45 protein-coding genes, 1 tRNA gene and 14 pseudogenes (1 of these 60 running past the window's edge) are annotated in these 57,671 nt (G+C 60.0%); 39 read left to right on the top strand and 21 right to left on the bottom strand.

The window, feature by feature from the left end; genetic code table 11:
- Nucleotides 1-214: 214 nt before the first annotated feature.
- Nucleotides 215-2,491, bottom strand: a pseudogene (locus tag JCM25414_RS20050) (TonB-dependent receptor).
- 654 nt (nt 2,492-3,145) lie between these two features.
- Here JCM25414_RS20050 and JCM25414_RS12445 point away from each other — a divergent pair.
- The gene (locus JCM25414_RS12445) at nt 3,146-3,949 is read left to right on the top strand and encodes a DUF2167 domain-containing protein (RefSeq protein ID WP_025841854.1); all 804 of its coding nucleotides are present in this window, start codon (nt 3,146-3,148) and stop codon (nt 3,947-3,949) included.
- Between the two features lie 268 nt (nt 3,950-4,217).
- On the opposite strand, the gene JCM25414_RS12450 is transcribed toward JCM25414_RS12445, so the two are convergent.
- A tRNA-Gln gene (locus tag JCM25414_RS12450) sits at nt 4,218-4,291 on the bottom strand.
- A 198-nt stretch (nt 4,292-4,489) separates the two neighbouring features.
- Here JCM25414_RS12450 and JCM25414_RS12455 point away from each other — a divergent pair.
- Together JCM25414_RS12455 and JCM25414_RS20055 are read left to right on the top strand one after the other, a co-directional pair.
- Nucleotides 4,490-5,641 carry a Ppx/GppA phosphatase family protein gene (locus JCM25414_RS12455; protein WP_051535876.1) on the top strand — a complete coding sequence of 384 codons (1,152 nt, stop codon included), beginning with the start codon at nt 4,490-4,492 and terminating at the stop codon, nt 5,639-5,641.
- 33 nt (nt 5,642-5,674) lie between these two features.
- Nucleotides 5,675-6,423 (top strand): annotated as a pseudogene (locus tag JCM25414_RS20055) (RlmE family RNA methyltransferase); the annotation flags it as partial.
- Here JCM25414_RS20055 and JCM25414_RS20060 read toward each other — a convergent pair.
- Nucleotides 6,424-7,358: pseudogene (locus tag JCM25414_RS20060) on the bottom strand (ROK family protein).
- 132 nt (nt 7,359-7,490) lie between these two features.
- On the opposite strand from JCM25414_RS20060, the gene JCM25414_RS12470 reads away from it, so the two are divergent.
- From JCM25414_RS12470 to JCM25414_RS20090, 9 genes and pseudogenes are all read left to right on the top strand, one after another.
- Entirely contained in the window at nt 7,491-7,760 is a 270-nt protein-coding gene (locus tag JCM25414_RS12470) for a sulfurtransferase TusA family protein (RefSeq protein WP_025841856.1), read from the top strand.
- A 120-nt stretch (nt 7,761-7,880) separates the two neighbouring features.
- Complete coding sequence (locus JCM25414_RS12475; RefSeq protein ID WP_025841857.1) at nt 7,881-8,141, top strand: exodeoxyribonuclease VII small subunit; 261 nt, start codon at nt 7,881-7,883, stop codon at nt 8,139-8,141.
- Between the two features lie 80 nt (nt 8,142-8,221).
- Nucleotides 8,222-9,057: pseudogene (locus JCM25414_RS20065) on the top strand (polyprenyl synthetase family protein).
- A gap of 4 nt (nt 9,058-9,061) precedes the next feature.
- A complete protein-coding gene (gene dxs / locus JCM25414_RS12485; protein ID WP_025841858.1) occupies nt 9,062-11,056 on the top strand; it encodes a 1-deoxy-D-xylulose-5-phosphate synthase in 1,995 nt (664 codons plus the stop codon).
- Nucleotides 11,056-11,795 (top strand): annotated as a pseudogene (locus JCM25414_RS20070) (TlyA family RNA methyltransferase). Before dxs ends, JCM25414_RS20070 begins: the two are co-directional and overlap by 1 nt.
- An 86-nt stretch (nt 11,796-11,881) precedes the next feature.
- A pseudogene (gene rlmN / locus JCM25414_RS20075) lies at nt 11,882-13,072 on the top strand (23S rRNA (adenine(2503)-C(2))-methyltransferase RlmN).
- A gap of 95 nt (nt 13,073-13,167) precedes the next feature.
- Nucleotides 13,168-14,387: pseudogene (locus JCM25414_RS20080) on the top strand (argininosuccinate synthase); the annotation flags it as partial.
- 127 nt (nt 14,388-14,514) lie between these two features.
- Nucleotides 14,515-15,002: pseudogene (locus JCM25414_RS20085) on the top strand (FKBP-type peptidyl-prolyl cis-trans isomerase).
- Between the two features lie 37 nt (nt 15,003-15,039).
- Complete coding sequence (locus tag JCM25414_RS20090) at nt 15,040-15,468, top strand: c-type cytochrome (RefSeq protein WP_025841859.1); 429 nt, start codon at nt 15,040-15,042, stop codon at nt 15,466-15,468.
- A gap of 27 nt (nt 15,469-15,495) precedes the next feature.
- Here JCM25414_RS20090 and JCM25414_RS12515 read toward each other — a convergent pair whose 3' ends face one another.
- Nucleotides 15,496-16,029 (bottom strand): thymidine kinase, encoded by a 534-nt coding sequence (locus JCM25414_RS12515; RefSeq protein WP_242403562.1) that lies wholly within the window; start codon nt 16,027-16,029, stop codon nt 15,496-15,498.
- 124 nt (nt 16,030-16,153) lie between these two features.
- On the opposite strand from JCM25414_RS12515, the gene trpS reads away from it, so the two are divergent.
- The 3 genes from trpS to JCM25414_RS12535 all read left to right on the top strand — a co-directional run bounded on the left by trpS (nt 16,154) and on the right by JCM25414_RS12535 (nt 18,771).
- Nucleotides 16,154-17,149 (top strand): tryptophan--tRNA ligase, encoded by a 996-nt coding sequence (gene trpS, locus JCM25414_RS12520; RefSeq protein WP_025841861.1) that lies wholly within the window; start codon nt 16,154-16,156, stop codon nt 17,147-17,149.
- A 32-nt stretch (nt 17,150-17,181) separates the two neighbouring features.
- The gene (locus JCM25414_RS12525) at nt 17,182-17,598 is read left to right on the top strand and encodes a secondary thiamine-phosphate synthase enzyme YjbQ (RefSeq protein ID WP_025841862.1); all 417 of its coding nucleotides are present in this window, start codon (nt 17,182-17,184) and stop codon (nt 17,596-17,598) included.
- Nucleotides 17,599-17,892: 294 nt separating this feature from the next.
- On the top strand, nt 17,893-18,771 hold the full coding sequence (locus JCM25414_RS12535; RefSeq protein WP_025841864.1) for a hypothetical protein: 879 nt from the start codon (nt 17,893-17,895) through the stop codon (nt 18,769-18,771).
- Nucleotides 18,772-18,804: 33 nt separating this feature from the next.
- Here the strand turns inward: JCM25414_RS12535 and JCM25414_RS20095 are convergent, their stop codons facing one another.
- The 3 genes and pseudogenes from JCM25414_RS20095 to JCM25414_RS12550 all read right to left on the bottom strand — a co-directional run bounded on the left by JCM25414_RS20095 (nt 18,805) and on the right by JCM25414_RS12550 (nt 21,512).
- Nucleotides 18,805-19,542 (bottom strand): ribonuclease T2 family protein, encoded by a 738-nt coding sequence (locus JCM25414_RS20095; RefSeq protein WP_242403563.1) that lies wholly within the window; start codon nt 19,540-19,542, stop codon nt 18,805-18,807.
- Nucleotides 19,539-20,394 (bottom strand): annotated as a pseudogene (fghA, locus tag JCM25414_RS20100) (S-formylglutathione hydrolase). Before fghA ends, JCM25414_RS20095 begins: the two are co-directional and overlap by 4 nt.
- Nucleotides 20,391-21,512: an S-(hydroxymethyl)glutathione dehydrogenase/class III alcohol dehydrogenase gene (locus tag JCM25414_RS12550; protein WP_025841865.1), complete on the bottom strand. Its 1,122-nt coding sequence runs from the start codon at nt 21,510-21,512 to the stop codon at nt 20,391-20,393. The pseudogene fghA and the gene JCM25414_RS12550 overlap by 4 nt, the downstream one beginning before the upstream one ends.
- A 133-nt stretch (nt 21,513-21,645) precedes the next feature.
- Between JCM25414_RS12550 and JCM25414_RS12555 the strand changes: the two genes are divergently transcribed.
- From JCM25414_RS12555 to JCM25414_RS20110, 6 genes are all read left to right on the top strand, one after another.
- Nucleotides 21,646-22,521, top strand: coding sequence for a bestrophin family protein (locus tag JCM25414_RS12555; protein WP_025841866.1), 876 nt, complete (start codon nt 21,646-21,648; stop codon nt 22,519-22,521).
- A 46-nt stretch (nt 22,522-22,567) separates the two neighbouring features.
- Entirely contained in the window at nt 22,568-23,158 is a 591-nt protein-coding gene (locus tag JCM25414_RS12560; protein WP_025841867.1) for a CarD family transcriptional regulator, read from the top strand.
- A gap of 208 nt (nt 23,159-23,366) precedes the next feature.
- Nucleotides 23,367-24,056 (top strand): SDR family oxidoreductase, encoded by a 690-nt coding sequence (locus JCM25414_RS20105; RefSeq protein ID WP_242403564.1) that lies wholly within the window; start codon nt 23,367-23,369, stop codon nt 24,054-24,056.
- Nucleotides 24,057-24,076: 20 nt separating this feature from the next.
- On the top strand, nt 24,077-24,439 hold the full coding sequence (locus tag JCM25414_RS12570; RefSeq protein ID WP_025841868.1) for a response regulator: 363 nt from the start codon (nt 24,077-24,079) through the stop codon (nt 24,437-24,439).
- A 3-nt stretch (nt 24,440-24,442) separates the two neighbouring features.
- Nucleotides 24,443-25,924: a tetratricopeptide repeat protein gene (locus tag JCM25414_RS12575; RefSeq protein ID WP_025841869.1), complete on the top strand. Its 1,482-nt coding sequence runs from the start codon at nt 24,443-24,445 to the stop codon at nt 25,922-25,924.
- Nucleotides 25,925-25,952: 28 nt separating this feature from the next.
- Complete coding sequence (locus JCM25414_RS20110; RefSeq protein WP_035443413.1) at nt 25,953-26,549, top strand: nucleoside/nucleotide kinase family protein; 597 nt, start codon at nt 25,953-25,955, stop codon at nt 26,547-26,549.
- Between the two features lie 60 nt (nt 26,550-26,609).
- Here the strand turns inward: JCM25414_RS20110 and JCM25414_RS25275 are convergent, their stop codons facing one another.
- From JCM25414_RS25275 to JCM25414_RS20120, 5 genes and pseudogenes are all read right to left on the bottom strand, one after another.
- Nucleotides 26,610-28,625: a translocation/assembly module TamB domain-containing protein gene (locus tag JCM25414_RS25275; RefSeq protein ID WP_242403565.1), complete on the bottom strand. Its 2,016-nt coding sequence runs from the start codon at nt 28,623-28,625 to the stop codon at nt 26,610-26,612.
- Entirely contained in the window at nt 28,622-29,182 is a 561-nt protein-coding gene (locus JCM25414_RS25280) for a hypothetical protein (RefSeq protein WP_242403566.1), read from the bottom strand. The genes JCM25414_RS25275 and JCM25414_RS25280 overlap by 4 nt, the downstream gene beginning before the upstream one ends.
- Nucleotides 29,179-29,685, bottom strand: a complete 507-nt coding sequence (locus JCM25414_RS25285; protein WP_242403567.1) for a hypothetical protein — start codon at nt 29,683-29,685, stop codon at nt 29,179-29,181. The genes JCM25414_RS25280 and JCM25414_RS25285 overlap by 4 nt, the downstream gene beginning before the upstream one ends.
- 220 nt (nt 29,686-29,905) lie before the next feature.
- The gene (locus tag JCM25414_RS25290; RefSeq protein WP_242403568.1) at nt 29,906-30,829 is read right to left on the bottom strand and encodes a translocation/assembly module TamB domain-containing protein; all 924 of its coding nucleotides are present in this window, start codon (nt 30,827-30,829) and stop codon (nt 29,906-29,908) included.
- Nucleotides 30,829-32,350, bottom strand: a pseudogene (locus JCM25414_RS20120) (autotransporter assembly complex protein TamA); the annotation flags it as partial. The gene JCM25414_RS25290 and the pseudogene JCM25414_RS20120, both read right to left, overlap by 1 nt.
- A gap of 843 nt (nt 32,351-33,193) precedes the next feature.
- On the opposite strand from JCM25414_RS20120, the gene JCM25414_RS12600 reads away from it, so the two are divergent.
- The 14 genes and pseudogenes from JCM25414_RS12600 (at nt 33,194) to JCM25414_RS12670 (ending at nt 46,743) form a co-directional block, all read left to right on the top strand.
- The gene (locus JCM25414_RS12600) at nt 33,194-34,138 is read left to right on the top strand and encodes a lysophospholipid acyltransferase family protein (protein WP_081775925.1); all 945 of its coding nucleotides are present in this window, start codon (nt 33,194-33,196) and stop codon (nt 34,136-34,138) included.
- A 258-nt stretch (nt 34,139-34,396) separates the two neighbouring features.
- Nucleotides 34,397-35,764 (top strand): annotated as a pseudogene (gene miaB, locus JCM25414_RS25295) (tRNA (N6-isopentenyl adenosine(37)-C2)-methylthiotransferase MiaB).
- A gap of 77 nt (nt 35,765-35,841) precedes the next feature.
- Nucleotides 35,842-36,929: pseudogene (locus JCM25414_RS20130) on the top strand (PhoH family protein).
- A gap of 34 nt (nt 36,930-36,963) precedes the next feature.
- Nucleotides 36,964-37,440 carry an rRNA maturation RNase YbeY gene (ybeY, locus tag JCM25414_RS12615; protein ID WP_025841872.1) on the top strand — a complete coding sequence of 159 codons (477 nt, stop codon included), beginning with the start codon at nt 36,964-36,966 and terminating at the stop codon, nt 37,438-37,440.
- On the top strand, nt 37,437-38,357 hold the full coding sequence (locus JCM25414_RS12620) for a hemolysin family protein (protein ID WP_025841873.1): 921 nt from the start codon (nt 37,437-37,439) through the stop codon (nt 38,355-38,357). Before ybeY ends, JCM25414_RS12620 begins: the two co-directional genes overlap by 4 nt.
- Before the next feature lie 138 nt (nt 38,358-38,495).
- Nucleotides 38,496-39,113: a thioredoxin domain-containing protein gene (locus JCM25414_RS12625; protein ID WP_025841874.1), complete on the top strand. Its 618-nt coding sequence runs from the start codon at nt 38,496-38,498 to the stop codon at nt 39,111-39,113.
- 127 nt (nt 39,114-39,240) lie between these two features.
- Nucleotides 39,241-40,284: an AAA family ATPase gene (locus JCM25414_RS12630; protein ID WP_035443415.1), complete on the top strand. Its 1,044-nt coding sequence runs from the start codon at nt 39,241-39,243 to the stop codon at nt 40,282-40,284.
- 26 nt (nt 40,285-40,310) lie between these two features.
- Entirely contained in the window at nt 40,311-41,852 is a 1,542-nt protein-coding gene (locus JCM25414_RS12635) for a coiled-coil domain-containing protein (protein WP_148301084.1), read from the top strand.
- Complete coding sequence (locus JCM25414_RS12640; RefSeq protein WP_025841877.1) at nt 41,839-42,525, top strand: hypothetical protein; 687 nt, start codon at nt 41,839-41,841, stop codon at nt 42,523-42,525. Before JCM25414_RS12635 ends, JCM25414_RS12640 begins: the two co-directional genes overlap by 14 nt.
- Nucleotides 42,522-43,751: a coiled-coil domain-containing protein gene (locus JCM25414_RS12645; RefSeq protein ID WP_081775927.1), complete on the top strand. Its 1,230-nt coding sequence runs from the start codon at nt 42,522-42,524 to the stop codon at nt 43,749-43,751. The genes JCM25414_RS12640 and JCM25414_RS12645 overlap by 4 nt, the downstream gene beginning before the upstream one ends.
- 93 nt (nt 43,752-43,844) lie before the next feature.
- Nucleotides 43,845-44,561, top strand: coding sequence for a metallophosphoesterase (locus JCM25414_RS12655; protein WP_408734891.1), 717 nt, complete (start codon nt 43,845-43,847; stop codon nt 44,559-44,561).
- Complete coding sequence (locus tag JCM25414_RS12660; protein WP_025841880.1) at nt 44,554-44,856, top strand: chorismate mutase; 303 nt, start codon at nt 44,554-44,556, stop codon at nt 44,854-44,856. Before JCM25414_RS12655 ends, JCM25414_RS12660 begins: the two co-directional genes overlap by 8 nt.
- A 14-nt stretch (nt 44,857-44,870) precedes the next feature.
- Nucleotides 44,871-45,386 carry a SixA phosphatase family protein gene (locus tag JCM25414_RS21905; RefSeq protein WP_025841881.1) on the top strand — a complete coding sequence of 172 codons (516 nt, stop codon included), beginning with the start codon at nt 44,871-44,873 and terminating at the stop codon, nt 45,384-45,386.
- Nucleotides 45,387-45,426: 40 nt separating this feature from the next.
- The gene (locus tag JCM25414_RS12670; RefSeq protein WP_025841882.1) at nt 45,427-46,743 is read left to right on the top strand and encodes a citrate synthase; all 1,317 of its coding nucleotides are present in this window, start codon (nt 45,427-45,429) and stop codon (nt 46,741-46,743) included.
- A gap of 107 nt (nt 46,744-46,850) precedes the next feature.
- On the opposite strand, the gene JCM25414_RS12675 is transcribed toward JCM25414_RS12670, so the two are convergent.
- Entirely contained in the window at nt 46,851-47,087 is a 237-nt protein-coding gene (locus JCM25414_RS12675) for a hypothetical protein (protein ID WP_025841883.1), read from the bottom strand.
- A 178-nt stretch (nt 47,088-47,265) separates the two neighbouring features.
- On the opposite strand from JCM25414_RS12675, the gene JCM25414_RS12680 reads away from it, so the two are divergent.
- Entirely contained in the window at nt 47,266-48,018 is a 753-nt protein-coding gene (locus JCM25414_RS12680; protein ID WP_025841884.1) for an orotate phosphoribosyltransferase, read from the top strand.
- Nucleotides 47,960-48,847 carry a glutamate racemase gene (locus JCM25414_RS12685; RefSeq protein ID WP_081775928.1) on the top strand — a complete coding sequence of 296 codons (888 nt, stop codon included), beginning with the start codon at nt 47,960-47,962 and terminating at the stop codon, nt 48,845-48,847. Before JCM25414_RS12680 ends, JCM25414_RS12685 begins: the two co-directional genes overlap by 59 nt.
- A 30-nt stretch (nt 48,848-48,877) precedes the next feature.
- Here the strand turns inward: JCM25414_RS12685 and JCM25414_RS20140 are convergent.
- A pseudogene (locus tag JCM25414_RS20140) lies at nt 48,878-49,931 on the bottom strand (polyprenyl synthetase family protein).
- A gap of 107 nt (nt 49,932-50,038) precedes the next feature.
- Here JCM25414_RS20140 and JCM25414_RS12695 point away from each other — a divergent pair.
- Nucleotides 50,039-50,905 (top strand): tRNA1(Val) (adenine(37)-N6)-methyltransferase, encoded by an 867-nt coding sequence (locus JCM25414_RS12695; protein WP_242403569.1) that lies wholly within the window; start codon nt 50,039-50,041, stop codon nt 50,903-50,905.
- 217 nt (nt 50,906-51,122) lie between these two features.
- Here the strand turns inward: JCM25414_RS12695 and JCM25414_RS26730 are convergent, their stop codons facing one another.
- The 5 genes from JCM25414_RS26730 to JCM25414_RS12720 all read right to left on the bottom strand — a co-directional run bounded on the left by JCM25414_RS26730 (nt 51,123) and on the right by JCM25414_RS12720 (nt 55,378).
- Nucleotides 51,123-51,287 carry an SDR family NAD(P)-dependent oxidoreductase gene (locus tag JCM25414_RS26730; RefSeq protein ID WP_081775929.1) on the bottom strand — a complete coding sequence of 55 codons (165 nt, stop codon included), beginning with the start codon at nt 51,285-51,287 and terminating at the stop codon, nt 51,123-51,125.
- An 8-nt stretch (nt 51,288-51,295) separates the two neighbouring features.
- Nucleotides 51,296-51,436 carry a hypothetical protein gene (locus tag JCM25414_RS23415; RefSeq protein WP_159101768.1) on the bottom strand — a complete coding sequence of 47 codons (141 nt, stop codon included), beginning with the start codon at nt 51,434-51,436 and terminating at the stop codon, nt 51,296-51,298.
- Between the two features lie 251 nt (nt 51,437-51,687).
- Nucleotides 51,688-52,713, bottom strand: a complete 1,026-nt coding sequence (locus JCM25414_RS12710) for a ribonucleotide-diphosphate reductase subunit beta (protein WP_025841887.1) — start codon at nt 52,711-52,713, stop codon at nt 51,688-51,690.
- Entirely contained in the window at nt 52,710-53,534 is an 825-nt protein-coding gene (locus tag JCM25414_RS12715) for an META domain-containing protein (protein ID WP_025841888.1), read from the bottom strand. Before JCM25414_RS12715 ends, JCM25414_RS12710 begins: the two co-directional genes overlap by 4 nt.
- A complete protein-coding gene (locus JCM25414_RS12720) occupies nt 53,525-55,378 on the bottom strand; it encodes a ribonucleoside-diphosphate reductase subunit alpha (protein WP_081775933.1) in 1,854 nt (617 codons plus the stop codon). Before JCM25414_RS12720 ends, JCM25414_RS12715 begins: the two co-directional genes overlap by 10 nt.
- Before the next feature lie 402 nt (nt 55,379-55,780).
- Between JCM25414_RS12720 and JCM25414_RS12725 the strand changes: the two genes are divergently transcribed.
- Nucleotides 55,781-56,209, top strand: a complete 429-nt coding sequence (locus JCM25414_RS12725; RefSeq protein WP_025841890.1) for an OsmC family protein — start codon at nt 55,781-55,783, stop codon at nt 56,207-56,209.
- Between the two features lie 45 nt (nt 56,210-56,254).
- On the opposite strand, the pseudogene aroC reads toward JCM25414_RS12725, so the two are convergent.
- Together aroC and fabI are read right to left on the bottom strand one after the other, a co-directional pair.
- A pseudogene (gene aroC, locus JCM25414_RS20150) lies at nt 56,255-57,353 on the bottom strand (chorismate synthase).
- 1 nt (nt 57,354) lies between these two features.
- Nucleotides 57,355-57,671, bottom strand: the end of a protein-coding gene (gene fabI, locus JCM25414_RS12735; RefSeq protein ID WP_025841891.1) for an enoyl-ACP reductase FabI. The gene runs 526 nt beyond the window's last position; 317 of the gene's 843 nt are visible here — the last part of the coding sequence; its start codon lies off the right edge, out of view; it ends in the stop codon at nt 57,355-57,357.

Genomic DNA, 57,671 nt, shown 5'->3' on the forward strand with positions numbered 1-57,671 from the left:
ATCTCAGTTCCCAAGGCAGCCACCGCAGCGTGTTCCTCTGCGGTGAACGCTTTTAGACCCCACACCCATACCCGTCAATCATAAAAATTAGAAAAAATGACAGATCAGTGAAAAAAAGTCTCGCCATAAGCCGAGAGACCTTCACAAACTGCGGCGTCAGATAGCAAAAAGGGGGCTTACGCCCCCTCCCCTTTAGTACACAGAACTACCGGTCTCAGAAATCGACGCTTGCCGTTCCCCCTACAAAGAAAGGCGAAGCCACGTAATAGGTTGAGCTCGACGCAGCGATCTTGCCGCCATAAACACCGGTTGTGGCCTTGCCGTTGGCGGTGACGCCGTTCACGAAGCAAGATAGTGATTGTTCGTGATGTTCTGGATATTCAGCTGAAGAACCGGATTTTTCATGAACGCGAAGTTCCTGAAGCGATAACCGGCGTGAACGTTCATGGTGACATAGCTCGGGATCGAGGTGTCATTATTGAACGTTGCATATTGCTTGCCGACATATTTCAGCGCGAAGCCGCTGAAGAGGTGGCCGTCGTCGTAATCCAGGTTGAAGGCTACCTGCTGGCGAGCCGTCTGGGGCGCGAACTTGCCTTTGCTTTTCACATAGTCGCCTGTGCTTCCTGCGGCGATATTACTGTCTGTGCGCGCGTTGATATACTCCGCCGACACGTAGGGGCGCAGGTGGTAGAGGATCGGGCGCGTGCCGATTTCGAAATCGACACCCATCAGCGTGTGAACCGCCCCCGTTGATACTCTGCGAATAATACGAGCCGTTCGGCAGCACGACGGTCTGTGAGTAAAGGCGGTTTGTGAAATTATAGTGGAAATAGGTAAGCGTGCTGTTGAACAGGCTGCCCTGATAACGAACGCCCGCCTCTTCCGAAATCGAGATTTCAGGCTTCTGGTTAGGATTGGCCTGAGTGCTGTATCCAACGCCCTTCGTATAGGTGCCTGCATCGTAGAGCGAAGTGTTCATCGGAATGCGGAAATTGGTGGTACCCGAAGCGAAAAGCTGGAACTGATTGTTCAGCTTGTAACGGATCGATGCCGCCGGGAGCGGCTCGTTCCAGCTTCCACGGATATAGCGACCTGTTGATGTATCGGGCAGGTTGTTCTGCCCCTGACGCGTGATCATCGCATATTTCAGACCGCCTTCGAGCGTCAGACGATTATTGAGCAACGAGAGCGAATCATCGATGAAGAGCGTGTGGATGCGCGTCTGTGTAAGCGTATCGCGATACTGTGCCGTTTCACCATTGGAAAGAACAAGATTAGGCCCGCCGCCATACTCATCGAGTGGAGCGCCGGTCGCGGCATCGACAAGACTGTAGGGCGATGTCTGGATCTGCTTCGAATATTCGAACCAGTAGCCGATCATGAGACGATTGGCACCCGTGTGCAAAGCGAGCTTCGTGACTGCACCGGGACGATAGGTCTGTGTGTTCGACGGGTTATACAGAAGCAGGCTCTTGGTATTCGACGAATTGTAGGAGCCGATCGACCCGCTCAAGGTCTGAGCCCCGTATTGCTGGCTCGTCAGGCTCTCACTGTAAGCGCCGCCACCATTGCCATTGCCGTACCAGAAATAGGGCGTTTCCGTCAGCGTCAGGTGATCGGTCAGCGTAAAGGTGGACGGGGCGCTGGCATAGATATTGGTGAATGGGTTCTGGTGCAGCTTATAGTAGTTTCCGCTTGGGCTCTTGGGGTTCCATTTGGAATCATACGTGTAGCTGGTGCCATATTTCTGCCAGTTGGCAAGTGACATGGACGGAAACAGCGTGCTGTCACTCTGGTTGCCAACGATCGCCAGCGAAATACGGTTACCCTGACCCCATTCATTGACCCATTTCGTCTCGCCATGAAGCTTCTTCTGGGCGCCTGGGCCGCGCCATGAATCCTCATGGGCTGCCGAGAAGGAGACGTAACCCTTCAGATGCGTATTGCCGATACGGCCTGTATCGACACGGCCAAAGATACGCCGTGAGTTGTAACTTCCGTATGTTCCGTCCAGATGACCGCCGAAGCGCTCGGCAGGATCGAGCAGATACATGTTAACGGCACCACCGGAGGCGCTGATATGCGGGCTATCGAGGTCAGCCGAGCCCTGCTCGACATTGATCGTCCGCAGATTTTCGGAATCGACGATTTCCTGCGGGTAAACCGCATAATTGCCGATATCGTTGATGGGAAAACCTTCAAGCGTGAAGCCGATCTGACTGGCATTGAGACCACGCAAGGTCAGATTGCCGCCATTGAGACCAAGCGGGTCGACCGAAGTCGTATTCACGCCTGGCAGCATGGCAATGAGCTGCATGGGATTGAGGCCGGGCGTCTGCTTTGCAATGAATTCCTGAGTGACGGTGGATCGGGATTTCGCCGCGTCTTCACGAACCATCAAGCCGCCACCGGCCGCCGTGTGACGACTGGCGCGCACCTGCACCGTCTCACTTTTTGCAGCGTCAGTTGGCGCCGTTGAGCCCATCATCGACGGGCCATCGTCAGCCTTTGCCGCCGACTTTTGGGTCTGGCCCTTAGAACCCGACGCAACATTTCGTGAGGGGCTGACCTGCGCGGACGCTGCTGAAATCTGCAACGCGAGAACAGACGTTGCACAGAGAAAAAAACGGGCTCTCAAACTCATCATGGTTCCTGAAGCTTAATAGCTGATCGTTAAAAGGATTTAACGAATTGACGATAGCCATTAACACGCAGCCGAAACAATCACGATGAAAGTTTAATGACGATACTCTTTTAAGAAATCGTTTCTTTTCAGTTACATATGATACAATGATGCCTCTCGGAAGTATTTCTATCGACCGGGATCGTTATACGAAGAGTGTTCTGGAAATGGAGAACCGCAATCGGTTTACTGTAAGTCCACGAAGTGACCATATGAAGGAATATAATATCTATATAAAATAAATCAGACATAGTAACTGCTTTATCATCACTTATATTTCGTTAATTCATACTCATTGTTAGAGACAACCCTTCCTCCGACACCCATCCGAGACCCGATACTGTGATCGATAGACTTTCTGTAAACACATTTCCTGCTTGATCACCGCCCTCGCTTTGTCGTCAGCCTCTAGTCAGGCGTCAGACAACCAGACGCAGACGCCCCACGAAAACACAGCAGATGATCAACTCTCTTCCCTGGATTCATGGTCCGGCAACAATTCGGACGGAAGGTAGCTCCGGACTCAAAATCCCGACGGGATATGAGGGGCTATCACCTCCAAACGGCAAGAAGTTCCTCGCTCTGCTCGGCAATCTCGTTTCGACAAGCGACAATGAGGGCTATATTTTTCAGCCAGAGGCGAAGGATAAAGACTGGTTCCTGGATTTTCATTACGTGAATTCCGGTCATGTCAGCGATACAGACACAATCGACGCGGCAGAGCTGTTTGGTTCGATGGCCGCTCATTCAGCAGAAGAGAATAAGGAGAGAAAGGCCGCTCACCTCCCTCAGCTGTTTCTTGCCGGGTGGCAGGCTCCCCCGCACTACGATCAGCAGACCCACCACCTCGAATGGGCGTACCAGTTCAGGACAGATGACGGCTCACTCATCACCAACCTCAATACGCGAGTGCTGACACGCACCGGCTATTACCGCGTTCTTATGGTCGGAAACGTCGATAGCTATGGGGCAGACAGAGACGAGTTCAATAATGCCCTGACGTCCCTTCAGCCAACTTCGGGTAATTGCTACAGCGATTTCAAGAGCGGCGACAAACTGGCTGAATATGGTCTGATGGGGCTTATCGGCGGCGGAACGGCGGCAGTCGCCGTCAAAACCGGGCTGGTTGGCGTCGTTATCACTTTTATTGTCAAGTTTGGCTCGGCGCTGTTCAGCTCGAAGGCGATCGTCGCCGTGATCGGCTTTTTCGCTCTCCTCTGGAGACGCCTCAAAGGCATGTTTTCTCGCAAGAACGACAGGTGACATGCATTCCTTGGATGCGCCCATCATCTTCTCAGCATGTGCCGCCCTGCGTTTCTGAGCGGCCATGATGCTGATCCCAAAGCGCAAGAAGCTGTGCAGAATCCCGAATCAGTGCTGAGGGAAAAGCCATTGAGCTGAAATGAGATTGTAAAAGCTTCCCTCACCGCTTCGAGAAGCCGAACGACTCAGAGTGAGACTACTGAAACGAGGACGGGTAGGCTTCTCTTTCGGGAGCCCATAATCTTCAGATCGCAATTGAGAAGGTTTTTGGCTGGGGGACCTGGATTCGAACCAGGGCTGACCGGGTCAGAGCCGGTAGTTCTACCGCTAAACTATCCCCCAGCATCTTTGCAGAAGCTGATTGCCTTGCGGTGGCGGTGAAATAGCATCCACCCCGGTAAGCCGCAACCCCCTTATTCGCTTTTTTTTTCAGAAATTGGACCTCGACAGGGCATAAAATGCTTGCTGCGCCACCTTGCCGCTATCACATTGTTTTTGACGTAAGATTTCATGTCGGGATCAGGATGAGGGGGGACGATTATGGGCTATAGCCGTAGCGAGACGCTGTCATCCCATACGCCTGAAGGCGCACCGTTCAGGCATTTTGCTGCGTTAGACCTGGGCACCAATAATTGTCGGCTCATGATCGCGCGGCGCACGGACAGTGGCGTGCAGATTCTCGACCGCCAGAACCGCATGGTCTGCCTTGGCGAAGGTCTTATCGAAACTGGCGAGCTGAGCGCACGGGCGATGGATCGGGCGGTACGCACACTCGACTCTTTCGCCGCAAGGATGAAGGGGCTTCCTTCGCTCCAAGTTCGCGCGGTTGCCACGGAAGCCTGCCGACGGGCGCTCAATCGTGACAGCTTCCTGTCTCGCGTCCATTCCGAGACCGGACTTTCGCTCGAAATCATTTCCCCACGAGAAGAAGTGGAGCTCGCCGTCGAAGGGTGTCGCACGCTGCTGCATCGTGCGCAGAAACCGGGTGAGCGTGCCATCGTCTTCGACATCGGCGGCGGGTCGACCGAGATCGCCTGGCTACGCCTGAGCCCTGAGACACGCGGGCATGAATTGGTCAGCCTGGTCAGCTTGCCATACGGCGTCGTGACCCTGTCGGAACAGTTCGGCCGCTCACGCCAGTCCTCCCCCTCCCTGGGGGAGACAGATCTTTACGAGACGATGGTGGAAACGGTGCGCAAGCCCCTGCTCGCCTTCGAGGCAATCCATCAGATCGGCAGGGAGATGCAGCGTGGCGCCGTTCAGATGCTCGGCACCAGCGGCACTGTTACGACACTGGCGAGCATGGCTCAGAACCTGACCCGCTATAGCCGTTACGCCGTCGATGGATTCTCGCTCTCGGCGCAGGCGGCACACGACGCCATCTCCACTGTCCGCAGCGCATCCTCTGGAGAACAGCAGGCACCTTCAGCGCTTTCACCGGACAGACAGCATTTCATGCTGCCTGGTTGCGCCATCTTTGAGGCAATTCACAGCGTATGGCCGTCTCAACAGATCATCGTCGCCGATCGTGGGTTGCGAGACGGCATGGTGGCGCGCATGGCAGCCCAGGCACGAAACAGCCGCGTTATCGCCGATAACCCGACGCGTAATGGCGTCAACCGCCGGAGTAGCATGATTATCGTGGCCATGTGGCACCGTCTTCCTTTATGTGACGCCCATGAGCAAAAATAGTGACAAGCGCGGCGGCAAGAACGGAAAGCTTCAGAGAAAAGGGTTCCCGGGAAAGCCTCAAGAGTTCGACCGCACCCGGCCAATCCGACAGCACGCTCGACGGAAGCTCCGTCCAGAATGCGCGCAACAAGACAATTATGCTGCGCACGGCGCGTGGCCGTTCGACTGCCCAGCAGCGCTGGCTCAATCGGCAGCTGAACGACCCGTATGTTGCGGCAGCTCGCAAGCAGGGGTGGCGCTCACGCGCGGCATTCAAGCTGATCGAAATCGACGACCGGCTGAACCTTATCAAGCCGGGCATGAAAATCATTGATCTGGGGGCAGCGCCCGGTGGGTGGACGCAGGTCGCGGTCAAGCGCGGGGCGAGCGCGGTTGTCGGGGTCGATCTCTTGCCCGTCGACCCGGTGAGCGACGCCACCATCATAGAAGGCGATTTTACCGATCCAGAGATGCCGGCGCGGCTTATCGAATTATTGGGCGGTCCCGCAGATCTGGTGTTATCGGATATGGCGCCCAACACAACAGGCCATGCGCCGACCGATCATATGCGCATCATGGGTCTCGCCGAAGGGGCGCTGGATTTCGCGATGCAGGTTCTGGCAGTTGGCGGCGGCTTTGTCGCCAAGGTGTTTCAGGGCGGGTCGGAGCGCCAGATGCTCGAACCGATGAAACTGGCATTCTCAAGTGTCAAACATCTTAAGCCGCCCGCTTCACGCAAGGAATCGAGCGAGCTTTATGTTGTAGCGACCGGGTTCAGGCCCGATCGCCTCAATCAGGACTGATTATTCAGCCACGTCCCACAGCCAGGCGGCACCGCGTACGCCTGAGCTGTCGCCGTGCTTGTTGCGAACGATCGGGGTGGTGCAGACAGGCGTGATGACATGGCGCGCGAGAAGCGGCGGCACACGGTCATAGATGCTGTCGAGATTGGACACCCCGCCACCGAGCACGATGATATCAGGGTCGAGGAAATTGATCGCAAGCGCGCAAGCACGCGAGAAGCGGTCCATATAACGATCGAGCGCGCCGATTGCCGCGATATCCCCGCTGGCGGCGGCCTCTTCGATACCCGCCGTGTTGTGGTGACCGATGCCCTTCCAGTCCTTGGCCAATTCAGGGCCGCACAGATAGCGTTCGAGGCAACCCTCATTGCCGCAGAAACATTTCGGCAACGGGAATTCTTCAAGCCGCGTCCAGGGGAGCGGCGTGTGCCCCCATTCACCGGCAATGCTGTGACGACCACCGATCACCTTTCCGTCAACCACGATACCAGCGCCCATGCCGGTGCCGATGATGATGCCGAAAACGGTACGATTGCCCTCACCCGCGCCGTCTGCCGCCTCGGACAAGGCAAAGCAATTGGCGTCGTTTTCGACGCGCACGGAGCGACCGAGCGCACGATCAAGATCAATGCCGAAAGGCTGATTGTTCAGCCAGGTCGCATTGGCGTTTTTGATCAGCCGGTTTCGGGTGAGATGGACCCAGGAATGCCGATGCCGAGCGTCGAGCTCAACTGACAGGGCTTCGCCAGGTGCGAAGCGACGCTGCCGAGGCGCTGGTCGACACTGGCCACCAGATCGCGAACAGCGATCACGGCCTCCTCGTAAATCCCCGGATTAGGGACACGCTCGCGCAGTTGCAGATCGCCCGCGCGATCAAGAACTGCGATTTCGATCTTCGTGCCACCGAAATCGATGCCGAGGCGATAATCAGCCATCTCATGCCTTACTGAAGTTGCTTCTGAAAACTGCGGCGCATGTTGCGGACGAATGCGGTCCGAGTAAAGATGTAATGGCAAAACAGCGCCCGATCTTGAAACATACCCGAGGCTGCGCGCATAGTCTGATTAATGACCCCTCCGGCTTCTGAAACCCTCCTTGACGTACGCGGGCTTGCCTGCCCCCTGCCCGTGCTGCGTGCGCATCGCAGCCTTCGAGCCATGGAGGCTGGCACGCGTCTGCGTATTCTTGCGACAGACCGCGCCAGCGTTGCTGATTTTCAGGCATTCTGCCGTGAGACCGGCCATGCATTGGTTGCATTCTCTGAAGACGGCGAGACGCTTTCTTTCGTCATCCGTCGCAAATCGGACACAGCTGTGTCATCTCCTGTTACGGAATAATCATAGTCATTACTTCCTTGGGCTTGGAGAATGGAGTGCGACACGCTATCCCTCCTCCCATCGAGCCGTTTTCCTTGACGGCGATTTTCCGAAACAGCGGAGCGGGACGGCATTTACGGCATGGACGCACAGCTTTCACAGCTCTCTTTCGAGGAGGCCCTGTCTGAACTCGACAGGATCGTACGCGGCCTCGAAAGCGGTCAGATGAAACTCGAGGACGCCATAAGCGCCTATGAGCGAGGTGCAGCCCTGCGCCGCCACTGCGAAACAAAACTCTCGGAGGCGGAAATGCGCGTCCGTGCCATCACGCAACGTGACGGCACCACGACGACCGCTCCCCTATCCGAGTTCGACGAGAATACTGGCGGAAAAGCCCCATGACGACCCCCTCACCCACCCCTATCGCATCACCAGAGGTCCTTGCCGCCTCGCTCGGCACGGCAGCCCGCGCGATCGAGACCATGATCGATCGTCTTCTTCCCATGGTCGATGGTGACGAGTCGGTACTGCTCGAAGCCATGCGCTATGCGGCGCTCGGCGGCGGCAAGCGTCTGCGTGGCTATCTTGTGACTGAAATCGCGGCCATCTTTGGCGCAGAGCCCGAAGGCGCACTGCGTGTGGCGGCTTCTGTCGAGATGCTTCACGCCTACAGCCTCGTCCATGACGATCTCCCCGCCATGGATGATGACGATCTGCGTCGCGGCCAGCCTTCGACGCACAAGCAGTTCGACGAGGCGATCGCCATTCTTGCAGGCGATGCGTTGCAGACCTCGGCTTTCGAAATCCTTGCAGATGAGGCGACCCACCCGGACCCGGCGGTGCGTATCGCTTGGTGACCGCATTGGCTCAGGCTTCCGGCGCCGCAGGTATGGTTGGCGGTCAGGTGGTCGATATCCGTGGCGAAGGCAAAAGCCTTCCTCTCGAGCAGGTCCGCCGTCTGCACGCCATGAAGACCGGCGCGCTGATCCGCTACGCTGCCGAAGCCGGCGCCATTCTCGGCGGCGCCGACCGGGTGCAGCGCGATGCGATCATCGCCTATGGGCGCGATATCGGCACGGCTTTTCAGGTTGCCGATGACGTGCTCGACACAACGGCAAGTGCTGAAGAACTCGGCAAGACCGCCGGCAAGGACGAAGCCTCCGGCAAATCCACCTATGTCTCCCTGCTCGGAATTGACGGCGCCCGCGCCGAGGCCACGCGCCTCTCCGAACAGGCCACACAGGCCCTGACCTCTTTCGGGACCGAAGCAGCCGCGCTCAGAGCCCTGGCACAATACATCGTCGAGCGCAGGAATTAAGAGAATGAGCGATACCACCAAGCCGAACACCACCGCGTCTATCCCGACGATGGGCCGCTTTCCTCATCTTGATCGCGTGGTCGTTCCCGCTGATCTGAGGAATTTCTCGACCGAGCAGCTCAAGCAGCTCGCCGAAGAACTGCGCTCTGAAACGGTTGATGCCGTTTCCACTACAGGGGGGCATCTCGGTGCCTCTCTGGGCGTGGTCGAGCTGACGGTCGCCATGCACGCCGTGTTCAACACGCCCGATGACCGCATCATCTGGGATGTCGGCCATCAGGCCTATCCTCACAAGATCCTGACCGGGCGTCGTGATCGTATCCGTACGCTGCGCCAGCCTCATGGCCTATCGGGCTTCACCCGCCGTTCGGAGAGCGAATACGACCCATTCGGTGCGGCACATTCCTCGACGTCGATCTCGGCGGGCCTCGGCATGGCGGTGGCGCATCACCTGCGTGCCAATGAAGACCCCGCCTATCACGAGCGCAACGTCATTGCCGTCATCGGCGACGGGTCGATCTCGGCTGGCATGGCCTATGAAGCCATGAACAATGCGGCAGTGGCTGGTGCGGGCGCCAAGCGTCTGATCGTCATTCTCAACGACAACGAGATGTCGATTGCCCCGCCAGTCGGCTCGATGTCGAACTACCTGTCGCGCCTCATGACGTCTCGCAAGTTCCTGAGCCTGCGCGATCTGGCAGGCAAGCTGGCCAAGCGCCTGCCCGCAGGCCTTGAGCGCACCGCCAAGCGCGCAGACGAGCTGACGCGCGGCCTTATTACGGGCGGCACGCTGTTCGAGGAACTCGGATTCTATTATGTTGGCCCCGTCGATGGCCATGACATGAACCAGCTGGTGCCAATCCTGCGCAATCTGCGCGACGCTGATGAAGGCCCGGTACTGCTGCATGTCATCACCGAAAAGGGCCGTGGCTACACCCCTGCTGAATCGGCCGGTGACAAATACCACGCCGTCAGCAAGTTCAACGTTGTGACCGGCGAGCAGAAAAAAGCCCCGGCCGGACCGCCGAGCTATACGTCTGTCATGGCACGCGAATTGCTGCGCCATGCCGAGAAAGATGAGCGTATTACCGCCGTCACGGCAGCTATGCCGTCAGGCACGGGCCTCGACAAATTTGCCACCAAATATCCCGACCGGTTTTTCGACGTGGGTATTGCCGAGCAGCACGCCGTAACCTTTGCCGCCGGTATGGCCTCAGAAGGGCTGCGCCCGTTTTGCGCGATCTATTCGACGTTCCTGCAGCGCGCCTATGACCAGGTGGTGCACGACGTCGATCTGCAGAACCTGCCCGTTCGTTTTGCAATCGACCGCGCCGGTCTGGTCGGTGCCGATGGCGCAACCCATGCCGGATCGTTCGATCTGAACTATCTCTGCTGCCTGCCGAACATGGTTGTCATGGCGCCCAGTGATGAGGTCGAACTGACCCATATGACGGCAACAGCCTGCGTCTATGATGCCGGTCCGATTGCCTTCCGCTACCCACGTGGCAGCGGCACGGGGCTGGAACTGCCGGAAGCAGGCGAAATCCTCGAAATCGGCCGTGGTCGCATCGTGCGCGAAGCCGTGCGTCAGCCGGGTACGAAATCGGGCGTCGCCATTCTGTCGCTCGGCACGCGCCTGACCGAATCACTCAAGGCAGCCGACCATCTCGCGGCACAGGGCATAGCGGTCACCATTGCCGACGCACGCTTTGCCAAGCCGATAGATACGGCGCTGGTCGAGCGTCTGGCACGTGAGCATGACGTGCTGATCACGATCGAAGAAGGTGCGGCAGGCGGCTTCAGCAGCCTCGTGGTGCGTCATCTGGCCGAAACGGCCCTGCTCGATCAGGTCAAATTCCGCCCGATGGCCCTGCCCGATAGCTATATCGACCATAATCTGCCCGACGTGCAGTATGACGAAGCCGGGCTCAATGCGCCTCAGATCATCACGGTGGCCCAGTCGGCACTGGGTGCGCAGAGCGCTCAGCAGACGGCCTGATGGCCAAGAAGCGGGCTGACGTTCTGCTGGTCGAGCGCGGCCTCGTCGAGAGCCGCGCCCGCGCGCAGGCGCTGATCATGGCGGGGCTTGCTTTCAGCAAGGACCGCCGCATTGCCAAGGCGGGCGACATGCTCGCCGAGGATGCTCCGCTCGATCTGCGCGGGCAGGACCATCCCTGGGTTTCGCGCGGCGGGCTCAAACTCGACCATGCCATCTCCCATTTCGCTCTCGACCCGACAGGCGCCACTGCGATCGATGTCGGTGCCTCGACGGGCGGATTCACGGACGTGCTCCTCACCAAAGGCGCGACGAAGGTTTTTGCCGTCGATGTCGGGCATGGTCAGATCGCCTGGAAGCTCCGCTCAGACGAGCGCGTGATGGTGATGGAAAAACCAATGCCCGCACGCTCGACGCGACGCTTATTCCCGATCCGATCTCGGTAGTGGTCTGCGATGCGAGCTTCATCGGTTTGCGTACGGTCCTGCCCCCGGCGCTGGCGCTCTGTCGGCCGGGCGGCTGGGCTGTCGCACTCATTAAGCCGCAATTCGAGGCTGGTCGCGCCGAGATTGGCGCCAAGGGCGTCGTACGCGACCCGGCTGTGCATGAGCGTGTCTGCTCGGAAATACGCGGCTGGTGGGAAGGTCTCGAAGGCTGGGAAGTTCTGGGCGTAGAACCCAGCCCCATCACCGGCCCCGAAGGCAACCGCGAATTTCTCATCGCTGCTAGGCGCATCCCTTGAAGTAGAGGGTTCTGAGAGAGCAATCGCCCTTTTACAAACATGGTTTTTCTTGCGTTTCAGGGGCTCTTCCGTGATAGAGCAGCGCCATGTCCGACATTTCGACCCCTCTCGATCTGAATGAGCAGGAGCGTGCGCGCATCCTAGCCAAATCCGCACTCTTCGCGCCTCCGCCTGCCGTCCTGCCGGATGGCCGTCGCGACCTCGTGGGCCTTTCCCGTGAAGAGCTGATTGCCGAAATGGCGGCGTTTGGTGAAAAGCCGTTCCGCGCGAAGCAGCTCTGGCACTGGATCTATCATCAGGCGCCACCGATTTTTCGCTCATGAGCAGCATCGCCAAGCCGCTTCAGGCGAAACTAGCCGAACATTACGTCGTCGGACGCCCTTCGACGTCACTCGAACAGACGTCGAATGACGACACGCGCAAGTTCCTGTTCCGCTTTCGTGACGGGCAGGAAGCCGAGACGGTCTATATTCCAGACCGTCGTGAAGATCGTGGCGCTGTCTGCATTTCGTCGCAGGTCGGCTGCACCCTTTCCTGCACCTTCTGCCATACGGGCACGCAGAAACTCGTCCGTAATCTGGGTGCTGCGGAAATCGTGTCGCAGTTCATGGCGGCGCGCGATTCCTATGGCGAATGGCCGAGCAAGAGGGGAAACTCCGCGCCTGCTCTCGACCATCGTGCTGATGGGTATGGGCGAGCCGCTCTATAATTATGACAATGTCGCCAAGGCCATGCGCATCGTGATGGATGGCGAAGGCATTGCCCTTTCACGGCGACGCATCACGCTCTCGACCTCGGGCGTCGTGCCGATGATGGATCGCTGCGGTGAGGAACTGGCGGTCAATCTCGCGATCTCCCTGCACGCCGTCACCAATGAACTGCGCGACAAGATTGTACCGCTCAACCGGAAATACCCGATAGAGGAGTTGATGGCTGCGTGCCGTCGCTACCCGGCAGCGTCGAATTCGCGTCGCATTACCTTCGAATACATCATGCTGCGCGGGATCAATGACAGCGAGGCCGATGCGCGTGAACTGGTGCGCCTGATCAAGGGCCTGCCCGCCAAGGTCAATCTTATTCCGTTCAATCCCTGGCCGGGTTCAGAATTTAAACCCTCCACCCGCGAGCAGCTTCAGAAATTTGCCGCCATCGTGATGGATGCCGGTTTTGCCTCGCCGATCCGTATGCCACGCGGTCGCGACATCCTTGCAGCCTGTGGTCAGCTCAAGACCGAAAGCGAGCGCCTGCGCCGCAACGCGACGGCGGATGCCGAATAACAGGTCGAGGCCGTCCCCCGAGACTGGCCTGATCGGCTGGCGGGTGGTAAGAAAGGCGCCCAACGCGTTATCTTTACAGAGGGAAGCCTGGCCTTATGACCGCCCGGGACATTAAAAAAGTCGTTCTCGCCTACTCGGGCGGGCTGGATACTTCCGTTATCCTTCGCTGGCTCCAGAAAGAATACGGCTGCGAGGTCGTGACCTTCACCGCCGATCTGGGCCAGGGTGAAGAGCTGGAACCCGCACGCCGCAAGGCCGAAATGTTCGGCGTCAAGGAAATCTTCGTCGAGGACCTGCGCGAGACCTTCGTGAAGGATTTCGTCTTCCCGATGTTCCGCGCCAATGCCCTTTACGAAGGGCAATATCTGCTTGGCACCTCCATTGCGCGCCCGCTGATCGCCCAGCGCCAGATCGAAATCGCCAAGATGGTTGGCGCCGACGCCGTGGCTCATGGTGCCACCGGCAAGGGCAATGATCAGGTTCGCTTCGAACTCGGTTATTACGCGCTTCAGCCCGACATCAAGGTCATTGCGCCCTGGCGTGAGTGGAACCTGACCTCGCGCACGAAGCTGCTGGCTTTTGCCGAAGAGAACCAGATTCCCGTCACCAAGGACAAGCGCGGCGAAGCCCCTTCTCTGTGGACGCCAATCTTCTGCACTCGTCTTCCGAAGGCAAAATTCTCGAAGACCCCGCCATCGCGCCCGATGAGATCGTCTTCCAGCGCACGATTTCGCCCGAGAACGCACCCGATGTCGCGACCGAAATCGCCATCGACTTTCATGAGGGCGATCCGGTCGCGCTGAACGGCGTGACGCTCTCTCCCGCCGAATTGCTGACGCGCCTGAACAAGCTCGGCCATGACAACGGGATCGGCCGTCTCGACCTGGTCGAAAACCGCTTTGTCGGCATGAAGTCACGCGGCATCTACGAAACGCCGGGCGGCACTATTCTGCTGACGGCCCATCGCAGCATCGAATCCATCACGCTCGACCGAGAGGCCATGCACCTCAAGGACAGCCTCATGCCGCGCTATGCCGAAATCATCTATAACGGCTTCTGGTTCTCGCCCGAGCGCTACATGCTTCAGGCACTGATCGATGCCAGCCAGAAATCGGTCACGGGCCGTGTTCGCCTCAAGCTCTATAAGGGCAATGTGATCTGCATCGGCCGCGAAAGCCCGAACAGCCTTTACGACACCCGCGTCGTCACCTTCGAAGATGACGAGGGCGCCTATAATCAGGTCGACGCTCAGGGCTTCATCAAGCTCAACGCCCTGCGCCTGCGTCTGGGCGGCCAGATCGGTCGCACCGGCGGCAAGCCTGATCGCCGGATCCTGATCGCACCGGGTACCGATTACCCGGTGCGATCATCGGCCTGCGTGCTCCTCACCGCCCCGCGTGGTAAAGGGCACGCAGACATCGCAAGTTCCAAGAGGTTCAGCCATGCGTTTGTCCCGCTCCATCAAGACCCTCGTCGCCGGGGCATCTTTTTTTGCCCTGACCGCCTGTGGCGGCACGAAAGAAGAGCCTGAGCTGACGCCTGAGCAGTTCATGGCTAAGGTCCGTGCCGAACCCGGCGTCAAGACCCTGCCCGACGGCCTCGCCTACAAGGTTCTGAAATCCGGCCCCAAGGATGGCGAGCAGCCCTCAAAGGGCCGCATGATGATGCTGATCTATGAAGGCCGTCTGCCAGATGGCGGTATTTTCGACAGTTCAGAGCAGCATGGTAACGGCGCCTATATGCAGATGGCGCTTGACGGGCTCGTTCAGGCTGGATGGAAGCCCTGCCGATGATGCATGTGGGCGATACCTGGATGCTCTATGTTCCACCCGCGCTCGGCTACGGCAAGCGGTCGATGGGCATCATCCCACCCAACAGCCCGCTCGTCTTCAAGATCCAGCTTCTCGGTCTGGGCGGGCAGGAGCAGTAAGACGCTTTCCAAACGCGCGCCCTTCGCCCTCGCTCTCATGGCCGCGCTTGCTCTGGCGGGTTGCGGCAAAAAGAGCGCAGGGCAGAAACTCTACGGCCCTAATTGTGGCATCTGTCATCACGGGGGGTACGGCCTGCCCGGCGAAGTACCCCCTCTGGTCGGCCGTCTCGATCTGATCGCAAAGACGCCTGAGGGGCGTGCCTATCTCGCGCGTGTCATGCTCAACGGGCTCGACGGGCCTATTAAAGCCAATGGCGGGCGCTATAATTTCTCTATGCCCAGTTTCCGGCGCCTGAATGATGAGCAGTTGAGCCTTATCCTGAACTGGCTCATTTCCCGGGGCACGACCAACCCCGCCCCTGTCATCACCCCCGATGTGTTTGCGGCGACCCGCAAGGAAGAAATCGGCTCGAACCGGGTTCACGATCTGCGCGAGGGCCTCGCAGCACAAGGCAAAATTCCCTGATACCGGTGGCGCAGACCCCGTCGCGGCTTATTCAGGTGGCGCCCAATGCGCCTCACAACGCGCCTCGTATAGCTCTTCATCACCCGTTTCGAGCACATGACCGGTTTGACGCTTCTTTGCGGTCCAGCGCGCAGGCGCCTCGCAGACGTGACAGCGCGCCATAAGCAGCACGTAGCGATCGGCCATCAGACGAAGGCGCGCCATGACATCGAAATCATGCCGCATGAAATCCGTATCGAGCCCTGCAACGCTGATATCGACCCCCGCATCGAGGCTTTTGCCGATATCGGCCACCACATCGCCCTTGTAGTGCGGTGCGATCATGAAATGCCCTTCATCGAGCAGGATATGCCCGAAACGCGCAAAATCATTGGGCCAGGATGAGACAGAACGCGCGGGGCGGCGTAGCCCGACACGGCTATGGATGCTTGCGCCAGAGCGCGTGTCGAAAGCCGGGGCGAGACAGAGGGTCTTTTCCTGCTCGGGGTGGTCCTGAAGCAGGTGCGCCGATTTTCCAGCGAACATCGGGCCTGCATAGACGGTCAGAATTCCCCTGCTCACGACGCTTTCTCCACTCATACAGGCTTCCATCCTTCAAGGTGCCGCGCAGCCCTTACAGGCATTTGCGCAGGCTCGGCAATCTTTCCCCTTGACCGTGCGCCAGACGCATTCGACAACATCGGCCATGCAACGTGTATTTTCCGGCATCCAGCCGACCGGCGTCCCCCAGCTTGGCAATTATCTTGGCGCGATCCGCAACTGGGTGCGGCTACAGGATGATCATGACTGCGTTTTCTGTCTGGTCGACATGCACGCGCTCACCGTTTTTCGTGAGCCCGAGCAGTTGCGGCGCGATAATCTGGCGCAGGCCGCCTGCCTGATCGCGTCGGGCATCGATCCTGAAAAGCATGTACTCTATAATCAGTCTGCCGTAAGCGCCCACGCCCGCCTCGGCTGGATCTTCAATTGCGTGGTGCGCCTTGGCTGGCTGAACCGCATGACGCAGTTCAAGGAAAAGGCGGGCAAAGACCGCGAGCAGCATTCTGCCGGGCTTTTCGTCTATCCCGCGCTGATGGCCGCCGATATCCACGCCTTTCATGCGACCCGCGTCCCGGTGGGCGAAGACCAGAAGCAGCATCTCGAAATCGCCAATGATATCGGCGCGAAGTTCAATCATGATTATGGGGTCGATTTCTTCCCCATGATCGAGCCGCTGATCCCGCCTTCGGCAGCCCGCGTCATGAGCCTGCGCGACGGCACGAAGAAAATGTCGAAATCGGACCCGTCCGCCCAGTCACGTATCGAACTCACCGACACGGCGGATGACATTTCGCTCAAGATACGCAAGGCGAAATCCGATACCGAAGCCCTGCCCTCCGAAAGCGCCGGTCTGGAAGGCCGACCCGAAGCGCGTAATCTGATTACAATCTTCGCCGCCATGGCCAATCAGGGCGTTGATGATGTGCTGGCACGCTTCGGTGGCCAGGGCTTCGGCCCTTTCAAGGCCGCTCTCGCCGAGCTTTTGGTCGAGACGCTCTCGCCGGTCGCCAACGAAACGCGCCGCCTGCTCGAAGACCGAGCCCATCTGGAGAGCATTCTGCGACAGGGTGCAGCGCGGGCCAACGCGATTGCAGAGCCCATCGTCAGCGAGGCGGAACGACTGGTTGGTTATCTGCGCTAACCGTTCCAACAGCCCGAGACAGGATACCGGACATGCAGCAGGCCTTTCATCGTCTTTCCATACGCACACGGGGCAAAGGCCTGACCATGATTACCGGCCCGGTGCTTGACTGGGTTGCCTCGACCGGCATCGAAGATGGACTTCTGACACTCTGGTGCCGCCACACCTCAGCGTCTCTCATCGTGCAGGAAAACGCCGACCCGACCGTCCAGCACGATATTGCCAGCTATTTCGACGATCTCGTACCGGAGTCACGTGCCTATCGACACGACTATGAAGGGGCGGATGACATGCCCGCCCATATACGCTCCGTTCTGACCAATGTGCAGTTGACCATTCCGGTCATGCGGGGTGAGCCCGTTTTCGGCACTTGGCAGGGGATTTATCTCTTCGAGCATCGTCGCTCGCCGCATAGCCGTGAGATCGTGCTGCATCTGCTTGGCAACTGAGGCGATGGTCCGCGCCCGTGCCGCTCTCTGTGTCGCGATCGGGCTGGTGCTGACTGACCCGATTGCCGCCCGAGCCGAAACCAGCTTGATGTCACGCAATTCGGCGCGCGTTGCGATGACACTACCGATGACACGAAAAGCTTTCAGGCTGCGATTGACGCAGCATCCGCAAAAGGCGTTGCGCTCTCCCTGTCCGGCATCTGTCGTGTCAGGACCCTGAAAGTACCCGTTACCGCCAAAACCTTCATATTAGAGGGCAATAACGGCACGCTGCGCTTCCTCGAAGGCGGGCTGGTGCTTGGTGCTCCCGGCCCCGCCAATGCGGTCATTCCTTATATCATCCGCAATCTGCGGCTACGGTCGGTCAATGCGTATACCGACACGGCAATCCTAGTGACCGGCGCGTTCAAGGGGCTGATCGAGAATGTCAATATCGACCGTTTCAAGAACGGCATCGAACTCGTCGCAACCTCGGATAATATCGTCAGTGGGTCATTCTTCGATTCCTTCGGTGATTCCAATGCGGTGCTCATCAGCGGCACCATGGCTGCCAATCAGACCGTCTCGGCCTATGCGTCGAACAATACGGTCACCGACGTGACGGATATCCACGGCACAGGCGTGTTCATCGGGCCAGGCGTGCAAGGCACGAAAATCCGCAATCTACGTGTGCTTGAAGCCTGGTACGGCATCTATGCCGTGGACGGTAAGGATGACGAGGATCTCAGCGTTTCCGATTCCTATCTGGAAGGAAAACGCGTCGGGCTTTTCGCCGATGGAGTCGATCTTACGCGCGTGGTCAATTGCAGTGCCGACCTTCCCTCCAGCGGGGCCGATCCCGGCTGGGCCGGTTTTCATATGGACCGCATGTATGGCGGTATATTGGCCAATTCTTCTGTCTGGGGCGCGGCGGCTGCGCATTCGCCAGTCATTGTCGCGGGCGGGAATATCAACGTGATCGGCAATCAGGTCACGGGCGTGGCCACCGGCCCCTGCATGAGGCTGATCCCGTTCCCCAAACCCGACGATTCTCCGCTTCTTGTGTCAAACAACACATGCTGGGCGTCAGGCGGCTATGAGGTAAGAGGGCGCGGCCCCATGGCGGGCAGCAATAACCTCTGGTCACGCCCGGATGACCATCACCTCATGGTGCGTGACTTCCCCAATCCCTGAACGCGCCCTTACGGCGCGCGCTCAGGGGGTAATTTACCAGTTTCTGAGCCAGAACTCTGCCGGACAATTATCCTGAGCCTGTGGTGAGTCCAGATAGCTTCCGGCGCTCGGGAATTGCCCCATGCGCTCGGGATCAAGGGTGAACCAAAGCTGCGTCAACACCACACGCTTCGCCGGATCCGTTTCGCATCGAAGCTGAAGCGCCCTTGGCTGGCTGGCTCCGGTTGCCTTGCGGAAAAACGACAGCACCTCGTCATGCCCCACCACCGTACCGGCACGGGCCGCCAAAAACGCCATCATGGGCGAGCGGGAAAAACGCAGCTGGAGTGCGCTTGCCTTGGCGAAGAACACTCCCGGATCGTAGCCAAAGCAGGCCCCGTGCTTGACCCATTCATGGGTCAGCAATGAGGGGGTGGTATGCGGCATGATCTCGCCGAGCGTGCGTAGCATGGCGTTATCGAGCACGGGTGGAGGCGCGTCCGGGCCGAACAGGCCACATCCGTCACGCCACCAACGTTCGACCGGTATATTCTGTGCTTCGAGAGAATGCGGCTCGGACGCCCAGAGCCCATGCAGACCGACAAGCGACTGACGCGGCTGATCGGCGGCGCACCCTGACCCGACCGTACAGAAACCGGGCTGCCAGGTGAGCGCGAGCGTATTGTGGTCGAAATCGCCGTGTGCGAGCGGAACAAGCCCCGAACGCTGCGGCTCCGATCCGACACAGCCGGCGAGCAGCAGAACCGAAAGAGCGACAAGCTTGCGTATCATGAACAGGCTCCCAGAAGACGCGCGTGATGGGCGACGTGATCGCTGATCACACTCTGGATGAACCAGTAGGAATGATCGTACCCCTCATGGTAGCGAAGCGTCAGCGGTTGCCCCGCCCGAGCCGCGGCATTCTCGATCAGATCGGGGCGCAACTCCCGCGCAAGAAACTGGTCGGCCGTACCCTGATCGATGAGAATTTCCTTTGGGTGGCGCCTGCCTGACTCGATCAGCGAAACAGCATCCCAGGCAGCCCAATTCTCCCGCTTATCGCCAAGATAAGCCCCAAAAGCCTTTTCGCCCCAGGGCACCCCTGCAGGATGCACGATTGGCGCAAGGGCGCTGACCGATTGCCATAGCGACGGGTCGCGCAGCCCATGAACGAGTGCGCCGTGCCCCCCCATCGAATGCCCCATGATTCCGAAAGCCGCACCGTCCTGACTGAACTGCTGCCTGATCAGACCCGGCAGTTCATTGGAAACGTAGCTCCCCATGCGATAATGCGTCGCCCACGGACGCTGTGTCGCATCCAGATAGAAACCTGCCGCCGTGCCCAGATCATAGCTTTCATCCCTCGCCCTCGACGCCCGCCCCGCGTGGCGAGGTGTCAGGCGCGACGAGCATGATGCCGCAGGCGGCAGCATCGGCGATGATCGTCGATTTCTGCAAGAACGTCTCGTGGGTGCAGGTCAGACCGGCCAGCAGAAACAGCACAGGCACCTTTTCTCCCCGCAAGGCCTGTGCGGGTTGAAACACCATGAACTGCGCATCGAGGCCAAGGCTGGTCGATTTATGGGCCATCGTGCTGACGGCACCGCCATGGCAAAGCTCACGCGAGAGCGTCTCGATACTCATGCGTCGAATTCCACGACCGAGCGGATCGATTTGCCCTGACTCATCAGATCGAAACCATGATTGATTTCAGACAGCTTCAGATGCTGCGTGATCAGGGCATCGATATTGATGCGCCCTTCCATATACATGTCGACAATCTTGGGCACATCGGTGCGTCCGCGCGCGCCACCGAAAGCCGAGCCGATCCAGCGACGCCCCGTGACAAGCTGGAAAGGACGTGTACTGATTTCCTGCCCGGCCCCAGCCACGCCGATCACGCAGGAAACACCCCAGCCACGATGGGCGCATTCGAGCGCCTGACGCATGAGCTTGACGTTGCCGATACATTCGAAAGTGTAATCTGCTCCTCCGCCAGTAAGCTCAACCAGATGCCCGACAAGATCGCCATCGGGGCCTAGATCGGCGGGGTTGACGAAATGAGTCATGCCGAACTGGCGGGCGATTTCAGCACGCTCAGGGTTGAGATCGACGCCAATAATCTGGCGTGCACCGACCATCTTTGCTCCCTGGACGACATTCAGGCCAATTCCACCGAGCCCAAAGACGACAACCGTGGAGTCAGCCTCGACCTTGGCCGTGAACAGCACCGCGCCGATGCCTGTCGTGACGCCACAGCCAATATAGCAGATCTTGTCCAGCGGCGCGTCGCTGCGCACCTTGGCCAGTGCGATTTCGGGCAAGACAGTAAAATTGGCAAATGTCGAACAGCCCATATAATGATGCACGGGCCTGCCACGATACGAAAAGCGCGTGGTGCCGTCGGGCATCAGCCCCTTTCCCTGCGTCGAGCGGATCGAGGTGCAGAGATTGGTCTTGCGCGACAGGCATGACGGACAGGAGCGACATTCTGGCGTGTAGAGCGGAATGACATGATCGCCCGGCTTGAGCGACGTGACACCGGCACCGACCTCGCGCACGATGCCCGCACCCTCATGGCCCAGAATGGCAGGAAACAGCCCCTCCGGGTCGGCGCCCGACAGGGTGAACTTGTCGGTATGGCAAAGCCCGGTCGCCTTGATCTCGACCAGCACCTCGCCGTCACGCGGCCCTTCAAGCTGAACGGTGTCGATCTCAAGCGGGCGACCGGCTTCGAGAGCCAGAGCGGCAATCACATCCATTGACGGGAACTCCAGTGAAAGAAGATGATTCACGATACGTCACAAAACGGTGACAGTTTTAACGAGTTTTATGCCCAGCGTCTTGGGTAAGATGCCCTGCATACAAAACACGTAGACTGAGGACCGACATACCTTGATCGTCGACAAGAATTACGGCCTGTGGATTCTCCTTCGTGAGACCGCCTTACCCCTCGGTATCCTCGCCCTGTGGGACCTCGTTGTCGTTATTCTCTACCAGGTATTCCACCAGGAATGGATGGAACAACCCGCCTTGCCGATCTCACTCATGGGCTCGGCTTTGGCGCTGTTTCTGGGCGTGCGCAACAACGCCGCCTATGCGCGCTGGTGGGAAGGGCGCTCCCTCTGGGGCCTGATCACGAACAACTCCCGCTCTTTCGCCCGTGAAGCCGCGACGCTTCTGGGCGGTCGTCCCGATTTGGCAAAAGCCATGGCGGCCTATCCCTATCTGCTGCGCACGGCGCTCTCGAACACCGAGCAGGGGCCGGACGCCAAGCGTTTGCTCACGCCGGACATGTACGAGCGGATCATGGCGCGCACCAACAAACCCAATGCGCTGCTCTATGAAATCGGCCTGGGCGTGGCCGAAGAAGTAGAGCGCAAGAAAATCGACGGCGCCGTTCATGGCACGATCGATCGCATTCTCTCCGATCTGGCCAATGCTCAGGGCGGACTGGAGCGCATCAAGAACACCCCTCTGCCGGTGCAATATTCCGTCCTGCCCCTGCTTGTGGTGCATGTGTTCTGCATCGTTCTGCCGTTTTCGGCGGTGCAGACGCTGGGCTGGATCACCCCGCTCGGTTCGAGCCTCGTGGGCTTCCTATTCCAGGCACTCGACAAGAGCGGCCGCGATCTGCAGGAGCCTTTTGTGCCCAGCCGTCATGCCCTTCCGATGCTGACCATGGCCCGTACGATCGAGATCGACCTGCTTCAGCCAATCGGTGAGCCTGTCGGCGGCCCGATCCCGCCGCAGGGTGGCGTGCAGCCCTGATGAGACCACGAGACAAGCTGAGGAATTTCTGATACAAGCTATTGTTATGAGCACGTTCAAAACTCCTCCCAAGGGCGGCATGACAGACGCTATGGCGCGCACCGCCGCTGCGCTGACCGCAACTCAGGCTGACTCTCATGGCGGAGATGATGATCCCTTTCAGGAAGGGGATTCCATCGTCTACGCCGCGCATGGTGTAGGCCGCGTGGACCGCATCGGCATCGATGAGATCGCGGGAACGAAGCTGGAAATCATCCAGATCTCTTTCCCCGGCAATCAGATGACGCTGCGTATTCCGCTCTCGAAGGCCCGCAAATCGGGCCTGCGCAAGATCGTCACGCGCGATATCGTTGAAAAGGCGATGTCGATCATCAAAGGCAAGCCCCATGTCAGCAAAGGCATGTGGGCCCGTCGTGCGGTGGCTTATCAGGAAAAGATCAACTCCGGCGATCTGATCCAGATTGCCGAAGTGCTGCGCGACCTGCGTCGCAACGTCGACAGTCTCGATGGCAGCTTCAGCGAGCGCAAACTCTTCGAAGCCGCTCAGGAACGCTTCGTGAGCGAAGTGGCCGTTCTTGAAAACAAGGACCCCACAGCCGTTCTCCAGGCCCTGACCGAGACCATGAAGGCCGCCTGATCCATCAGGCATCCTTTTTCGTTCACCGGCGTTTCATGACCGATCTGATCTGACAGCCCCTCACGGGCTGTCGTTTCCCTCGGAAAAGGAGAGCGCCGCGTGACGGAAAACACGACCAAACGGTTTGCGAACAAGAAGATTCTCATTACCGGAGCCTCACAGGGCATCGGCGAGGACGCCGCCCTGCATTTCGCCCGCGAGGGCCCAGGTGGCCATCAACGCGCGCAAGGCCGAAAAACTTCGCCCCCTTCTCGAGCGTCTCCCTAAGCCCGTCAGCGGTGAGCATCTCATTGTTGCCGGTGATATGTCGGTCGAAGAAGATGTCGATCGCGTAGTCAAGGAAACGATCGAGGGTTTCGGTGGCCTCGACGTCCTGATCTGCAATGCAGGCATGCAGATCGAATGCCCCTCCGAAGATATCGCGCTGAAGGATTTCAACGCGGTCATGGCCGTGAACGTTACGGGTGTAGTGCTCTGCGCGCGCGCTGCGCTCAAATACTGGCGGTCAAACGATCAGAAGGGCAACATACTCGTCAACAGTTCGGTCCATCAGCAGATACCGAAGCCGCATTATCTTGGCTATTCCGCCAGCAAGGGCGCAGTCGGCAATATCGTGCGCACCCTGGCGCTTGAATATGCCCGGTATGATATCCGTGTGAACGCGGTTGCACCCGGTGCCATCGTGACGCCCATCAATGATGCCTGGACCAAGGACCCGGAGAAATACGAAGCGACGGCAAAGCACATCCCGATGCGTCGTCCGGGCGAGTGTCGCGAAATCTCCGACGCAATGGCCTTTCTCGCTTCGGAGGAATCGAGTTATATTACGGGACAGACCCTGTTCATCGATGGCGGCCTCACGCTTTATGCCGATTTCGAGCAGAACTGGTCTTCCTGAACCGTCCGAGACCCGCGCCTATGTCCACCTCGCCCACCGTCCTCGTCGTCGAGGATGATTTTCTGATCAGAACATGCCTGATCGAATTTCTCGAAGACAGCGATGTGTCGGTTCTGGAAGCCGAGAATTGTGCGACGGCGCGGGGTTTTATCCAGAGCGATATGGTGCTCGATCTCCTCATCATGGATATCTCGCTTCCCGATGGAAGCGGCGCCGATCTGGGCAGGGAAAGTCGGCAGATCCGCCCCGATCTGCCGATTATCTACACCACCGGCCACGGCATGACGCTGGATGCCCTATCCCCGATAGACAGGGTCATGACAAAACCCTATCAGCTCGACGCCATTCTCACCGTCGTCCACGAGCTGGCGCCTTCAAACTAGGCCATGGGCGAAACCCAGCAGGCGACGCAAGCCACTCTTCAAGAAGCCTTTCTGTCTGGCGACACAGAGGGCTGCCTCATGATGGCGAGAACACTCGCTACGATCTCCGGCATAGGGCTGCATCCTCTCGAGGCGCTCCTTCCCGTTGCAGAAACTCACGATCGCCGTTCCGAGCTTCTGGATCTGACTAGCCGCCTCGCGGAGACCGCGCCTCAGGATTGTCGCCTGCTTGAACTCGGTGCCACGCTTCTCATGCAACTGGGCAGTCTTGATGAGGCTGAAGCCCGCCTCAGAGAGGCGTTGCAGAGGCGACCGGGTCATCTGCCCGCCCTGAGCGTACTGTCCTGCACCCTCGCCCAGGCCGGCCGCTTTACCGATGCCCGCGAAGTGCTGCGACAGATGCAGGCACTCGACCCTCAAGACCCGGCTGCTCTGTCGAATATCGCCTATATCACCGCTGCCAATGGCGAGCTTCATGAGGCCATCAATCTTTACCGTCAGGCCATACAGATCAAGCCCGACCACCCGCAGATGCGCCTCAACTATTCCATCGCCCTGCTCAAGGCCGGCTATTTTCAGCAAGGTTGGTCCGAGCATGAGTGGCGCTTTCGTCTGCCCGGTCATACCAGCCTGCCCATGGACAGGCTTCTGCCGAACATCACGGACAGGCTCGACCTGCGCGGCAAACATGTTCTGGTGACGCAGGAAGAGGGATATGGCGATACCTTCATGTATCTCCGCTACCTTCCCTTGTTGTCTCAAAAAGGAGCCATCATTCGTGTCTGGGGCGCCGATATCATGGCCGATCTCTGCGCCCGCGTTCAGGGCGTTGACAGCGTGCAGTTCGGCGGCACGACGCCTCATTACGATTATCACTGCCCGTTCATCAGCCTGCCGAGGGCCTTCGCCGCCTCGCCCGACCCGTTTGGTGTCAGCCCGCCTTATATCAAGGCCGACCCGGCAAAGTCGGCCCGTTTCGCGACCCGACTGCGGGATGACCGTTACCTGCGCGTGGGTCTGGTCTGGTCGGGTGCGCCGAGGCGCGACCAGACCGAACCGTTCATGCTCGACCAGCGCCGGTCGATGGCACTCGAAACACTCCGCCCGCTGTTCGATCTGCCGGACACACGTTTTTACAGTCTGCAAAAAGGCGCCGCCGCAACCCAGCTTGAGGGAGGGGCGACCCCGATCATCGATCTGATGCCCGAGTGCCAGACCATGGATGATACGGCGGCCCTGATCGACAATCTGGATATTGTCGTCTCCGTCGATACATCGGTGGTGCATCTTGCAGGCGCCATGAACAAGCCTGTTCTGCTGATGGACAGGATCAACCCCTGCTGGCGCTGGATGACGAACCGGGAAGACAGTCCCTGGTATCCTTCACTGCGCATTCTGCGCCAAACACACGCATGGGACTGGAGCGACGTCGTCTCTTCCGTGCGTAGCCTCCTCAACGACGAAGCGGAGCGAAAGAAATCATGACGTCCAGCTATCAGCCGCAAGACAGCGGCTGGATGCGCTTCTCTCCCGCCCGGAGCGGATCATTCTCGGTCTCGTCGGTGCGCCGGGTGGCGGCAAATCGACGCTCGCAGCGCGGCTTGCCGCTGAGTATGCCGAGCAAGCCATCGTCGTACCGATGGACGGCTTTCATCTCGCCAATCGCGAGCTCACACGTCTCGACCGTGCCGGGCGCAAGGGCGCCCCTGATACGTTTGACGCAGACGGCTTCACGTCGCTGCTCCACCGTATCCGGCATCAGGGATCTGAAATCGTCTATGCACCGCTCTTTGCCCGTGAGATCGAAGAACCTATCGCCGGGGCCATACCGGTGCTGCCCGACCGCAAACTGGTGATTGTCGAGGGAAATTATCTTCTTTGCGACGGCGCCTGGTCGGGCGTACGCAATTATCTGGATGAAAGCTGGTTTGTGGCCACCGATGAGGTGCTGCGCAACCAGTGGCTCGAGGCACGCCACGTGCATTTTGGCCGCACACCCGAAGAAGCGCGCCACTGGATTGCCGTGACCGACGCCCCCAACGCACGAATTATCCTGCAGACACGAGACAAGGCAGACTGGCAATATGTGCCCGACATCGACGCAGCCTGACTCTTCGACCATCGAAAGCTGACAAAAAAGGGGGCCTTGTGCCCCCTTTTCCTTTCTTCTTCAGTAATCGAAGCCGTAACTCAGACCGACGCTCGACCCCGGGTCGTTCTCCGGCGTGGTGAAGCCGGTCACCTGCCCTCCCGTACCGACGGTCGTGTTGAGCTTCAGGCGCCTGGTCAGATCGACCTGCACCTGGGCCTGCGTGCCCGAGCCGCCTGTCGCCTGTTTGGCGCCCACATATACGCCTTTCATCACGTATTTGCCGGCTTCGAGACTGGCGCCCCCATTATTGACGCCGCTTCCGCCACCAACCGCGAGACGGTCGAGGCCGAGAAGGCCGCGTACCTTGTTGAGCGGGTCGAAACTCGACCCACCCGTAATCTGGGCGACCGCGGCGGCGAGGCTGGCAAGCTGTGTCGGTGAGAGCGAGGCAGTCGAACTGCCGAATAGCAGCATGGACAGGACCTGATCGCGCGGCAGCGAGGGCTGCGACGTGAAATCGATCTTCGGCGCGCTGGCATAGCCCCCGACAACGAGGCTCGCGAGCGTACCCTGCACATTGCGATCGGCTCGGAAATCTAGCGACGGATCGAGTTTGTGATCGACGCCAGAACCATCGAAAGCGACGCGCCCCTTGGTGAAATTCAGATTGACCCCGGCAAGGTTGAAGAAGCCGCGCTTGAGATCGAAGCCCCCTGAAATATCGGGCGCCGTGCTGAGTCCACCGATATGCAGCTTGCCCGACATCTCGGCATCGAGCCCATGACCCCGCACGAAGAACTCGCCTGGCGAGACCACACCGATATCGAGCCCTATCACGAGCGAACTCGCACTGGCTTCGCGCTTTTCGCCCGGTCTGATGACCGTCAGTTGCGGTACCGAAGCCGGCATCGAACTTGGAATATTCACCACGACCGAAGGCAAACGAATTGTGCCATCGACATCAAGGCGACTGGAAAGCTGCCCATGCGCGCGCAGATCCGTGTCGATCACGGCGGTCAGCAGATCGCTCGTGATCGGCTGCGCCTTACGTGCGACGATCCTGATATCGAGCGGCAGGCCGGGACGCAGAAATCCGACCGATCCACTTACCGCGATCGTTCCCTTGCCGGCATGGGCCAGGACATTCTGCAAGGTCAGGCTGTCATCACTGGCCAGAATGATGCCGTTGATATCTGTCAGCCTCACCCCTTGACCGTAATGGGCGAAATTGATCGCCTCGAGCGTGACGCGCCCGGTCGCCTTGGGCGCGGTGGGCACGCCATTAAGAGCAAGATCGATTGCCGTCTTGCCACTCAGCGCCATCCCTTGCGCGCCAAGGACAGCATTAGCCACTGAAAGATCGAGAGCGCCATTGACGCGCAATCCGATACTGCCGGTTGCAGAAAGCGGCACTGCGCCATTGGCGTGCAAGGTGATCTTGCTCCCGGCGTCGGCCTGAGCGGTCAACTGGGCCGTCTGCCCCGACAAAAGCGCGTTCGCCTGAAGTGAGAAGGGCGGCAGCGACTCACCCGGCCCGCTCCTCAGCTTGAACCCGCGCAGATTGACTGAAACCGATCCCCCCGGACGAGCGATTTCTCCCGTCAGATCGGCCTGAGCGGAGAGAACCCCAATCGCGTCGAAACCGGAAACGAAAGGACGCGCGAGCGCAGGCGTCACCTGAGCGACCCGCAGATGAAGATTGAGCCTGGGTTTGATCGTCCCTGCCAGATCGAGCGTGGCAGGCGAAACACCCTGCGGTGCAATCGCGAGCTGGAGACGATCGACGCCTGTTACCTCGCCAAAATCGATCTTGCTTGCGCCACCGAGGCGTATGGTCTCGCCCTTGACCAATGCAGAAAACCGATTGAGCCGGAGAGTTTTTCCGCCCAGATCCAGCAGGAGCGCCGTATCGATAGACGCCGGAGCCGCCATGACATTCTGAAAGGCGCCGCTGAGTGACAGAGACAACGCATCGAGCGAGCCCTGAGCCGAGAGTTTCGCAGCACCCTTGATGTTCTGCGCGTCGATGCCAGTGAGCGCAAGTTTGAGATTGAAATTCGGCTTGTCGACCGGATTATTCACCGTGCCCGTCAAATCGATCGCCCCGAGACGAGCCTCGGGCGCATTGACACCGCCCTTGAGCGACAGGCTGACGACAGGAGCACCGTGTCCGATGCCTCGCTCGTGTGCACATCGAGCACGAGCTTCCCGCCGAGGCGATGACCCGCAAGGGCGCTGAAATCGTTCAGATCTCCCGCCGTAATCGCCATAGTCCCCAAAGGCACGCGTGCAGAGGGCGGCAGCGCGAGATGCGCCTTTCCAGTCAGGCTTGCCCAGTCGAGCGTGTTAAGAACAAACTCGGCCGAGCCATCACCATGACGGGCAAAAGCGGCATCGAGCGCGAGTTTACGCCCATCGAGCTTGCCATCGGCGCGCAACGTGCCTTCCGGCGTGGTGGGCAGATGTAGCAGGTTCAGATCGAGTGTCAGGGGGCCGGCAGGGACCTCGCTCGCACCAATCTCACCCTTGATCTGCGTTCTCGCCGCCAGATCCTGAAATGGGCCTTCGGCATGGGCAGACAAAGCGAGATGCCCATGAAGCTGCGGCGCCGCAGCTTTGAGATCGGGGAGCGCCAGAACGAGATCGCTCACCAGAGAGGGCGTTTTTCCCAGAGAAATCGAGCTTCGTCATGGAGATGCAGCGCCCGCCCGTCGATGGTCAGATCGCCGATCCGCACAACGCGCCCCTCCTTGCCTTCGGGAGACGCCGTGGCATCTAGCGCAATCCTGGCATCGTCACCGATGAGGGATACGGTCTGCTTCAGGCCGCCAGTAATCGAGAGGCGATCGAGCAGCTTGACCCGCGACTCTCCTTTGGGCCGATAGGTGAAATCGGCATGGGTCACGTTGTGACCTGCAAGCGCGATCTTGCCGATAGCGGCCAGCGGCTTGAGATCGGGCAACACAAGATCAAGCGCGCCGCTTATCTCCGGCTTGAGACTGGCTGAGGCTCCGAGCTGGAACAGATCATGCGTGACAGTCAGCGTAACGGGTTGCCCCTCGGCATTCGGCCGCGCCGTGACCCTTGCCTCTATCGGGCTCGTCGCCAGAAGCGCACTAGGCACACCCGGTACACGCACACCCTCGGCGCGCATCGTAAGCAGCAGATTATCCGCACGGGCGCTCTTGCTCTCATCTCCCGAAAACCGGCGGATAGATGGGTCACGCCGGCACCGGAAGCGGCAAGGGAATCAAGGTCGAGCGCTCCACTGCCTGAAGGCGCCAACAGATCGCCGTGCAACTCGGCGGAGAGCGAAAACCCGTTCCAGGCCACGCCCGCAAGCGGCGACATGGCTGGCGTCGACGCCTTCAGGTTCAGACTGCCTGATGATGAAGCAGATCGAGCGCCCCTTGGGCATGAGCCTTTACGGCGCCCGCCTGGATGTCGAGCAAAAGATGATTGGCGCGCAGCGGGCCTGACAGATCGAGCGTTAAGGTGAGCGGGTCGAGCGTGTCCATGCCGGCGAACTGGGTCACAAGACCCTGCGCCCCGTCCTGTGCGCTCAGATGCAGATCGATGGCATCGCGCGGTGTCGCCAGCGCAACGACAATCGTCGCGGGGCGATCGAGGCGTTTGATCGTCAGACCAAGATCTGCCTTGGGCAGATGTCCCAGCGTCAGCCCGTCAAGGATCGGCGCCAAATCGGCCAGAACAAGATGCCCCTGCGCCGAGACGCTGAGCGGAAAACCGACGAGGGATTTTCCCAAATCGATGCGGGCAATATCGAGTTTCTGCAGCGCGATTTTGAAATGCAGGCTCGATGGCGTGCTGGGCGCGGAAGGCGGCGTAGGAACGGACGGGTCGCTGACCGGCAAGCGATCGAAACGCAGGGCCTGCGCCTGAAGCAGCGAGGCCTTGACCGATTTGTGCACAAGCGCGAGGGGCGACCAGTTCAGGCGCAGATCGTCTATGGCCAGATAGGGCCCGATATGGTCGTTAACGGTGAGACGGCGCAAATGCAGACGATACGGAAAGGCACCGTCCAGCCCCTGAATCTGCACCATGCCGCCCGTGAGACTTGTCGTCTCGCGTTCGATGAAACGCTGCCCGTAAGGGATATTGGCAAAAATGAGAATCCCGACCAGAGCCAGCGTCACGACGGCCGTCGGCACGCCCAGAACCAGGGCGACACACCACAGCACGATACGCTTCCAGCGCGCCGGACGGGGTTTCAGGTTGGGTTCAGGATTCCGCGAGCCCTCGCGGAAGGAATGATCGATTACGGGGCGCGCGCTCATCAGAAAGTCTCCCCGAGACCGATATAAAGCTCCCATTTATCGCCATGAGGCGGCCTGTTGGCTGGCAGGGCCACGTCGAGGCGCACCGCCGATAGGAGTGTAGTAGCGCACACCCGCGCCATAACCGACGCGCAGCTTGCCCTGAAACGGACGACTGCCAACGCCCACCTGACCGGCATCGACAAACGCCGCCGCACCGAAGCTCTTGAGGATGCGCTGGCGGAATTCGACAGATCCGGCGTCCAGCGACGTGCCGCCAATGCCATATTTGCCGTTTTGCGGCCCGACACCCTGATAACGAAAGCCGCGAACCGTGGCGGGGCCACCAGCGTAAAGTCGCTGATCGGGCGGTATCTGATAGGTCGAGGCACCCTGCACTGAGCCCACGAGCCCGCGCACGGCGATGACGGAACGCCCTGGCGCGCTCATTCCGATTCGGTGCAGGTCGAAATAGGTCGAAGCACTGGCGCTCATGATCGTGAAAAACGCGCTGCCGTTTTCGAGGGACTCAGACGGGGTGATATTAACCGTAGCACGCATGCCGTGGGTTGCCGGATCGATCGGGTTCGACAGCTCAGTGCTGTCATAGACTGCGCCGAGTGGAAGCTGGACGATCAGATAATTGGTCGAAACGCCGAACTGCTTGATGTTCTCCTGCTCTGCCACGAGGCTGCCATTGATACTCCATCGCTTGTTGAGCCGCCTTATAAGCCCGCCGCGCAGCAGAATGGCCGTCTGGTGGTACGAATAAAGCAACTGCCTGATCCCCTCGACGCGCAGACTCAGATTCTGGTCGCGCCGAAGAAAATCAGGCTTGAGGAAATCTGCATAGACATCGTAGCCAAGCCCTTGCTGCGCTGAGCCCCCAACCCCGGTGACAAGCGCGGTCAATTTGAGCTGTTCGGCCGCGCCGAGCAGATTGCGATGCGTCCAGCTTGCGCCCACACGGCCGCCGAGATCGGTTGAATAGCCGACCTGCCCCGACACGGTATGACGCTTGCCTTCATCGAGCGTAAAGCGAAGCGGCATGGCCTGCGTCACATTGGGCGTGCCCTGACCACGTGCCAGAGCCACGAGGGGCGGCGCGTCATGCACACCGACCGAGGAAAAGATCCCCACCCCGGCGAGATCCTGACGCGCTGCCTCGATCTTGCTCGGCTGATAGAGCTGACCTTCATGGATCAGCAGACGGCGACGGAGAAATTTCTCGCGCGTCCGCTCCAACCCCGTGAATCCTATCGGTCCTATATCGACAACTGGACCGACGCCAACGGCGAATTCAAGATCGAGCGTGTGCGTTGCGGGGCGAAGATAGGCGACAGGTGTCGAGACATTAGCCTGGGCGTGGCCCTCCTCAAGCAGCGCGTGCAGGAGCCCGGATTGCGCAGCGAGCACATCGGAAGCCACGGCTTTCTGACCCGTTTCCAGTCCGAACGCCTTGCGCGCTGTTTCATCCAGCACCACCGGGTGCTGCATTGGCGATTCTGCAATGACGCATGAGTGTCTTTCGAACCTGACACCGCTTTGCCTCGTGCTCCGCCCCCGGATGCTTCCTTTACTCGCGTGCTCGGCGCTTTCGGAGGCGGTTCGCCATTCAAAGTCCCGGCAACAAGGGTGACCTTGCCAATATGAAACTGAGGCCCGGTTATGGTCTTGATGGTGATCCGCAGCTTTTTGCCGCCCGAAGCCGCCCCACCCATGGCCGCAAGACGATCCGGCAGCGCCGGATTGCGCCCGTCTATCTCGCCACCATCAGGCAGACGCACAGTGATGACCACCTTGCCTGCATAGAAACCCCGGCTTTCGAGCGCGGTCTGCACACGGTCATAATCCCCCCTGATGCGCCCGGCGAGTGCATAGGGATCGACCGCCCTGGTTTTCTGCAACGATACGAGCGTAGACGACGCCTGAACCATCGGATCGAGATCGGGATCGGAAGAGGGCAGGATCTCGACCTGATAGGCCTCGTCGCGCTCGGTGGTTTTATGTGCCGCCTTGCCATCGGGCTTGCCAGCCGCGAAAGCTGGTGAAAGCACGGGCGTGACACCGGCAAGGCACAGGGCGACCACGGCACGGGTCATGAGAGCCGCTTTCAAACGCGGGTTTCTCCGACAGCTGCGAGAGAGACGATAAGGCGAAACGCGGCAAAACGACAGCAAAGGCACTCCTGCTGTTTGGTCGGTCCTTGCAAGGTATGGCTGAAAAGCGTGTCCAGATCATGTCATGGCTACACCGTCAAGAAAAGGCGGCTACGGGTTCTTTTCCCTCTCCGGACGCAGAGCACGAGGGTTTCGCACACTCTTAATCAAATCATCGCGGTAACGCGGTTGTCCGGGACGGCGATTTCGCGCTAGATACGGGTCAATGACTGACGCGATTACGCGCCGCCGTCCCGCGAGTGACGCTTCCGGCCCCGAACCCAGGACCGCCCCGCTTGAGCCCGCTCTGGGGAACAGCCTTGTTTGTCGGCTGCGCGCGATCAGGCGCATGGGCCTGTCCTGCCTTTGGACCCTCGTCGCCAGCTTGCCACAACGCGCACTCCTTCGTCGCCAGAGCGCGGCCAAAATCGTTTTTGCCCGTTTCTACTGGGCAATGATCTGCCGCATTCTCGGCCTTCGCGTTCGCGTCATTGGTGAAGCCGCCGGAACGATACGTGACAGCCTCGCTGTAAAGAACGGCGAGCGGCCGATCATTTTCGTCGCGAATCATTCCTCCTGGCTCGACATTGCCGTTGCAGGCGGCATTCTGCCGACCGTTTTCGTTGCGAAACAGCAGATCGCCGACTGGCCCGTCATCGGCACCCTCGCCCGTCTCGGCAGGACGATTTTCGTAAGCCGCCAGCGCAACAATACCGGGCGCGAGCTTCAGGCCATGACCGATCGCCTCAATAATGGCGATAATCTCATCCTCTTCCCCGAAGGCACCTCGACGGATGGCACGCATGTGTTGCCCTTCATGTCGTCTTTCTTTGCCATCGCAAAACCAAGCCGTGTCGACACCTCCTTGCCGACGCCGCCATCCGTACTGATCCAGCCCGTCTCGATCGTGTATGATCGCCTCGACGGGCTGCCCATCGGGCGCGCAAGACGCACGGCGCTGGCCTGGTATGGCGATATGGAACTCGCGCCTCATATCTGGTCGGTCACGCAGTGGCGCTCGCTGGGGGCAACGGTGATTCTGCACCCGCCAGTCGATCCTGCCGATTTTCCGAGCCGCAAGGAGCTTTCCTCTGCCGTGCAGGAAATCGTGGCGCTGGGTGTGGCGAAGCTTCATCACAACCCTGACCATCCCGAAGCGGTCCAGCTCTGAACGATATGACCGCACCGGGCGTCGAAGCGGAAGCTTCAAAGTCGCCCAAATATTACCCATGCATTTACCGCGTCTTTCCGCTAGAATGGCAGTCAGACCATCCATAAAAGGGCATAAGGAACAAACCAGAGAAAACATCCCTGGACATCAGGATTTTTCTCCGCTCCCACGCCCCGCAGAGCAGCGCCATTTGGCAAAAGGTAAGGACACGTGACCGTCGAGGCTTCCACCGACAGCAGACTTCCCGTTCAGAACGACATGAATGCCAATACACGTGGCCTGCATGTCATCACCTGGGGCTGTCAGATGAACGTCTATGACAGCGCGCGCATGACCGATGTTCTGGCCCCCCTCGCTATCGTGCCGTGACGACGCCCGAACAGGCCGAGATGGTCATTCTCAATACCTGCCATATCCGCGAGCGCGCCGCCGAGAAAGTCTTCTCCGAGCTTGGTCGTCTGCGCAAGATCAGCCAGGAGCGCGAGGCCTCGGGGCTGAGCCGGTCGATCATCGCCGTAGCCGGATGCGTTGCCCAGGCCGAGGGGGAGGAAATCCTCGCCCGCGCTCCCTATGTCGACATCGTTCTTGGCCCGCAGACCTATCATCGCCTTCCCGAGATGGTCGCCCGCGCCGCGCGCGCCGGTGGGGCCGTGATCGACACTGATTTTCCAGTCGAGATGAAGTTCGACTTCCTTCCGCAGGACGCTGCACCGCAGGTCGAGGGCAATCTGACAGCTTTCCTCACCATTCAGGAAGGCTGCGACAAATTCTGCTCCTTCTGCGTTGTGCCCTATACACGCGGCGCTGAAACCAGCCGTTCGTTGCCGTCGGTTCTTGCCGAGGCGCGACGCATGGTCGAAAGCGGCGTGCGCGAGATCACGCTGCTGGGGCAGAACGTCAATGCCTATCATGCGATGACGGTCAGGACGGAACCGCCGATCTGCCAAGGCTGGCAGCAGCTCTGGCAGCGCTGCCTGGGCTTGAGCGCATCCGCTACATGACGTCGCATCCGCGCGACATGGATCAGACGCTGATCGACGCCCACCGCGACAACCCGGCCCTGATGCCCTTCCTGCATCTGCCCGTCCAGTCAGGCTCGGATCGCATCCTAAAAGCATGAATCGCGGCCATACAGCTGACGAGTATCGGGCTCTCATCGTACGCATGCGCGAGGCCTGCCCTGATCTGGCACTGTCTTCCGATTTCATCGTCGGCCATCCCGGCGAGACAGATGAGGATTTTGAAGCAACGATGCAGCTGGTGCGCGATATCGGTTTCGCACAGGCTTTCTCGTTCAAATATTCCCCGCGCCCCGGAACGCCCGCCGCCGGTCAGCCTTTCCAGATCGACGAAGCGGTCAAGGATGCACGGCTTCAGCGTTTGCAGGCGCTTCTTCGCGAGCAGCAGGATGCGTTCAACGCCGATATGGTCGGCCGCACCCTGCCTGTGCTGTTTACCGGGCGCGGTCGCAAACCCGGGCAGATCTCCGGGCGTTCACCCTATCTGCAACCGGTGCATGTCGACGGCCCCGATGATCTTATCGGGCAGACCGTGCCGGTTGTGATAACCCAGCGTCTTACCAATTCGCTGGCTGGTACACTCTTACGGGAGAGAGTCTGCGCTTGAGCCACCCCACGGCACCCCAGTCGCATCCCGGACACGGGACCAATGACCGTAATTCCAGGCGGCAGCTTCCGCCTGATATCCCCCCTCAGGAACAAGGCCATCGCACCTCTGCGCTGCGCTTTGGCGATAATATCCTGCTCCAGCAATTGCTGGGCGATCATGACCGTCATCTGATCCGCCTCGAACAGGGCTTCGATGTGCGTCTGACCTGCCGTGGCAACAAGATTGCTATCACAGGTGAAGCCGCGTCGGTTGCACGCGCCCAGGCGGCCATCACGGCACTTTACAATCAGCTCGAACATGGCGGGAAGATCGACGGGCCCGTAGTGGATAGTGTGATTCGCCTCTCCGCCTTGCCTCGTCCGTCGCGACAGGCCGAGCCCCGCGTCTCGCAGGTACGCCCTGCCGAACCGCCCCGTCGCGATTCTGAAAATCCGGCACCCTTTCAGGATCTGCCTGCCATACGCACCAAGCGCGGCGCAATCGCCCCCCGCTCGCGCGGCCAGGCAGCCTATATGGAAATGCTGGCCAGGACCGAACTGACCTTTGGCATAGGCCCGGCTGGCACTGGCAAGACCTATCTTGCCGTCGCTCAGGGTGTCGCCATGCTTCAGGCGGGCCAGGTGGATCGTATCATTCTCTCGCGTCCTGCCGTCGAAGCCGGTGAGCGGCTCGGCTTTCTGCCGGGCGATCTGCGTGAAAAGATCGACCCCTATCTGCGCCCGCTCTACGATGCGCTCAATGACATGCTGCCGGGCGATCAGGTCGCACGGCGCATGGCCAATGGCGAAATCGAGGTAGCGCCTCTCGCCTTCATGCGCGGGCGCACTCTGGCCCACGCCTTCGTCATTCTTGACGAAGCCCAGAACACGACCCCTGCCCAGATGAAGATGTTCCTGACCCGCATGGGGCAAGGCGCGCGCATGGTCATCACGGGCGATCTCAGCCAGATCGATCTGCCTTCGGGCGTCGCATCGGGTCTGCGTGAAGCGTCGAGACCCTTGAAGGCCTGCCGGGAATTGGTATTACGCGTTTTGAGTCTGCCGATGTCGTGCGCCACCCCCTCGTGGGCCGCATCGTGGACGCTTATGATCAACGAGTGGCTGCGGCACGGGATTATTCCCGAGGCAGGTCGCGCCGGGAATACAATGGAACCTCGAAGTAGTCTTACCCCATCCGCCGAAGAGCCATCCTCTATCATGAGGGCGGCCCTTCGCTCACGTCTGGACCTGATCGTGGCCGATCGCCGCTGGCGTGCCAGCGTGCCCAATCTGGAAGCGCTGGTCGCACGCTGCCTAGAGGCCAGCTGGCCCTGGCTGGATCGTGATCGCGTCCCCGCTTTCCTTCTGGCGAGCGATCACGCCGTCAAGGCGCTCAACGCCACGTTCCGTGACAAGAACAAGCCGACCAATGTTCTCACCTTCGAGGAAAACGATGGTTTCGGCGATGGCGATATCGCCCTGGCCTATGAAACGGTACGGCGCGAGGCGCGGGCAAGCGGCAAGAAATTTCCGCATCATTTCGCGCATCTGGTCATTCACGGGCTTCTGCATCTGGCTGGTCACGACCATCATCGCCCGGACGAGGCGCGCCTGATGGAGATGACCGAGTCCCGCATTCTTGCACGTCTGGGGGTCCCGAATCCCTGGCGGCTGGGTGGAGGGCGCGGCGCATGAGCGAAAGCGACGAGCATCGCCAGCGGCCCAACAAAGGACTGTTTGGCATCTTCAACCGCAAAGGGCGCGAACAGGGGCTGAGGCTTTCCATCGCCGCCCTGGTGGAAGAAGCGGCAACTCCGCATCCCGAAGCCGGAACACGCCCTGAACTTGACCGTCAGGAACGCGCGCTCATTACCAATGTGCTGCATCTGCGCGAAAAGACGGCCGATGACGTCATGGTGCCACGTGCCGATATCGTCTCGATGTCAGCCGATATCACGCTGGACGAAGCGCTCGATTTCATGCGTCGTGAAAATCACTCGCGCGTGCCCGTCTATCGCGAACATCTCGACAACGTCATCGGCATGATTCACGTCAAGGATCTGATTGCCTATCTTGGCACATCGGAAGCCTTCGATATCGAACCACTTCTGAGGCAGCCTTTGATGGTGGCTCCCCAGATCCCGGTTCTGGACCTGCTCCTCCAAATGCGCCAGCGCCGGACCCATCTGGCTCTGGTTATCGATGAATATGGTGGCGTGGACGGTCTGGTGACCATCGAAGATCTGGTCGAAACCATCGTCGGGGATATTTCAGACGAGCATGACGAACCGGTATCAGCGATGATTTCGGAACGGGCAGACGGGTCTTTCGATCTCGATGCTCGCCTGCCTGTCGACGAGCTTGAGGGCTTCATGGGGCCGGTGCTGACCGAAGCAGAGCGTGAGGCCGAGATCGAGACGGTGGGCGGTCTCGTCTTCCGTCTGGCAGGGCACGTCCCGATACGGGGCGAGGTTTTCACCCATGAAAGCGGTCTCGTCTTTCGCGTGACGGATGCCGATGCCCGCCACATACGCGCCTTGCGTATGCGCGTGCCCTCAGACTGGGTGCGCAGCGATAACGGCCAAGCCGATCGGGAAACCGAAACCCGCTGATCGCGATCGGGCTGTCATGCAGCCTGCCGCCACGTCGAAACAAGTGCTGGCGCCTGTTCTCTGTCGGGCACCAGCACTTGACGCGGGCGCCCCTTCCGGTCTTCAAAACTTTGACATCATCCAACGGGAGTGTTTTCCATGTCCGTCTACAGGCGCAGTTTCCTGGCAGCGATCCCTGCCCTCGCCCTCATGTCGAAAGCCCGCGCCGAAGACGCCCCCAGCCATGACACCCGCCTGACACCGCGCACGCTTGGCAATCCCAAGGCGCCGGTCACGGTCAATGAGTGGTTCTCGCTGACCTGCACCCATTGCGCGCATTTTGAAATGACGGTGTTTCAGGAGGTCAAAGCCAAGCTCATCGATACGGGCAAGGTATTTTACGTCTATCACGATTTCCCGCTCGACCAGATCGCCCTCCTAGGCGCCATGGTGGCGCGTTCGCTCCCGGTCGAACGCTACGTGCCCTTCGTCAACTCGATGCTGTCGACACAGGATCGCTGGGCTTTCGCCCGTGACATCGACCCGAAAAAGCAGATCCAGCAAATGGCTGCCCTGGCTGGCATCTCCGCCGATCAGTTCAGGAAGATCGATGGCGACGATGCGCTCCGCCAGGCGCTTGTTGCCCAGCAGGATGCCGATCAGGCCAAATACAATATCGGCGGCACGCCTTTCTTCATGTTCAACGACAAGCCCTATAATCAGGAACTCCTGACCTTTGAGGCTTTCGAAGCTGAAGTCAGGAAGGCTGGCGGCTGACACCGCATTCGGTTAAATGCGCGAACGGATGGGGCCTAAACGCCCCGTTCGTTCCCGCATCGCGCCTTTTTTCGGCATATTCCAGTCGATCGAAAAGAGGCCCAGAAGAGGACCCCGCTTTTCGCGTATGTCAGCCAAGATCACGCGCCTGCGGATAGCGGGTTTCAAGAGTTTCGCCGATCCTGCCACGATCGATATCCTTCCCGGGCTGACAGGAATCGTAGGCCCCAATGGATGCGGCAAGTCCAATGTCGTAGAGGCCCTGCGCTGGGCCATGGGCGAAAGTTCGGCTCGCGCCCTGCGCGGCGGCGAACTGGACGATCTGATATTCGCCGGCACGAGTGCCCGCTCGGCCCGCTCCCTCGCAGAGGTGACGCTCTGGCTCGAAGAGGCAGCCGGCCTCGCCCCTGCCCCTTTTGCAGACTCAGACGCACTAGAAATCTGCCGTCGCGCCGAGCGCGGCTCGGGCAGTGATTTTCGCCTGAATGGTCGCGCCCTGCGCGCGCGCGATATCACGACATTGTTCGCCGATCTGTCGTCAGGCGCGCGCAGCTCGTCCATCGTCAGCCAGAACCGTGTCAGCGCATTGATCAGCGCCAAGCCCGAAGAGCGCCGCTCGCTTCTTGAAGAAGCCGCCGGCATTACAGGGCTGCATGCCAGACGCCATGATGCGGAACTCAAGCTACGCCAGGCCGAAGGCAATATGGAGCGGTCGGAAGATCTGCGTCAGCAGATCGAGATACGCCTTGAGCAGCTCGAAGCACAATCGACGCAGGCGCGCGCCTATCGCAGTCTATCCGAGTCGATACGTGACGACGAGCAGGCTTTGTCCTGGCTGCTTTACACGCGCGCCGAGCTTCTGGTCGAGCGTACCACCTCCCTGTTGCAGGCGGCGGAGAGGGAGCGCGACGACTCTGCTGCCTCGGCACAGACAGCAGAGCAGGAAGGCCTCGGGCAGAAGGCGCGTATTCTCGAGCTGCGGGACCAGGTCGAAACCCTGCGTGAAACGCGCGACAACCTCCGCGTCGCCGCCGAGACCACACGCGAGGCGCTGGCACAGGCGCTCAATACTGCAGAACAGGCGCGCAGCGTCAGGCGCAGCTTCAGGCTGACCGGTCGATCGCCCAGTCGCGTCTTGCAGAGGCTCAGGCGAGGCACGCGAGCCTCATAGAGGCCATGGCCGCCCTGGAAATCCTGATGACGGATTTACCGGGCAAGCTCACTGATCTGGCCCATACGGCAAAAGGCAGTGCCTCCGCGCTGGCCGAGTCAGAAAAAGCACGTCAGGCCCTGTCGGACCGTCTTATTACCGAGCGTCTGGCAGCGCAGACACTTCAGGCGGAGCATGAGTCGACCGCAGGACGTGTCGCAGCCCTTACCGAAGAAGCGCGCCAGCTGGCGCAGACATTGGGGGAGGTGAAAGCCGAGCTTCCCGACGAGGCGGAACTTGCTGCCCTTCAAAAAGCGCTCGACGAAAAGCGACGCCAGCGCAGCGCTCTGGAAGGGGCCAGCGCCACGCTGACCCTCTCCCAGCAGGATGCCCGCCTGGCGCTTTCACAGGCCGAGCAGAAGGCCGATAGGGCTATAAGGGAGGCAGAACAGGCACGCGATACGCTCGCACGCCTTGTGGCAAGGTCTCAGACGCTTGATGCGCAATGCTCTGCGCATGAGGCAGACCTCGCAGCTCTGTCCCGAACCCATCGCAGCGAAGCAGAACTCGCCGGACATGATGAGAAGGCGCGTCAGTTGCTCACCGCACGCGACAAGGCACGCAGCGAGGCCGAGCAGACCCGAACGACTCTGACCCAGCACCAGCAGGCCCTTTCTCATGCCGAGGCCGAGGCTCAGAGCATTGCCCGGCAGCGCGCCCTTCTGACGCGTGAGCACGAGCAGGCCTGTGAGGCGCACCTTCGGCATGAGCGCCAGATCGAAACGCTGGCAGCCCAGCGCGCCAGTCTCGACGCACAAATGCCCGCCCCTGACGCCCTTGAGGCCGCGAAAGCCGTCCATATGGAGGCGGAGGCCCGTGTCGCCGCCCTGACGGCAAAAATCGAGACCCTCTCTTCAGAACGCAATATCTGTCGCCAGCAGCATGAAGAGCAGGAGAAATCACGCCGGGAGACGACCGCCAGAGCCCTTGCCCTGCGCGCGCGTCATGACGCTCTCGCCGCGACACATCAGTCGGAGGCCTTGCCCTCTCCTCTGATTGACTCCCTCATTATTCCACCGGGCCTCGAGCGCGCCATCGCCTCCGCCCTCGACGCAACGCTCGATGCCTCGCTGGATGAAACGCAGGATCGTGCCTGGGCGCAGCTTCCTGCCTTGGCTGCACAGCCCCTCCCAGCGCCTGCGCAGAGCCTGCTGTCTCTGATCGACTGCCGCCCGCACTGCACCGCTGCTTCACGGCCATCGGGCTGGTCGATTCTGTGGAGACTGGCGCTGCGCTTCAAAGCCAGCTGCGCCCGGCCAATGCCTTGTCAGCGCAGAGGGCGCGCTCTGGCGATGGGACGGCTATCGCGAAGCTGCCAACCTGCCATCGAATGCGCTGAACCGCGTCGAGCATCTCAGCGCGCTTCGTGTACTCGACGCAGAAATCGAGCAGGCCGAGCAGGCTCTCGCACCGCTGACGGAGCGTGTGACGGCGCTGGAACAGCAAGAGCTCTCCCAGACCGCTCAGCTCGCCGAACTACGCGAGGCGCTTCACCAGCAGGAAGCAACACTCGCCGTGAAACGCCGTGAGGAAACGACACTTCTCACTCAGCGCGATCGCCTCAGCAGCCAGAGCGACCGTCTCGACCAGACGCGTGAGGAAACCGCCATCCAGCGCGACGAGGTGGCCAGGCGCGTCGAGTCTGCGAGAGAGGCGCTTGCGTCTCTCGTGTCGGAGGACACACTCAAGTCGCAAATCGACGGCTTGCGCGAAAAGCTCCTGCAGGCGCGTCATGATACGGACCGAGCACTGGAGCTGGCCAAGCGTCTCGAATCGGAACACGGTGCCGCCCAGGAAAACGCCACGCGCCTGAGGCTTCAGGAAGACTCCAACGCCACCAAATCCCGTACACTGACGGCCGCACTGGCTCAGGCCCGCCAGGATCGGGCGGAGGTGGGGACACAGACGCAGCATCTCTCACAGACCGATTACGACGCGGAACTGACCCGATGCACGGAGGCGAGAGACAGGCAGCGGACGACCCTGCAGGATTTCGAAAGCCGTCTCAAGGCGTCGAAACAGGCGCTTGAAACGCTTGGCAGGGAAATCGGTGCGACCAGCAGGGATCTGCATATGAGGCGTGACCTCAAACTCAGTCTCACCGCTCGCCTCTCGGCGCTCCTGCCTCAGCACGATTCTGTCCAGAAAACCCTCGCCCAGACCCAAGCCCGGCAGCAAAACCTGGCGCCCGTGCCGATCTGACTCCCCTTGAGCAGTCTTTCCAGCATGCGCAGACGCAGGAAGCCGCCCATCGTGAGACGGCCGCAAGGCATCATGAGGCTCTCCGCGACGCAGAAGCCACTCTGGACCGCACACAGCAGGAAAAAGCCCAGATTACCCTGCGTCTGAGCGAGAGCGACTCTCAAATCGCGACGCTTCAGGACGATCTGATCCGCCTGGATACCCGCGTCGCTCAAGGCCAGACGGAATGCGCGCAGAGCGAGGCCGATAGAACCCGGCTGGAGACTGCATCGCAGGGGAGTATCGGCGCTCTGGAAACGGCCGAGGAGGCATTTGCCAGCGCGGCTTCCTCGCTCGCCGGGATTGAAGCAGCTCTTGAGACACTGGCTGAAACGCGCAGAGAAGCAGAGCAACGCAGCGCCTCTGCACGCGAAAACGCCATCCGCTTGCAGGAACGCCTCACACAGGCCTGTGGCCAGCTCGAAAAACTTGCCGAGAGCCGGGACACCACTCGACCGGAGAACTTCGATCTGCCGCTTACAGAGCAAAGCGAAACCACACTCAAGCGGCGTTTGAACCGTAGCCAGAAAGAGCGCGAGGCCCTCGGCCCCGTCAATCTTCTGGCGGAGGAAGAATATAGCGAGGCGCGCAGCCAGTCCGATCATCTGATGCGCGAACATGAAGAACTGGCTTCGGCCATCGGTCGTCTGCGCGGCTCGATCAATATGCTGAAAAAAGAGGGGCGCGAGCGGCTTCAGGCGGTTTTTGTCGAGGTTGACCGACACTTCCAGTCGCTGTTCAGCCGCATGTTCAACGGTGGGAAGGCGCATTTGGGGCTGGTCGGCAGCGATGACCCACTCGAGGCCGGACTGGAGATCTTTGCCCAGCCTCCCGGCAAGAAGCTCTCGACCCTGTCGCTTCTCTCGGGTGGTGAGCAGGCACTGACGGCGCTGTCGCTTATTTTTGCTACCTTCCGCTGCCAGCCCGCACCGCTCTGCATTCTCGATGAGGTCGATGCGCCTTTGGATGACGCCAATGTCGAGCGGCTTTGTGGACTGCTGAAGGATATGGCCGAGGAAGCAGAGACGCGATTTCTGATCGTGACCCACCACCAGCTTACCATGGCGCATATGGACAGGCTTTTCGGTGTCACGATGCAGGAGCGCGGCGTCAGTCAGGTGCTTTCTGTCGATCTCAGCCTTGCAACCTCCTTCGCCGAAACGGGTTCTCTGGCTGTAGCGTCCTGATCGGAAGCGGTTATAACCATGTCTTTATTGTATTTTCCCTTCGATACCGCCCATAATGGTCGTTTGACGCATTAGCCCCGAAAGGCCGAACCGATTTCCTTTTCGCCCCCTCATCTTCCAGATCTGTCGAAGCTGAGCGCCGGTCGCGGTCTGCGCGTGGTGGGCGATGTGCATGGCGATCTCACCGCTTTCGAACACGCCGTTGCAACCGATCGGTTCATCGTCCAGCTCGGCGATCTGGTGGACCATGGGCCGGACAGTGCCGGAACGTTGCGACTCATGCTCGACCTGATCGATGACGGGCGCGGTCTGTTCATTCTAGGCAATCATGATCGCAAGCTCGGACGTGCCCTGGAAGGCAGAAGGCTGCGACGCGATCCGCCTCTTGAAGAAACCCTGCGCCAGCTCTCAGGCCCGGTTCAGGCCGGGCTGCGCGAGCGAGCCTATGAGGCAATAGCCGAGGCACCCGCCTGGATCGCTCAGGGCAACATGATTTTCGTTCATGGTGGCTTTCATACCGATATGCTGTTCGAGGCCCCGCCACCGGCGCTGGGGGCCATGACACCACTGCTGTCACGCGCGCTTTTCGGCGAAACGACGGGCCGCATGCAGCCCGACGGTTATCCTGAGCGCCGACTGCGCTGGATCGATCATATCCCCGCCGATCATATCGTGTATTGCGGTCACGACCGACGTTCGACCGATGGCCGCCCCTGGATACGCGATGGACGCAGCGGTGGTCGTGCCATCTTTACCGACCTTGGCGCCGGAAAAGGCGGCCATCTTGCCTGGATTGATCTCGATGTCTGAACAAGAAACACGCGCGCTCCTCGAACAGCATCGGCAGAGCATCGACAATATCGATGCCGCACTGATCCACATGCTGGCGGAACGCTTTCGCCAGACGCAGGCGGTGGGTGAACTCAAGGCCCGTTCAGGCCTGCCCGCTGCCGACCCTGCTCGCGAATCGCGCCAGATCGAAAGACTGCGCCAGCTCGCCTCTTCTGCCAGGCTCGATCCTGACTTCGCGGAAAAGTTTCTTGCCTTCATCATACGGGAAGTTATCCGTCATCATGACTCAATTGCCGGGCGCAGCCCGCGCTGAAACGGGGGCGTGACATGACAGCGCATCATCTCATACTCGTCAGGCACGCTCAGGCCGCGCATGAGTTTTTTGGCAGCCAGGACAGCAAACGCCCCCTGACTGCGCAGGGCGAGCTGGATGCCCAGGCTCTGGGCGAGAAGCTTGCCGCAATCGGCATCGACCTCTCAGGCGCCCATCTGTGGCACAGCACGGCCAGACGCACGACGCAGACAACCCAGGCCATTACAGGTCATCTGCCGGAGTCCTGCATTGTCCATGGTCTGGACGCGCTTTACGACCTCGACCTCTACGGCATTCTTGAGCTTGTGCGCGAGACGCCTCAGACGGTCGGAACCCTGATCATCATCGGGCATAACCCGGCCATCGCCGAAACCTGCCGCCATCTGGCAAGCGACGCGATCGACGGGCCGATCGCCCGGGAACTGATGAAAGGCTACGAGCCAGGCACCGCGGCCCTCTTTACCGTTGTTTCCGACTGGGCCGGTCTTTCGCCCAATACGGCAACACTGGGCACCGTACTTCACCCATAAGTTGATTGCCTCCCCCCGACTAAATTTCTAAGGCACGTCCATGGCTGATCACGACACAAACGGATCCACTCCCGAAACGGCGACCCTCAGCATTGGCGAGCGTTCTGCCGTATTTCCGATACTGAAGGGCAATCTCGGCCCGGATGTCATCGATATTCGCAAACTCACTGCCGACACGCAGATGTTCTCGTTCGATCCGGGCTATGGTGAAACGGCGTCGTGCCGCAGCGCCATCACCTTTATCGATGGCGATGAAGGGGTGCTTTTGCATCGCGGCTACCCGATCGAGCAACTCGCGACCGAAGCAAGCTTTACCGAGACGGCTTATCTGCTGGTCTATGGCGATCTACCTAATCGCGAAGACTACGACCGCTTTCAGCAGGATCTGAAGGAGCAGGCCCTGCTGCACGAACAGATCCGCAACTTCTTCAACGGCTTCCGTCGTGACGCCCATCCGATGGCCATTCTCTGCGGCACGGTCGCGGCGCTCTCAGCCTTTTATCCCGATGCCGTCGATATTTCCCACGAGGCGTCACGCGACCTCTCGACACGCCGCTTGATTGCGAAGGTGCCGACCATCGCTGCCTGGGCCTATAAATACACCGTGGGCGAGCCATTCGTTTATCCCGACAATAATCTCAGCTTTTCAGAAAACTTCCTGAAGATGCTGTTTGCCAAGCCGAACGCCGACTACAAGGTCAATCCCGTTCTGGCGCGCGCCATCGACCGTATTCTGATCCTTCACGCCGATCATGAGCAGAATGCCTCGACCTCGACGGTGCGTCTGGTCGGCTCCACGGGTGCAAACCCCTATGCGTGTATCGCCGCCGGGATTGCCGCCCTCTGGGGGCCTGCTCATGGCGGTGCGAACGAGGCCGTTCTCGGCATGCTGGCGCAGATCGGCACACGGGAGAACATCCCGTCTTTCATCGCTCAGGTGAAAGACCGCGAAAGCGGCGTGCGCCTGATGGGATTCGGCCATCGCGTCTACAAGAATTTCGACCCGCGTGCGAAAATCATGGAGCAGACCTATCATGAGGTCGTGGCAGAGCTGGGGCTGAAACACGACCCGATGTTCGATCTGGCCGCCGAGCTGGAAAAGATCGCTGTCAATGATCCCTACTTCGTTCAGCGCCGCCTCTATCCAAATGTCGATTTCTATTCAGGGCTCATCCTGAGGGCCATGGGTATCCCGACCTCAATGTTCACGGTGCTCTTTGCTGTGGCACGCACGGTCGGCTGGGTCAGCCAGTGGCGTGAGATGATCGAGGAACCAGGCCAGCGTATCGGTCGTCCCCGTCAGCTTTATGTCGGTGAGGCCCGGCGCGATTATATCCCGCAATGCAGACGCAGCTGAGCGGTATGACATCCTGAAACGAAAAAAGCCGGAGGAATACTCCGGCTTTTTCTTTGCCCGGACCAGAAAGCCCGGGCTTCATCTTTTTGTGAAAACCGGGCCGAAGCCTAGCAGTCACAACCCGGCGTGGCGCCCTTGTCCTGACGGACAATATGATGGTCAATCCATTCCGAAACCAGACGACGCGCTTCGTTCAGCGAGGCCTCGGGATGGTGAATGCGATAAAGGGTCGTGCATGCGGTGAAAGCCTGGATATCAGGCTGGCCCACATCCCGAAGCTCTTCATACGCTGTGATAACAGCGCGTTCGCACTTTCGGGAAATGCGGTTGAGGTCAACAGTCACGCAAACTGATCCTAGTTGAGAATTATTATCAATTAGCGCATTGTAAATCTTTTCCGATAGTAAATGCAAGCATCGCCTATCGAACGAATGCGCGAGGATTTTCTCTCCTTATTTCTCTTACTTTTCTCGCAAAGGGCGGATAATCCTGCACGCCAGTAAGATCATGGAGTAATAGCAGATGGCTCTCAGCAACGAGATCAATGGTGGCGCAGTCCGTCAGACGCAATGGGACAGGGATGCTGCGCTCACTACGGCGCGTATCCTGCTGGAAATCAAGGCCATCAATTTCCGCCCGGAAGAGCCATACACCTTGACGTCGGGCTGGAAGTCGCCTGTCTATATCGACTGCCGCAAGATCATCTTCTTCCCCCGCGCCCGCGCCAAGATCGTCGAGCTGGCCGTCGAGAAGATCGGCCGTCACATCGGCTATGAAAGCATCGACTGCGTGGTCGGCGGCGAGACGGCAGGCATTCCCTTCGCTGCCTGGATTGCCGACCGTATGATGGCCCCCATGGCGTATGTGCGTAAAAAGCCCAAGGGCTTCGGTCGCAACGCTCAGATCGAAGGCGATGTGCCTGAATCGATGCGCACGCTTCTGGTCGAAGATCTGACGACCGATGGCGCCTCGAAGGTCCGCTTCGCCAATGCCCTGCGTTCGGCAGGGGCGATCATCGATCACACGTTTGTCGTCTTCTTTTATGGCGTGTTCCCTGGCGCCCAGAAGACCCTTGCCGACATGAATGTGTCGCTGCATTCGCTCTGCACCTGGTGGGATGTGCTCGAAGCCTGCTCCGGCGCGAATTATTTCTCCGAGAGCGACATCCATGAGGTGCGGCGCTTCCTCGAAGATCCCTGCGGCTGGTCGAGGGCCCATGGCGGTGTTGGCAGCGCCGAAGAAGCCGCTGCGCTCAAGGCCAAGGCGGAAGGCTGAATTGCCCATCCCTCCGGGCCGTGTGCTTGCCTTTGATTCGGGCATAGGGGGGCTTGCCGTCGTGCAGGCCCTGCGCACGACCCTGCCGGAAGACACACGTATCGACTATCTGGCCGATAACGCGCTGTTTCCTTATGGCGAGCAGGAAGATTCCCTGCTCGTCACGCGCCTGCTCTCCCTGATGGAAGAACGCATCGCTAGGTTGCGCCCCGACGTGGTAATGATTGCCTGCAACACGGCGAGCACAATCGCGCTCGACGCGCTGAGAGCCCGTTTCGACGTGCCCTTCGTTGGCTGCGTGCCTCCTGTACGCTGGGCCGCACGCGTAAGCCAGACCCGGGTCTTCGGGCTTCTCTCCACGCGAGGCACGGCGCGACGCCCGTATCTGCGCAGCCTGCGCGACAGCTACGCGGCTGATTGCGAGATGATCGTGCATGGCGCCCGCGCCCTGGCCGATCTGGCAGAGCAGGCTTTCCTAGGCCGCCCCGTCGATGATTCTATGGTGGCAGAGGAATTGCGTCATCTGTTCGAGGCCCCCATGGGGCGACAGATCGATACGATAGGACTCGGCTGCACGCATTATACGTTTTTGGCCGATGCTTTCCTGCGTCTCAGCCCGCCGAATATCAGTTTTCTCGACCCGGCTGTTCCAGTCGCCCAGCAAGTCAACCGGATTCTCGAAATGCGGACAGTGCCTCCCGAACGGGAGGATCTGCCCGAGAGCCTGACCCTGACCGGACCGGCCACTGATAGCGCGGCCCTCAGGCAGGCCGTTGCCCGGCTGGGCTATCACGACATCACAGTACTGAACAGCGCGCTCGTACCCTGAAAACCGCCTCCCCGCAGGAGGCGGAATCGCTCAGTTGGCGCGGCTGACGGTGTAGGACGCCGCGTCTATCATCAGCTGACGGATAGGGCTGTCAGGAAAAATCGACAGTGCTTCGATTGCCGCGTCAGCATAGAGACACGCGCGATCGATCGTGATCTGGATGGCATCGCGCTTGTCGATCAGTTCGAGCGCATGGGGCAGATCCTCATCGGTCTGCTCTCCGGTCTCGATCACGCGCAGCCAGAAAGCACGCTCTGCCTCGTCACCAGCCTGGAAGGCAGCCAGAACCGGCAGGGTGATCTTGCCCTCGCGCATATCGTCACCGACTGTCTTGCCCAGAACCTGCTGGTCGGCAGCATAATCGAGCGCATCATCGACAAGCTGGAAGGCCATCCCGAGATTGGTGCCGTAAGCGTCAAGTGCCGCTTCTTCCTGCTCCGAGCGCCCGGCGACGACCGCACCGACGCGACAGGCCGCAGCAAAAAGCGCCGCCGTCTTGCCATGGATGACTTCGAGATATTTTTCGATAGGCGTCGACAGATCGTTCTGCGTCGCCATCTGCAGCACTTCGCCCTCAGCGATGGTGCTGACGCCGCAGAGAGAATGGCCATGACTTTCAGCGAGCCATCGGCAGTCATGAGCTGGAAGGAACGGGCAAACAGGAAATCACCTACCAGCACCGAAGCCTTGTTACCAAAAACTGCGTTGGCCGAAGCCAGGCCACGGCGCAGCGTGCTTTCATCGACAACGTCGTCATGCAGCAGCGTGGCCGTATGGATGAATTCGACGCAGGCCGCGAGACCCACATGACGCTGGTTCTCTACCGAGGCTCATAACCGCACAGACGCGCCGAGGCGAGCGTCAGAAGCGGCCGCAGCCGCTTGCCGCCAGCCGCAACGAGATGCGCACCGAGCTGGGGAATAAGCGGCACCGGGCTTTGCATCCGCGCGACGATTTCGCGGTTGCAGGCCTCCATATCGTCCTTCAGAAAAGCGGAAAGGGCGTGCAAGGCCGTGCTTTCGCTGCTTGCTCCATTGGCCGCGCTCTGCGTCTTGATATCGGTCAGGCTGTCGGCACCACCCAAGGCAACTCTCCACTTCAAACTTGGCCACTGACGACCCTGATGCAGTATAAGGCACGAGCCGGGCTTCTTCCCGGCGCAGAAAAACACCGTGGCAGAAATCGAACTTCATGCATGACCCAGCCAGACCGGAAGACCAGCCCTCTGACAGTCCAAACCATATGAGCGGCGCTGCGCCCACGGTCAACCCGGCCACCCTAAAAGCTGAGGCCGCTGCCGTGGCGACAAGCGACACGATGGACGGCTATCTGCTCGACCGTCGCGTGCGTTACAGACAATTTACCCGGGGCTACCGCACGGGAATCGAACCCGTTCTGATGGCCGCCTTCGTTCCCGCCCAGCCCGGGCAAAGCGTGCTGGAGGCTGGTTGCGGCGCAGGCGCCGGGCTTCTCTGCCTGACCTCGCGCTGCCCCGATGTCAGAGGGGTCGGGCTGGAGGCCGACGGCGCAACCGCCCGGCTGGCGATGCAGAACATGCATGAAAACGACCGTGATGCGCGGGTGACGATCCTGCATGGCAGCATCCCCCATGTCCCGCCTGCCCTCAGGCAACTGACACCGGGAGCCAATGGACGCTTCCACCATGCCATGGCCAATCCACCCTGGCACCCGGCAGATCACACAGGCGCCAGCGACGCACGACGACGTCTGGCCATGACAATGCCGGAAGGCGGCTGGGGCGAATGGATCACGACGCTCGCACGCTGGGTGCTCCCGGGCGGGAGCCTGACCCTTGCCCTCCCTGCGGCGGTCGTCGATCGCGCCTGCGAATCCCTGCGCCTTTCCGGTTTCGGAAGCCTGACCCTGCTGCCCCTATGGCCGAAACAGGGGCGCGCAGCCAAAATAGTTCTTCTACGCGCCAAGCAAGGCGGCCGAGGAGTATTCTCCCTCCTCCCCGGCCTCGTACTGCACCGCGATGCGGGCGGCTATACGGAGCAGAGCGAGGCGGTTCTTCGCGAGGCTGAAGCTCTCCGCTGAGACGCTTTCCTTTTTCGTTGAACGGGAGACCAAGATGACCTCCCCGACCTCGTTCAGCGCGGCGTGAAGACCGACGTACCGCCCCCGCTGAGGCGCCGTAAAGCCTCTCTGACCGACGGCGGGGATGAGAGATTGATCACTGATCCACCGCCACGCTCGGCCAGATAGGGCACGATATGCTTCTCGCCCGGATAGAGACCTCTGACTTAGATCGCCTTCAGGCTGCTCGATGTCTCGAGCTGATCTCGTCAACCGGAACAACGATATGGATGCCCGCGACGTTCACGAGTACGTCGATCCCGCTTAAAGGCTCTTTCGTCCAAGCATAGGCTGCGGTCCATTGCTCTTCCGGCGTCACGTCATGACTCTGGATCAGAACCACCCTCCCGGCTACCTAACGAGCGACGCGGTTTCTTCCAGCCCGGTCATGTCGATATCGGTCGCAACAACCTTTGCTCCTTCTTTCGCAAAAAGAGAGGCGGCTCCACGCCCGACACCCGCCCGGGTGATGAATACGGTCTTGTTTCTCACGGTGCAGCCATTTTCTTCCTCCCCGAATCATAATGATCACGACAACAGAAAAAGGTAAGATGCAGAAAGCGTTTTTTGGATATCACTTGACATGATCGCTGAAGAGACAGCTCTGTCCTTGCCGGATCAGAGAGTTATTCTTCGTATTGACGGCTCTCAACACAACGGCGACCCAGAGGCCATGGGACGAATTGCAGGAGACCGACGCGAGAACCGTAATAAAAAAGGGAGGGGTTTCCCCCTCCCCTGCCTCAGGAAGCGAATACGTCGGCTTCGAACGCTTCTTCCCACGAGCCACTGGTTGAAGCGCGGGAGTATTCTGTCGAACGGTTCTCGAAGAAATTCGCATGTTCGACGGCGTTGAGCATGTCGTCGAGCCAGGGTAACGGGTTCTCTTCGATGCCATAGAAAGGATCGAGACCGAGCTGGGTCATGCGACGATCGGCTATAAAGCGGATATAACGCTTCACCTGATCGGCGCTCAGCCCCTCGACATCGCCCATTTCGAAAGCAAGGTCGATAAACGCATCTTCGTGCTCGACCGTGGTGGCGCAGATCTCGGCGAGTTCGGCTCGGAAATCCTCGGTCCAGATCTCGCTGTTTTCACGCACGAAGGTGCGGAAGAGGCGGATCATCGACAGGCAATGCAGCGTCTCGTCACGCACCGACCACGACACGATCTGCCCCATGCCCTTGAGCTTGTTGAAGCGCGGGAAGTTCAGCAGAATCGCGAAGGAAGCGAAAAGCTGGAGCCCTTCCATGAAGGCGCCGAACGCCGCCATGGTCTTGGCGATCTCGCGCTTGTTGTCGATGTTGAAGGACTGCATAAAATCATACTTGTCCTTCATCTCCTTATATTTCAGGAATGCCGAATATTCGGTTTCCGGCATACCGATGGTGTCGAGGAGATGCGAATACGCAGCGATATGGATCGTCTCGATATTCGAGAACGAAGAGAGCATCATCAGCACTTCGGTCGGTTTGAAGACCTGGCTATAATACTTCATATAGGCCGAGTTCACTTCGACATCCGCTTGGGTGAAGAAGCGAAAGATCTGCGTCACCAGATGGCGCTCGCCTTCGCTCAGCGTCCGATGCCAGTCCTTGACGTCATCGGCTAGAGGCACTTCTTCGGGCAGCCAATGCACGCGCTGCTGGATCAGCCATGCATCATAAGCCCAAGGATAGCGAAAGGGCTTATAGACCGGATTGGCGGTCATGAGGTCGAAATGCTGCGCCTCGGCGAGCGGTGCGCCTTGGTTCTTTGTCTCGCTCATTGGCTTTTCCTGATTTTGCTGTGCTTTGACTGGTTTTTTGGCGAGTGGTCGGCTGTCTTGTTCGGGGTCAGGGTCAGAACGGGGCTGCCCTGCGCATCATCGAGAAGCAGCTTGCCCTCGCTGATCTGCCAGGCCGCAACCTGACCGATCGCGCTGAAAACGGCCTCTTCCTGCGTCATGCGCACGCCGGGGCAGGCCATTCGGGTGCCCGCAATCGGCCCGAAGCTCACACTCTGCCCCGATGCGGTGACATGCCCCATCATGCGGTTGCATCCGCCCGTACCAGAGAGGAAACCATCGGCGCGAAAGACCATGAAAGCCGGTGCTTCAGGGGCCGTCGCCTTATCGCCGATCTTCTCGATTTTCCAGCTGCCGACCAGTGCCGATGGCAGGGGCACGGCAACGGGCTCGACCACGATCGCACTCTGCTCGGGCACGGCGCCGAGCGCCATAATGGCATCCTTGCTGATATAGAGCAGGCGATCGCCTGTCCTTATCTCGGCCCGCAGCGCATAGCGATGACCGGGCTTGAGAGAGGCCGGATCATAGGCCAGCGCGTAGCCGAAGCTCTGCGTGCCAACTGGGGCAAAGACGGTTTTGCTGAGCGTCACAGAGGGCGCATCGGCGAGGCTGACATCGTCGAGCATTACTGCGAGCTGGGCGCCTGCGGGGAGATCGACCCTGCCCTTGATGGTGACCGTACCGCGCAGAAGCGTGGATGCACCGGGCTGCATCTCGTCGGCCCGTGCCGCGCCTGACAGGAGCGTCACCGGCGCCACGCCGAGTATGAGAGCCGCAAGCGTAAGGGCTTTTACTGACATGACAGGCATTCCTCATAGCTCGTCGTCGCTACCGGCTTCTTGGCGGCTTCCGTGGCGTTAGAGGTGTAATCTTCTTCCTCAAGAATATTGGTCTTGAGCGCCATGTCGCTCACCGCGTCAGCGCGCTGGATGGACAGCGAGCGGCAGTAATAGAGCGACTTCACCCCACGCTTCCATGCCAGATAATGGATCTGGTGCAGGTCGCGCTTGTGAATATCGGCAGGCAGGAAGACATTGATCGACTGCGCCTGGCAGATGAAAGGCGCACGATCGGCCGCATGCTCGATCACCCAGCGCTGATCGAGTTCGAAAGCCGTCTTGTAGACGTCCTTCTCGTCCTGGGTCAGGAAGTCCAGATGCTGGACCGAGCCCTTGTTAAGCGTAATGGACGACCAGACGGCATCATTGTTCTGACCCTTCTGCTCGAGAAGCTGCAACAGATGGCGGTTACGCACCGTAAACGACCCGGAAAGCGTCTTTTGCAGGAACACATTGGCTGAGATCGGCTCGATACCGGGGCTGGCATTGCCTGCAATGATCGAGATCGAGGCCGTCGGCGCAATCGCCATCTTGTTCGAGAACCGCTCCATGAAGCCGTATTCCTCGGCGTCGGGGCACGGGCCCAGAACTTCTGCGAGGTGCTTCGATGCCGCGTCGGCCTGGGTCTTGATCTGCTCGAAGATGCGCTTGTTCCATACGCGCGCCATCACGCTTTCGAACGGGATGTTCCGGGCCTGGAGGAAGGAATGGAATCCCATCACGCCTAGACCAACCGAACGCTCGCGCATGGCGGCGTATCGGGCGCGTTCCATATCATCGGGTGCGCGATCGATGAAGTCCTGCAACACGCGATCGAGGAAGAGCATGACGTCTTCGACGAATTGCGGGTTGTCCTTCCACTGATCCCAGGTTTCGAGATTGAGCGAGGACAGGCAGCACACGGCGGTACGGTTCTTGCCGTGATGGTCGAGGCCGGTCGGCAGCGTGATTTCGGCACAGAGATTGGAGGTCTTGACCTCAAGACCGGCGAGCTTGTGATGCTCGGGGCGAGCCTTGTTCACATGATCGGAGTAGATGATGTAAGGCTCGCCCTGCTCCATACGGGCCGTCAGGATACGGATCCAGAGCTGGCGCGCAGAGATGCTGCGGACGATCGACATGTCCTTGGGCGAGCGCAGCCCCCATTCCGCGTCCTGCTCGACGGCGCGCATGAAGTCATCGGTGATCAGCACACCGTGATGCAGGTTCAGCGCCTTGCGGTTCGGATCGCCACCCGTTGGGCGACGCATTTCAACGAATTCCTCGACCTCGGGGTGCCAGACCGGCAGATAGACCGCCGCAGAGCCGCGACGCAGCGAGCCCTGGGAAATAGCCAGCGTCAGGCTGTCCATCACACGAATGAAGGGGATAACGCCCGAGGTCTTGCCGTTCTTGCCGACATTCTCACCGATCGAACGCAGATTGCCCCAGTAGGAACCAATACCGCCGCCCTTGGAGGCCAACCAGACATTCTCGTTCCACAGATCGACGATACCGCGCAGGCTGTCATCGGCCTCATTCAGGAAGCAGGAGATCGGAAGGCCGCGCGTGGTGCCACCATTCGAAAGCACCGGCGTAGCGGGCATGAACCAATGCTGCGAGATGTAGTCGTAAAGACGCTGCGCATGGGCGGCATCGGCGCCGTAATAGGAAGCAACGCGACCGAAGAGATCCTGATAGTGTTCGCCGGGCAGCAGATAGCGGTTATCCAGCGTCGCACGACCGAAATCGGTCAGCAGCGCATCCCGCGAGCGGTTGACCCGCACCGGGTGATGGCCTTCAAGCTGCACCACATCGTCGAACATATCGGGTTCGGCCTCGATTTCCTGCGGCGCGCGGTCGCAAGGCTCGGGCAGGACGTCAGCCGATGCAGAAACAGTCTCACGGGTCGTGTCTTCTAGCAGGCTCACGGGCCATCTCCCCAAGATCAAAGCGAGATCAAAATCGCAAATTCCGAGTGTCCTCTTGGCGCAAGTCCCCCTCCCGAGACAAGCAATATATCGGGTTAAATTTCACCCCCGCCACTACATATGGTGTTGACAGGGGGCGAAGCCCTTGAGGAACCTCAGCTTCCGCCAGTGAGGTTTTTTTCTCTCCTGCCCAAGCGCGGCCACGATGTCACAGCAGGAGCGATGAACATTTCGCGTCGCGCCGCGTTGGCTGAGCAACCGGCCCGGACCGGGCTCGGAAAAGCAGGAGATCTTGCAATGACGATCAAGAAATCAGCCAATGCGCAGTGGAGCGGCGGCCTCAAGGATGGCAAGGGCAGCATCTCGACCCAGAGCGGCGCGCTGTCCAACCAGCCCTACGGCTTCAATACCCGATTCGAAGACAAGCCGGGTACGAACCCTGAGGAACTGATCGGCGCTGCCCATGCCGGCTGCTTCACCATGGCGCTGTCGATGATTCTCGGCGAGGCCGGCCTTACCGCGACCTCACTCGAGACAAAGGCAACTGTGTCGCTCGACAAGACCGATGCCGGGTTCGAGATCTCGAAGATCCATCTCGACCTCAAGGGCAGCGTTCCAGGGGCAGATCACGCAAAGTTCGAAGAACTCGCCACCAAGGCGAAGAATGGCTGCCCGGTATCGCAGCTCTTCAAGGCAGAGATTACCTTGACGACGACCCTCGCCTGACATGGCGCGATGGCCACCTTCCTGAAGGTGGCCATCAACGAACTCTCAGTCGCGGCTGCGATGCCAGCTGTTTTGCGCGTGATCACGCAGGATATGATCGACCAGAATACAGGCGACCATCGCCTCGGCCACAGGCACGGCACGGATGCCGATGCACGGATCGTGGCGACCCTTGGTGATCACGTCGATATTCTCACCCTGGCGATTGACCGAGGGTACAGGCACGAGGATCGAGCTTGTCGGCTTGATCGCAAAGCGGGCGGTGATGGGTTGGCCGGTCGAGATGCCCCCCAGAATGCCCCCGGCGCGATTGCCTTCGAAATGCAACACACCATCATGCATGCGCATGGGGTCGGCATTATCCTCTCCGCGCAGCGTAGCAACGCCGAAACCCTCACCGATTTCGACCGCCTTGACGCCGTTGATGCCCATCAGCCCCGAGGCGAGATCGGCGTCCAGCTTGCCATAGAGCGGTGCGCCCAGACCGGGCGGAAAATTTTCGGCAACGACTTCCACCAGCGCCCCGATCGACGACCCGTCTTTTCGCACACTGGAGAGGAGGCCCTTCCACTCGATAGCCGTCACCGGATCAGGCAGAAGAGCGGGTTGCGTGACACCTCGTCCCAGTCCCAGCGTGTGCGATCAATGGCCAGACCTCCGACCTGAACCAGAGCTGCCCGGATCCGGCCTCCCGGCCCAGAAGCTCGGCGATGACGCGTCGCGCCACACCCCCAGCCGCAACGCGGCAGGCTGTCTCACGTGCGGAGGACCGCCCGCCCCCGCGATAATCGCGCAGGCCATATTTGAGATCATAGGTGACATCAGCGTGGCCCGGGCGATACCGGGAGGCAATGTCGGTATAATCTTTCGACCGCTGATCGGTATTCTCGATCATCAGAGAGATCGGAGTACCGGTAGTCTTGCCCTCGAACACGCCGGACAGGATGCGCACCTGATCGGCTTCCTGACGCTGTGTGGTGAATTTCGACTGACCGGGGCGACGACGATCCAGCCAGGGCTGGATATCGTTTTCGCACAGGGTGATACCCGGCGGGCACCCATCGATTACGCAACCGATGGCCGGCCCGTGACTCTCACCCCAGGTAGTGACCCTGAAGAGTGTGCCAAAACTGTTATCCGACATCTCAGCCTTCTGAAGAGACGACGGCGATATCGGGCGCGTTCGGGTTTTTCATGCCAACCACGTGATAGCCGCAATCCACATGATGCACCTCGCCCGTTGTCCCGGAAGAGAGTTCCGACAGGAAATAAAGCCCGGCGCCGCCAACGTCCTTGAGCGACACGTTACGCTCCATCGGCGCATTGAGCTGATTCCAGCGCAGGATATAGCGGAAATCGCCGATACCGTTCGCGGCCAACGTCATGATGGGACCGGCGGAAATCGCGTTGACGCGAATATTGTCCTTGCCCAGATCGGCGGCCATGTAGCGTACCGAAGCCT

This window comes from Asaia platycodi JCM 25414, from assembly GCF_000614545.1.
In the GTDB taxonomy this organism is placed as follows: domain Bacteria; phylum Pseudomonadota; class Alphaproteobacteria; order Acetobacterales; family Acetobacteraceae; genus Asaia; species Asaia platycodi.

What these genes read in the sequence shown, in the direction of transcription:
- JCM25414_RS12445 (WP_025841854.1), top strand. Translation starts at nt 3,146, where the DNA reads ATGATCAACTCTCTTCCCTGGATTCATGGTCCGGCAACAATTCGGACG.
- JCM25414_RS12455 (WP_051535876.1), top strand. Translation starts at nt 4,490, where the DNA reads ATGGGCTATAGCCGTAGCGAGACGCTGTCATCCCATACGCCTGAAGGC.
- JCM25414_RS12470 (WP_025841856.1), top strand. Translation starts at nt 7,491, where the DNA reads ATGACCCCTCCGGCTTCTGAAACCCTCCTTGACGTACGCGGGCTTGCC.
- JCM25414_RS12475 (WP_025841857.1), top strand. Translation starts at nt 7,881, where the DNA reads ATGGACGCACAGCTTTCACAGCTCTCTTTCGAGGAGGCCCTGTCTGAA.
- dxs (WP_025841858.1), top strand. Translation starts at nt 9,062, where the DNA reads ATGAGCGATACCACCAAGCCGAACACCACCGCGTCTATCCCGACGATG.
- JCM25414_RS20090 (WP_025841859.1), top strand. Translation starts at nt 15,040, where the DNA reads ATGGCCGCGCTTGCTCTGGCGGGTTGCGGCAAAAAGAGCGCAGGGCAG.
- trpS (WP_025841861.1), top strand. Translation starts at nt 16,154, where the DNA reads ATGCAACGTGTATTTTCCGGCATCCAGCCGACCGGCGTCCCCCAGCTT.
- JCM25414_RS12525 (WP_025841862.1), top strand. Translation starts at nt 17,182, where the DNA reads ATGCAGCAGGCCTTTCATCGTCTTTCCATACGCACACGGGGCAAAGGC.
- JCM25414_RS20095 (WP_242403563.1), bottom strand. Translation starts at nt 19,542, where the DNA reads ATGATACGCAAGCTTGTCGCTCTTTCGGTTCTGCTGCTCGCCGGCTGT.
- JCM25414_RS12550 (WP_025841865.1), bottom strand. Translation starts at nt 21,512, where the DNA reads ATGGATGTGATTGCCGCTCTGGCTCTCGAAGCCGGTCGCCCGCTTGAG.
- JCM25414_RS12560 (WP_025841867.1), top strand. Translation starts at nt 22,568, where the DNA reads ATGAGCACGTTCAAAACTCCTCCCAAGGGCGGCATGACAGACGCTATG.
- JCM25414_RS12570 (WP_025841868.1), top strand. Translation starts at nt 24,077, where the DNA reads ATGTCCACCTCGCCCACCGTCCTCGTCGTCGAGGATGATTTTCTGATC.
- JCM25414_RS12575 (WP_025841869.1), top strand. Translation starts at nt 24,443, where the DNA reads ATGGGCGAAACCCAGCAGGCGACGCAAGCCACTCTTCAAGAAGCCTTT.
- JCM25414_RS25285 (WP_242403567.1), bottom strand. Translation starts at nt 29,685, where the DNA reads ATGCGCGCCGAGGGTGTGCGTGTACCGGGTGTGCCTAGTGCGCTTCTG.
- JCM25414_RS25290 (WP_242403568.1), bottom strand. Translation starts at nt 30,829, where the DNA reads ATGAGCGCGCGCCCCGTAATCGATCATTCCTTCCGCGAGGGCTCGCGG.
- JCM25414_RS12600 (WP_081775925.1), top strand. Translation starts at nt 33,194, where the DNA reads ATGACTGACGCGATTACGCGCCGCCGTCCCGCGAGTGACGCTTCCGGC.
- ybeY (WP_025841872.1), top strand. Translation starts at nt 36,964, where the DNA reads ATGAGGGCGGCCCTTCGCTCACGTCTGGACCTGATCGTGGCCGATCGC.
- JCM25414_RS12620 (WP_025841873.1), top strand. Translation starts at nt 37,437, where the DNA reads ATGAGCGAAAGCGACGAGCATCGCCAGCGGCCCAACAAAGGACTGTTT.
- JCM25414_RS12625 (WP_025841874.1), top strand. Translation starts at nt 38,496, where the DNA reads ATGTCCGTCTACAGGCGCAGTTTCCTGGCAGCGATCCCTGCCCTCGCC.
- JCM25414_RS12630 (WP_035443415.1), top strand. Translation starts at nt 39,241, where the DNA reads ATGTCAGCCAAGATCACGCGCCTGCGGATAGCGGGTTTCAAGAGTTTC.
- JCM25414_RS12635 (WP_148301084.1), top strand. Translation starts at nt 40,311, where the DNA reads ATGACGGATTTACCGGGCAAGCTCACTGATCTGGCCCATACGGCAAAA.
- JCM25414_RS12660 (WP_025841880.1), top strand. Translation starts at nt 44,554, where the DNA reads ATGTCTGAACAAGAAACACGCGCGCTCCTCGAACAGCATCGGCAGAGC.
- JCM25414_RS21905 (WP_025841881.1), top strand. Translation starts at nt 44,871, where the DNA reads ATGACAGCGCATCATCTCATACTCGTCAGGCACGCTCAGGCCGCGCAT.
- JCM25414_RS12670 (WP_025841882.1), top strand. Translation starts at nt 45,427, where the DNA reads ATGGCTGATCACGACACAAACGGATCCACTCCCGAAACGGCGACCCTC.
- JCM25414_RS12680 (WP_025841884.1), top strand. Translation starts at nt 47,266, where the DNA reads ATGGCTCTCAGCAACGAGATCAATGGTGGCGCAGTCCGTCAGACGCAA.
- JCM25414_RS12685 (WP_081775928.1), top strand. Translation starts at nt 47,960, where the DNA reads ATGGCGGTGTTGGCAGCGCCGAAGAAGCCGCTGCGCTCAAGGCCAAGG.
- JCM25414_RS12695 (WP_242403569.1), top strand. Translation starts at nt 50,039, where the DNA reads ATGCATGACCCAGCCAGACCGGAAGACCAGCCCTCTGACAGTCCAAAC.
- JCM25414_RS12710 (WP_025841887.1), bottom strand. Translation starts at nt 52,713, where the DNA reads ATGAGCGAGACAAAGAACCAAGGCGCACCGCTCGCCGAGGCGCAGCAT.
- JCM25414_RS12715 (WP_025841888.1), bottom strand. Translation starts at nt 53,534, where the DNA reads ATGTCAGTAAAAGCCCTTACGCTTGCGGCTCTCATACTCGGCGTGGCG.
- JCM25414_RS12720 (WP_081775933.1), bottom strand. Translation starts at nt 55,378, where the DNA reads ATGTTCGACGATGTGGTGCAGCTTGAAGGCCATCACCCGGTGCGGGTC.
- JCM25414_RS12725 (WP_025841890.1), top strand. Translation starts at nt 55,781, where the DNA reads ATGACGATCAAGAAATCAGCCAATGCGCAGTGGAGCGGCGGCCTCAAG.